Origin of the sequence: Falsiroseomonas sp., assembly GCF_041690465.1 — a bacterium.
Taxonomy (GTDB): Bacteria; Pseudomonadota; Alphaproteobacteria; order Acetobacterales; family Acetobacteraceae; genus Falsiroseomonas.
Window position 1 is genome coordinate 110,178 of sequence record NZ_JAWLHG010000012.1, and the last position, 46,326, is coordinate 156,503.

45 protein-coding genes and 1 pseudogene (1 of these 46 cut by a window edge) are annotated in these 46,326 nt (G+C 72.0%); 25 read left to right on the top strand and 21 right to left on the bottom strand.

Annotated elements, in window-relative coordinates; translation table 11 throughout:
- Both ACESM1_RS14110 and ACESM1_RS14115 read left to right on the top strand, forming a co-directional pair.
- Window positions 1-664, top strand: the 3' portion of a protein-coding gene (locus ACESM1_RS14110) for a response regulator (protein ID WP_372621041.1). The gene continues 110 nt to the left of window position 1, outside the view; 664 of the gene's 774 nt are visible here — the last part of the coding sequence; its start codon lies beyond the left edge, outside the window; its stop codon occupies window positions 662-664.
- Complete coding sequence (locus tag ACESM1_RS14115) at window positions 636-2,174, top strand: ATP-binding protein (protein WP_372621043.1); 1,539 nt, start codon at window positions 636-638, stop codon at window positions 2,172-2,174. Before ACESM1_RS14110 ends, ACESM1_RS14115 begins: the two co-directional genes overlap by 29 nt.
- Before the next feature lie 33 nt (window positions 2,175-2,207).
- Here the strand turns inward: ACESM1_RS14115 and ACESM1_RS14120 are convergent, their stop codons facing one another.
- Complete coding sequence (locus ACESM1_RS14120; protein ID WP_372621045.1) at window positions 2,208-2,537, bottom strand: hypothetical protein; 330 nt, start codon at window positions 2,535-2,537, stop codon at window positions 2,208-2,210.
- Between the two features lie 266 nt (window positions 2,538-2,803).
- On the opposite strand from ACESM1_RS14120, the gene ACESM1_RS14125 reads away from it, so the two are divergent.
- Genes ACESM1_RS14125 through ACESM1_RS14135 form a run of 3 tightly spaced genes read left to right on the top strand, consistent with a single transcriptional unit; the run spans window position 2,804 to window position 5,677 of the window.
- A complete protein-coding gene (locus ACESM1_RS14125) occupies window positions 2,804-4,213 on the top strand; it encodes an MATE family efflux transporter (RefSeq protein ID WP_372621047.1) in 1,410 nt (469 codons plus the stop codon).
- An 11-nt stretch (window positions 4,214-4,224) separates the two neighbouring features.
- Entirely contained in the window at window positions 4,225-4,662 is a 438-nt protein-coding gene (locus ACESM1_RS14130) for a PaaI family thioesterase (RefSeq protein WP_372621049.1), read from the top strand.
- A 13-nt stretch (window positions 4,663-4,675) separates the two neighbouring features.
- Window positions 4,676-5,677 (top strand): asparaginase, encoded by a 1,002-nt coding sequence (locus tag ACESM1_RS14135; protein ID WP_372621051.1) that lies wholly within the window; start codon window positions 4,676-4,678, stop codon window positions 5,675-5,677.
- A gap of 6 nt (window positions 5,678-5,683) precedes the next feature.
- Here the strand turns inward: ACESM1_RS14135 and ACESM1_RS14140 are convergent, their stop codons facing one another.
- From ACESM1_RS14140 to aspS, 3 genes are all read right to left on the bottom strand, one after another.
- Entirely contained in the window at window positions 5,684-6,445 is a 762-nt protein-coding gene (locus ACESM1_RS14140; protein ID WP_372621053.1) for a DUF1194 domain-containing protein, read from the bottom strand.
- A gap of 201 nt (window positions 6,446-6,646) precedes the next feature.
- A complete protein-coding gene (locus ACESM1_RS14145) occupies window positions 6,647-7,525 on the bottom strand; it encodes a cell envelope integrity EipB family protein (protein ID WP_372621054.1) in 879 nt (292 codons plus the stop codon).
- Window positions 7,526-7,557: 32 nt separating this feature from the next.
- Window positions 7,558-9,372: an aspartate--tRNA ligase gene (gene aspS / locus ACESM1_RS14150; RefSeq protein ID WP_372621056.1), complete on the bottom strand. Its 1,815-nt coding sequence runs from the start codon at window positions 9,370-9,372 to the stop codon at window positions 7,558-7,560.
- A gap of 118 nt (window positions 9,373-9,490) precedes the next feature.
- On the opposite strand from aspS, the gene rnd reads away from it, so the two are divergent.
- A complete protein-coding gene (rnd, locus tag ACESM1_RS14155) occupies window positions 9,491-10,675 on the top strand; it encodes a ribonuclease D (RefSeq protein WP_372621058.1) in 1,185 nt (394 codons plus the stop codon).
- Between the two features lie 128 nt (window positions 10,676-10,803).
- Here the strand turns inward: rnd and ACESM1_RS14160 are convergent, their stop codons facing one another.
- Window positions 10,804-11,316: a lipocalin-like domain-containing protein gene (locus ACESM1_RS14160; RefSeq protein WP_372621059.1), complete on the bottom strand. Its 513-nt coding sequence runs from the start codon at window positions 11,314-11,316 to the stop codon at window positions 10,804-10,806.
- A 491-nt stretch (window positions 11,317-11,807) separates the two neighbouring features.
- On the opposite strand from ACESM1_RS14160, the gene ACESM1_RS14165 reads away from it, so the two are divergent.
- Window positions 11,808-12,767, top strand: a complete 960-nt coding sequence (locus ACESM1_RS14165) for an ABC transporter substrate-binding protein (protein WP_372621061.1) — start codon at window positions 11,808-11,810, stop codon at window positions 12,765-12,767.
- Between the two features lie 461 nt (window positions 12,768-13,228).
- Here the strand turns inward: ACESM1_RS14165 and ACESM1_RS14170 are convergent.
- The 3 genes and pseudogenes from ACESM1_RS14170 to ACESM1_RS14180 form a co-directional block, all read right to left on the bottom strand.
- A pseudogene (locus ACESM1_RS14170) lies at window positions 13,229-13,483 on the bottom strand (transposase); the annotation flags it as partial.
- A gap of 169 nt (window positions 13,484-13,652) precedes the next feature.
- Window positions 13,653-13,997, bottom strand: coding sequence for an FKBP-type peptidyl-prolyl cis-trans isomerase (locus ACESM1_RS14175; protein WP_372621063.1), 345 nt, complete (start codon window positions 13,995-13,997; stop codon window positions 13,653-13,655).
- Window positions 13,998-13,999: 2 nt separating this feature from the next.
- Window positions 14,000-14,431, bottom strand: a complete 432-nt coding sequence (locus tag ACESM1_RS14180; protein WP_372621065.1) for a DUF3830 family protein — start codon at window positions 14,429-14,431, stop codon at window positions 14,000-14,002.
- 190 nt (window positions 14,432-14,621) lie between these two features.
- Here ACESM1_RS14180 and ACESM1_RS14185 point away from each other — a divergent pair, with 190 nt between their 5' ends.
- Window positions 14,622-15,137, top strand: coding sequence for a DUF5675 family protein (locus ACESM1_RS14185; RefSeq protein ID WP_372621067.1), 516 nt, complete (start codon window positions 14,622-14,624; stop codon window positions 15,135-15,137).
- A 64-nt stretch (window positions 15,138-15,201) separates the two neighbouring features.
- Window positions 15,202-16,152 (top strand): ATP-grasp fold amidoligase family protein, encoded by a 951-nt coding sequence (locus ACESM1_RS14190; RefSeq protein ID WP_372621068.1) that lies wholly within the window; start codon window positions 15,202-15,204, stop codon window positions 16,150-16,152.
- 10 nt (window positions 16,153-16,162) lie between these two features.
- Here the strand turns inward: ACESM1_RS14190 and ACESM1_RS14195 are convergent, their stop codons facing one another.
- Genes ACESM1_RS14195 through ACESM1_RS14210 form a run of 4 tightly spaced genes read right to left on the bottom strand, consistent with a single transcriptional unit; the run spans window position 16,163 to window position 22,031 of the window.
- A complete protein-coding gene (locus ACESM1_RS14195; RefSeq protein WP_372621069.1) occupies window positions 16,163-17,689 on the bottom strand; it encodes a Ppx/GppA family phosphatase in 1,527 nt (508 codons plus the stop codon).
- 4 nt (window positions 17,690-17,693) lie between these two features.
- Window positions 17,694-19,895 (bottom strand): RNA degradosome polyphosphate kinase, encoded by a 2,202-nt coding sequence (locus ACESM1_RS14200; RefSeq protein ID WP_372621070.1) that lies wholly within the window; start codon window positions 19,893-19,895, stop codon window positions 17,694-17,696.
- A gap of 10 nt (window positions 19,896-19,905) precedes the next feature.
- Window positions 19,906-20,637, bottom strand: a complete 732-nt coding sequence (locus ACESM1_RS14205; RefSeq protein ID WP_372621072.1) for an HdaA/DnaA family protein — start codon at window positions 20,635-20,637, stop codon at window positions 19,906-19,908.
- 32 nt (window positions 20,638-20,669) lie between these two features.
- Window positions 20,670-22,031, bottom strand: a complete 1,362-nt coding sequence (locus ACESM1_RS14210) for an MmgE/PrpD family protein (RefSeq protein WP_372621074.1) — start codon at window positions 22,029-22,031, stop codon at window positions 20,670-20,672.
- A 135-nt stretch (window positions 22,032-22,166) separates the two neighbouring features.
- Between ACESM1_RS14210 and ACESM1_RS14215 the strand changes: the two genes are divergently transcribed.
- On the top strand, window positions 22,167-22,721 hold the full coding sequence (locus tag ACESM1_RS14215) for a hypothetical protein (RefSeq protein WP_372621076.1): 555 nt from the start codon (window positions 22,167-22,169) through the stop codon (window positions 22,719-22,721).
- Window positions 22,722-22,734: 13 nt separating this feature from the next.
- Here ACESM1_RS14215 and ACESM1_RS14220 read toward each other — a convergent pair whose 3' ends face one another.
- The 3 genes from ACESM1_RS14220 to ACESM1_RS14230 are packed head-to-tail and all read right to left on the bottom strand — an operon-like array spanning window position 22,735 to window position 25,269.
- Window positions 22,735-23,940, bottom strand: coding sequence for an AI-2E family transporter (locus ACESM1_RS14220; protein ID WP_372621078.1), 1,206 nt, complete (start codon window positions 23,938-23,940; stop codon window positions 22,735-22,737).
- Complete coding sequence (locus tag ACESM1_RS14225; protein WP_372621080.1) at window positions 23,937-24,533, bottom strand: CDP-alcohol phosphatidyltransferase family protein; 597 nt, start codon at window positions 24,531-24,533, stop codon at window positions 23,937-23,939. The genes ACESM1_RS14220 and ACESM1_RS14225 overlap by 4 nt, the downstream gene beginning before the upstream one ends.
- On the bottom strand, window positions 24,517-25,269 hold the full coding sequence (locus tag ACESM1_RS14230) for a hypothetical protein (protein ID WP_372621082.1): 753 nt from the start codon (window positions 25,267-25,269) through the stop codon (window positions 24,517-24,519). Before ACESM1_RS14230 ends, ACESM1_RS14225 begins: the two co-directional genes overlap by 17 nt.
- 50 nt (window positions 25,270-25,319) lie before the next feature.
- Between ACESM1_RS14230 and purM the strand changes: the two genes are divergently transcribed.
- The 3 genes from purM to ACESM1_RS14245 are packed head-to-tail and all read left to right on the top strand — an operon-like array spanning window position 25,320 to window position 27,253.
- Complete coding sequence (purM, locus tag ACESM1_RS14235; RefSeq protein ID WP_372621084.1) at window positions 25,320-26,390, top strand: phosphoribosylformylglycinamidine cyclo-ligase; 1,071 nt, start codon at window positions 25,320-25,322, stop codon at window positions 26,388-26,390.
- A complete protein-coding gene (gene purN / locus ACESM1_RS14240) occupies window positions 26,387-27,073 on the top strand; it encodes a phosphoribosylglycinamide formyltransferase (RefSeq protein WP_372621086.1) in 687 nt (228 codons plus the stop codon). Before purM ends, purN begins: the two co-directional genes overlap by 4 nt.
- An 18-nt stretch (window positions 27,074-27,091) precedes the next feature.
- Entirely contained in the window at window positions 27,092-27,253 is a 162-nt protein-coding gene (locus ACESM1_RS14245) for an aa3-type cytochrome c oxidase subunit IV (RefSeq protein WP_372621087.1), read from the top strand.
- A 119-nt stretch (window positions 27,254-27,372) separates the two neighbouring features.
- Here ACESM1_RS14245 and ACESM1_RS14250 read toward each other — a convergent pair whose 3' ends face one another.
- Window positions 27,373-28,155, bottom strand: a complete 783-nt coding sequence (locus ACESM1_RS14250) for an IclR family transcriptional regulator (protein ID WP_372621088.1) — start codon at window positions 28,153-28,155, stop codon at window positions 27,373-27,375.
- 99 nt (window positions 28,156-28,254) lie between these two features.
- On the opposite strand from ACESM1_RS14250, the gene ACESM1_RS14255 reads away from it, so the two are divergent.
- The 10 genes from ACESM1_RS14255 to ACESM1_RS14300 all read left to right on the top strand — a co-directional run bounded on the left by ACESM1_RS14255 (window position 28,255) and on the right by ACESM1_RS14300 (window position 39,152).
- Window positions 28,255-30,399 carry an acetate--CoA ligase family protein gene (locus tag ACESM1_RS14255; RefSeq protein ID WP_372621090.1) on the top strand — a complete coding sequence of 715 codons (2,145 nt, stop codon included), beginning with the start codon at window positions 28,255-28,257 and terminating at the stop codon, window positions 30,397-30,399.
- Window positions 30,396-31,103: an enoyl-CoA hydratase/isomerase family protein gene (locus ACESM1_RS14260; RefSeq protein ID WP_372621092.1), complete on the top strand. Its 708-nt coding sequence runs from the start codon at window positions 30,396-30,398 to the stop codon at window positions 31,101-31,103. The genes ACESM1_RS14255 and ACESM1_RS14260 overlap by 4 nt, the downstream gene beginning before the upstream one ends.
- Window positions 31,093-32,235 (top strand): acyl-CoA dehydrogenase family protein, encoded by a 1,143-nt coding sequence (locus ACESM1_RS14265; RefSeq protein WP_372621094.1) that lies wholly within the window; start codon window positions 31,093-31,095, stop codon window positions 32,233-32,235. Before ACESM1_RS14260 ends, ACESM1_RS14265 begins: the two co-directional genes overlap by 11 nt.
- The gene (locus ACESM1_RS14270; protein WP_372621096.1) at window positions 32,232-33,404 is read left to right on the top strand and encodes a thiolase C-terminal domain-containing protein; all 1,173 of its coding nucleotides are present in this window, start codon (window positions 32,232-32,234) and stop codon (window positions 33,402-33,404) included. Before ACESM1_RS14265 ends, ACESM1_RS14270 begins: the two co-directional genes overlap by 4 nt.
- Window positions 33,405-33,407: 3 nt before the next feature.
- Window positions 33,408-33,797 (top strand): Zn-ribbon domain-containing OB-fold protein, encoded by a 390-nt coding sequence (locus tag ACESM1_RS14275; RefSeq protein ID WP_372621098.1) that lies wholly within the window; start codon window positions 33,408-33,410, stop codon window positions 33,795-33,797.
- Window positions 33,794-34,573, top strand: a complete 780-nt coding sequence (locus ACESM1_RS14280) for an enoyl-CoA hydratase/isomerase family protein (RefSeq protein ID WP_372621100.1) — start codon at window positions 33,794-33,796, stop codon at window positions 34,571-34,573. The genes ACESM1_RS14275 and ACESM1_RS14280 overlap by 4 nt, the downstream gene beginning before the upstream one ends.
- Window positions 34,574-34,599: 26 nt before the next feature.
- Window positions 34,600-35,583 carry a Bug family tripartite tricarboxylate transporter substrate binding protein gene (locus ACESM1_RS14285; RefSeq protein ID WP_372621102.1) on the top strand — a complete coding sequence of 328 codons (984 nt, stop codon included), beginning with the start codon at window positions 34,600-34,602 and terminating at the stop codon, window positions 35,581-35,583.
- Window positions 35,584-35,595: 12 nt separating this feature from the next.
- On the top strand, window positions 35,596-36,441 hold the full coding sequence (locus ACESM1_RS14290; RefSeq protein ID WP_372621103.1) for an aspartate/glutamate racemase family protein: 846 nt from the start codon (window positions 35,596-35,598) through the stop codon (window positions 36,439-36,441).
- Window positions 36,438-37,424, top strand: a complete 987-nt coding sequence (locus tag ACESM1_RS14295) for a Bug family tripartite tricarboxylate transporter substrate binding protein (protein WP_372621104.1) — start codon at window positions 36,438-36,440, stop codon at window positions 37,422-37,424. Before ACESM1_RS14290 ends, ACESM1_RS14295 begins: the two co-directional genes overlap by 4 nt.
- 405 nt (window positions 37,425-37,829) lie before the next feature.
- Window positions 37,830-39,152, top strand: coding sequence for a DUF6056 family protein (locus ACESM1_RS14300; protein WP_372621105.1), 1,323 nt, complete (start codon window positions 37,830-37,832; stop codon window positions 39,150-39,152).
- Between the two features lie 16 nt (window positions 39,153-39,168).
- On the opposite strand, the gene ACESM1_RS14305 is transcribed toward ACESM1_RS14300, so the two are convergent.
- The 4 genes from ACESM1_RS14305 to ACESM1_RS14320 are packed head-to-tail and all read right to left on the bottom strand — an operon-like array spanning window position 39,169 to window position 41,404.
- Window positions 39,169-40,128 carry a DUF1579 family protein gene (locus ACESM1_RS14305; protein ID WP_372621107.1) on the bottom strand — a complete coding sequence of 320 codons (960 nt, stop codon included), beginning with the start codon at window positions 40,126-40,128 and terminating at the stop codon, window positions 39,169-39,171.
- A 40-nt stretch (window positions 40,129-40,168) separates the two neighbouring features.
- Window positions 40,169-40,615: a YybH family protein gene (locus tag ACESM1_RS14310; RefSeq protein WP_372621109.1), complete on the bottom strand. Its 447-nt coding sequence runs from the start codon at window positions 40,613-40,615 to the stop codon at window positions 40,169-40,171.
- Window positions 40,616-40,637: 22 nt separating this feature from the next.
- Window positions 40,638-41,078: an SRPBCC domain-containing protein gene (locus ACESM1_RS14315; RefSeq protein WP_372621110.1), complete on the bottom strand. Its 441-nt coding sequence runs from the start codon at window positions 41,076-41,078 to the stop codon at window positions 40,638-40,640.
- Window positions 41,075-41,404, bottom strand: a complete 330-nt coding sequence (locus tag ACESM1_RS14320) for an ArsR/SmtB family transcription factor (protein WP_372621112.1) — start codon at window positions 41,402-41,404, stop codon at window positions 41,075-41,077. Before ACESM1_RS14320 ends, ACESM1_RS14315 begins: the two co-directional genes overlap by 4 nt.
- Window positions 41,405-41,532: 128 nt before the next feature.
- On the opposite strand from ACESM1_RS14320, the gene ACESM1_RS14325 reads away from it, so the two are divergent.
- Window positions 41,533-43,092, top strand: coding sequence for a D-aminopeptidase (locus ACESM1_RS14325; RefSeq protein WP_372621114.1), 1,560 nt, complete (start codon window positions 41,533-41,535; stop codon window positions 43,090-43,092).
- Between the two features lie 6 nt (window positions 43,093-43,098).
- Here ACESM1_RS14325 and ACESM1_RS14330 read toward each other — a convergent pair whose 3' ends face one another.
- Complete coding sequence (locus ACESM1_RS14330; RefSeq protein WP_372621115.1) at window positions 43,099-44,595, bottom strand: M81 family metallopeptidase; 1,497 nt, start codon at window positions 44,593-44,595, stop codon at window positions 43,099-43,101.
- Between the two features lie 134 nt (window positions 44,596-44,729).
- Between ACESM1_RS14330 and ACESM1_RS14335 the strand changes: the two genes are divergently transcribed.
- The gene (locus tag ACESM1_RS14335) at window positions 44,730-46,250 is read left to right on the top strand and encodes a flavin monoamine oxidase family protein (protein WP_372621116.1); all 1,521 of its coding nucleotides are present in this window, start codon (window positions 44,730-44,732) and stop codon (window positions 46,248-46,250) included.
- The last annotated feature ends 76 nt before the right edge of the window (window positions 46,251-46,326 follow it).

Here is a 46,326-nt window from a genome sequence, read left to right on the forward strand (position 1 = left end):
GGCCGACCTTCGGCGCCAGCTCGCCGAGCGTCCGGCCGACCTCGTCCTGCTCGATATCGCCATGCCTGGTGAGGACGGGCTCTCCCTCGCCCGCGCGCTGCGCGCCGAGGGCGATATCGGGATCGTGATGCTGACCGCCGCAGGCGACGTGGTGGATCGTGTCGTCGGGCTCGAGGTCGGCGCCGACGACTACATCGCCAAGCCGGTCGACCTGCGCGAGCTGCTGGCGCGGATGCGCGCCGTGCTGCGCCGGCGGGAGGCCACGCAGCAGGCCGTGGGCGGCGTCGCTCCGGCCGCCGCCGCCCCCGCCGCGGCGCCGCCGCCGACCACACCGGCGGTGCCGGCGGGCCGCCGCGTGCGCATGGGGCGCACCGTGCTCGACCTCGATGCGCGGCGGCTCACCGGGCCGGACGGGGCGGAGATCCCGCTCGGGCCCAGTGAGTTCGCGCTGCTGCGCGCCTTCGCCGAACGCCCCGGCCGCGTGCTGAGCCGGGAGACGCTGCTCGACATCGCACACCCCCGCGGTGACGAGCATTTCGACCGCTCGATCGACGTCCGCATCGCCCGCATCCGCCGCAAGGTGGAAGCGGTGCCGGAGCGGCCGGCGGTGATCAAGACCATCCGCGGTGCCGGCTATGTCTTCGATCCGACTGCCGAAGCCTGAGGACAAGGTGGATCTGCCCGCGCCCGTCTCCGAACTCGCGCTGCTGCGCGGCGTGCTGGACGTGGCGCCGGCGCGCGTCGCGGTGATCTCGCGCGAGCGGCGCTACCTTTACGTCAACCGCGAATTCGCCGAGTTCGCCGGCCGTCCCCCCGAGGAGATCATCGGGATGACGACGGTGGAGCTGATCGGGAAGGAGTTGTCGGACAAGCTGATGCCGATCTCCGACCGCGCCCTGGCGGGGGAGACGGTGAACACCGAGGGCTGGGTGGACTACCGGCGCAATGCGCGCCGCTACATCGCCTACACCTTCGCCCCCTTCGGCGGCGGCGGCGGCCCGCCGCCGGCCTTCATCAACTACATGCGCGACCTGACCGAGCTGAAGCGGCGCGAGGAGGAGGCGGCGGCGCAACGCGCGCATCTGCGCGCCATCCTGGAAGGCATCGCAGATGGCGTGAACATCGTCGGTCCCGATGCGCGGATCGTGCTCGCCAATCGCGGATTCCTGCGGATGTACGGCTTCCCCGACCGCCTCGCCACGCCGGGCACGCCGCTGGCCGATTTCGTGCGCGAACGCGTCCGCCGCAACGAGTTCTACCCGCATGAGGATGACTGCCGCCCCGAGGAGGACCTGGTCGTCACCCGCGTGGCGCAGATCATGACCGCACCGATCGGCCGCTTCGAGGAGATGCGCCCGGATGGCCGCTGCATCGAGGTGCGGCGCGAGCGGCTGGCCGACGGCACCATCGTCAACACCTATGTGGACATCACCGCCCGCCGCGAGGCGGAGCGCGCCCGCCGCGCCAGCCGCGACGCACTGCGGCGCAACGAACGGCTTTCCGCGATCGCCTCGCTGCTCGCCGGCGTCGCGCACGAGATCAACAACCCGCTCGCAGTGGTCGCCGCGCAATCGCTGCTGCTGGCAGAGGAGGCGGAGGGTACGCCGCTGGCCGAACGTGCCGAGAAGGTGCGGCTGGCGGCCGAGCGCTGCGGGCGGATCGTCGCCAGCCTGCTCGCCTCCGCCCGCCAGAAGCCGGCGCGGCGGGAGCCGGTGAACCTGGCGCAGGCGGTCGAGGCCGGGCTCGACCTTACCATCGAGACGGCGCGCGCCGCAGGGATCGAGCTGCGGGTGGATCTGGAACCGGGTCTGCCGCCGATCAGCGGCGATGCCGACCAGATCGCGCACCTCGTCGGCAACCTGGTCGGCAATGCGCGGTCAGCGCTGGCCGGTTCAGCCGACGCGACGCGGGCGCAGCGGATAACGGTGTCGTTGCGGCGCGAAGGCAAGCAGGTGGTGCTGCGTGTCGCCGACAATGGTCCTGGCGTGCCCACGGCGCTGCGCGAGCGGGTGTTCGACCCGTTCTTCACCACCAAGCCCGATGGCGAGGGCACCGGCGTGGGGCTCGCACTCTGCCGCACCATCGCCAAGGCCCATGGCGGCAGCATCGCGGTGGAGGACACCGAGGGCGGCGGCGCGACCTTCGTGGTCAGGCTGCCGCTCGCCGCCGGGTAGCCGCCGCGCGCGCATCGCACGCCCGGCGCCGTGTCACGGATCGATGTTGTAGTCCGTGATCCCGCAGGTGTTCACGTTGCGCCGCTCCAGCGAGCGGCCATTGGCGAAGACCAGCTTGATGTCGTTGACGCATTCGCCAACCGGCAGCCGCACGATCAGCGATTGGCCGTGGTGCAGCACGTTCTGGCCGAGATGGTCCTGGCCCCAGTCGCTGCGGGCGGCCGAGGAGACATAGGCCTCCTGGATGGTCACGCCCGAGCGGTTGTTGATCCGGAAGGAAGGATCGCTGGACTGCGCCATCGCGGGCGCGGCGAGGCCGATCAGGAGGAGGGCGGCCGGCAGGCCGCGGCGCAGGAATCGCATCGGAAGGGTCCCGTGGAGGCGGCCGGAAGTGCCCGGCGCGCCATCATTCTCTATCGAGGTTGTGAACGGCGCAATAACCGACACAAAAAATCAACTTGTGCGTCAGGCCGCCGCTTCCTCCAGGAACACCTGCACTGCCTGGAACAGCGCGCCGGGGCCGCGCCGGCCGGTCGGACGCGGCGTGCAGCGCGCGGCATGCGGCACGCCCGGGCGCGCCCCGCGCGGCGGGCATGGGTGCGCCCTGCGCGAACGGGTAAACGGACGGCATGGATGCGATCCTCGACGCCTCGCCGCGCGATCGGGCCGCCTCCGCCTGGCGGGCGGAGGCGCGGGCGATGCTCGTGCTCGCCTGGCCGCTGGTGCTCACCAACCTCTCGCAATTCGCGCTGACGCTGACCGACACCGTCTTCCTCGGCCGGCTCGGCACGACGGAGCTGGCGGCGGCGACGCTCGGGATGAACCTGTTCTTCGCCGCGCTCGCCCCCTGCTTCGGCCTGGCGATGGCGGCGGCGCCGATGGCGGCGCAGACGCGCGGCCGCGGGCGCGGCTTCGTGCGCGGCATGCGGCGGGACGTGCGCGCGGCCTTCTGGGCGGTGGCGGCGGTCACGCTGCCGACCTGGGTGCTGCTCTGGCATGCGGAAGGGGTGCTGCTGCTGCTCGGGCAGCAGCCGGGCCTGGCGGCGCTGGCGGGCGACTACGTCCGCGCCTTGATGTGGGGCATGCCCTGCTTCTGCGGCTTCATCGCGCTGCGCGGCTTCCTGGCGGCGGAGCAGCGGCCGGGCACGGCGCTGATCGTCGCCTTCGGCGGCGTGGTGCTCAACGTGCCGCTGAACCTCTGGCTGATCCATGGCGGGCTGGGCCTGCCGGGCTACGGCGTGGTCGGGGCGGGGATCGCCTCCTCGCTCTGCAACCTGGCGATGCTCGCGGGGCTGCTGGCGCTGATCGCGCGTGACCGGCATCTGCGGCGCTTCCACATCCTTGGCCGCTTCTGGCGCTTCGATGCGGCGCGGCTGAAGGAGGCGGCGGTGATCGGCCTGCCGATCGCCGGCGCCATGGCGCTGGAGATCGCCACCTTCGCCTTCGCCGCCATCGCCATGGGCTGGCTCGGCGCGGTGGCGGTGGCCTCGCACGCCATCGCCGTGCAGGTGGCCTCGATGACCTTCATGGTGCCGATGGGGCTCGGCCAGGCGGCGACGGCGCGCGTCGGGCTGGCGACCGGCGCCGGCGACAGCCGGGCGGCGGCGCGCGCGGGCTGGGTGGCGATCGCACTCGGGGCGGGGTTCATGGCGGTTTCGGCGGCGGTGCTGATCGGGTTCGGCGCGGTGATCGTCTGGGCCTTCCTGCATTCCGCCAATCCCGGCGCGGCCGAGACCGCCAGGCTGGCCGCGACGCTGCTGGTGCTGGCGGGCCTGTTCCAGCTGGCGGACGGCGTGCAGGCGGTGGCCGCGGGGGCGCTGCGCGGGCTGAAGGACACCGCCGTGCCGATGCTGCTCGCCGGCTTCGGTTATTGGGTGGCGGGGCTGCCGCTTGGCCTGATGCTGGCCTTCCCGGGCGGCTTCGGGGCGCCGGGCCTGTGGGTCGGGCTGGCGGTGGGGCTTTTCCTCGTCGCGGGATTGATGCTGCATCGCTGGGTGCGGCTTTCCGCGCCGCGCCGAGGGACGGTGCGGCGGCGCTGAAGGGAGCGGTCATGGGCGTGTGGAAGCGGGCGGCGACGCCCGACGAGGTCAATGCAAGGCTGTCGGCGGCCGGCGCTTCCGCCGTATTCGGGATCCGCGTCACGGCGATCCTGCCCGATTCGGTGCGGGCCGAGATGACCATCGGGCCGCAGCACCTGCAGCCACATGGCATCGTGCATGGCGGGGTCAGCGTCGTGCTCTCCGAGACGCTCGGCACGCTCGCCTGCATCCTGGCGCTGCCGGAGGGGCAGCACGCCGTCGGCATCGAGGTGAACGCCAACCACCTGGCGGTGATGCGCCCCGGCGAGACGGTGACGGCCGAGTGCCGCCCGCTCCACACCGGCCGCCGCACCCAGGTCTGGCAGACCGAGATCCGCCGCGCGGATGGCAGGCTGGCCTGCGTCTCCCGCCTGACCTGCGCCGTGCTCGAGGGCGACGAACCGGGATGATGGGGGAAGCAGGATGAGCAAGCCCAAGATCGCCGTGATCGGCACCGGCGGCACCATCGCCAGCCAGGGCAGCGGCCCGCTGGACACGCAGGACTACGCCTCTTCCGGCCGGCCGATCCTGACGGCGGAGGAACTCGTTGCCGGCGTGCCGGCGCTGGCCGAAGTGGCGGAGGTCGTGCCGGTGCCCTTCGCCAACATCCCCTCCACCGCCATCGGCTGGGCGGAGTGGCAGGCGCTGCTGGCCAGCATCGCCGCCACGCGCGCCGCGCATCCCGACCTGGCGGGCATCGTGGTCACCCATGGCACGGCGACGCTGGAGGAGACTGCCTACTTCCTCTCGCTGACCATGCCGAACGAGTTGCCCATCGTGGTGACCGGCGCGCAGCGGCCCTTCACCGGTCTTTCCTCCGACGGGCCGATGAACCTGGTGGCGGCGGTGCGGGTGGCGGGTGATCCGCAGTCGCGCGGGCTCGGCGCGCTGGTGGTGCTGAACGAGGAGATCCATGCGGCGCGAGAGGTCACCAAGACCTCCACCGGCCGGCTGCAGACCTTCCGCAGCCCCGATGTCGGCGCGCTCGGCCATGTGGATGCCGACCGGATCAGCCTCTGGCGGCGCCCGACGCGCCTGCTGCCGGCGGGCGAGCGCTTCGACATCGCGGGGATCGCGACGCCGCCGCGGGTGGACGTGACCTATTCGGTCGCGGGTGCCGATGGCGTGGCGGTGCGCGCGTTCCTCGGCGCCGGCGCGCAGGGGATCGTCGCAGCCTGCTTCGCGCCGGGCTTCACCACGCCGGCCGAGCGCGAGGCACTGGCCGAGGCGATGGCGGCGGGCTGCGTCGTGGTGCTGTCCTCGCGTGCCGGTTCGGGGCGCACCTTCCCGGCGAAGCGCTACGCGGCGCAGGGGTTCCTGAACGCAGACAACCTGAACCCGCAGAAGGCGCGGGTGCTGCTGATGCTGGCGCTGACGCGCACGAAGGACCGCGCGGTGATTGCGGAGTTGTTCGCGCGCGCATGACCTCGCTCAGCACTCGGCGCTCTCCGCCCGTTCCGTCCCGGTGACTTCCAGCACCAGCTTGCGGCGCATGGCGTCGGCAAAGTCGGACAGGCCGGCCGCCTCGAGCGCGAAGGCGCCCGGGCCGCCGATGACCGCGGCGCGGTAATACGCCAGTACCGTGTCGGGCCGCGCGATGCCGGTCTCGTTCCGGGGGCCGCCCTCGATCGCCAGCCCGTTCAGTGTCACGCCTTTGGCAACCGCCAGGTCCCGCGCCTTCTCTACGGGCTCGCCGTTGTTGTTCGGGCCGTCGCCGCAGATGTCGATGACCCGGCGCGTTGCCGCCCAGGGCGTATCCTCCAGGACGCGGAGGGAGAAGGCGATCCCGCGGGAGATCGCGGTGCCGCGCCGCGACGATGCCGCAGGGAGCGGCCGGCGGAGCAGCGCTGCTGCCCACGCCTCGGACTCGGCGGCGGATGCGATGCGCGCCCAGGGCAGCAACAGGCGCTGGAAGGTGAGGCCCGACCACTCGACATAGGCCACGCCGATCGCGGCGTGCGGACCGGTCGCGATGCCTCGCAGCACGAGCGGGTCGGTCAGCGCGGCGCAGTAGCCCTGCCGCTGGAGCACCATCTCATCCTCGCTGATCGAGCTCGACACGTCCGTGGCGAGCACGAGCGAGAGATCGACTTCGGCATGCTCCGCCGAAGATGTCGCCAGGTGCTGCGGGCCAGCATCGGCCGTCCGGGTCGGCCAGATCGCGGCCGCAGCGAAAAGGGCACGCCTGCGCATGCATCCCTCCCCAGCCCGGCAGCGGGAAGAAAGGATTACGGCAAGACGGCGGCCTGCGGCGATTCACGTCGCTGCGCGGTGTGGACTTCGCTGTGGCCGCGGAGGAGTGGTGCCCGCGGCGTCAACGCCCGGTCGCCATCCTCAACGCTATCTTCCCGACAGGCTCGCCGAGGCGTCACGCTTGAGCAACGACACGGTCGCTCAGCAGCCGCCGGGCAGCGGCTCCAGTTCCAGCAGCTTGCCCTCCACCGAGAATTCGCCGAAATCCATCACCAGGCCTTCGGCGATGCCGTTCTCGAAATAACGCAGCCCGACCTCGTAGTCCGGCTGGCTGGCGCCGCCGGTGGCGGCACCCCGCTCGAAGAAGGCGATGCGCATGCCGCCCGAGGCCTGTTCGGCCAGCAGAGGGAAACGCGCCGGCGCCGCGGCCGGGGTCCAGCTGGAGATGATGGTGGTGGTGTCCTGCGCGCCCTCGTCAGAGGTGCCGTCGAACAGCGGCGCCTGGAACAGCCGGCGCCCGGCCCGCGCCGTCTCCACCGACAGCACGGTGTGGCGCATCGGCAGGATGGTGCCGGCCGGCAGCGCTTCCTCGCGCCCGGCGGGCTCCTCGTAGCGCACCCGGCCAGAGCCGTCGGGGTTCAGCGTCGCCTCGCCGGAGATCCGCTGGCTGACCGCGCCCTCGGCGGACTGCGTCAGGGAGAAGCGCAGCCGCGAATTGTCCTTCGCCTCCCAGGTCGCGTAGTCGGAGACGGTCTCGATCTCCTGCCCGTCCCGATCGATGATGGTCATCGTCATGCGCTGGCGGGTGGCCCAGCCCTCGCAGGCGTCCAGCACGTCGAACACCATGGCGCCGCGCACCGAGCTGATGCCGGAGTTGCGCGCCTCCCCCATGTCGAGCCGGTAGGCGGCGCGGTGCGAGGCCATGCGCGCGATGCCGGCGGCGATCGCCTGGCCGCTCACGCCGTGCTGGGCGGCGATGGCGGCCGCGGCGGGCGCCTGCGCGGCGGCCGGGGCGGCGAGCAGCGCCAGCCCGGCGGCGGCGCCGAGCAGCCTACGGGCGAAGCGTGGTGCGTGCGGCATGGCAGCTCCTTGGCGGGGCGTTCGGGCGAGAATTAGGAAGCCTTCGGCCCGGCGGCACCCTTGGGGGGCGGAAGATCCAGCTTTATCGACAGTTCCTTGAGGCGCGCCGGCTCCACCGGGGCAGGCGCCCCCATCATCAGGTCTTCAGCCTGTTGATTCATGGGGAACAATATCACTTCGCGAATATTCGGTTCGTCGGCGAGGAGCATGACGATGCGGTCGATGCCGGGGGCGGAGCCGCCATGGGGCGGGGCGCCGTAGCGGAAGGCGTTCAGCATGCCGCCGAAGCGCTGCTCGACGACCTCGGCCGAATAGCCAGCGATCTCGAAGGCCTTGATCATGATGTCCGGGCGATGATTGCGGATGGCGCCGGACGACAGCTCGATGCCGTTGCAGACGATGTCGTACTGGTAGGCCTTGATGGAGAGCGGATCCATCGTGTTCAGCGCCTCCAGCTCGCCCTGCGGCATGCTGAAGGGGTTGTGGCTGAAATCGACCTGCCCGGTCTCCTCGTTCAGCTCGTACATCGGGAAGTCGGTGACCCAGCAGAAGCGGTAGGCGTCCCGCTCGATGAGACCGAGCTCATTCCCGAGGCGGGTGCGGGCCTGGCCGGCGAGCTTGGCGGCCTCGTCCTTCTTCCCCGCCGCGAAGAAGACGGCGTCGCCGTCCTTCAGGCCGCAGGCGACCTTGATGGCGCTGACGCGGTCCGATTCCAGGTTCTTGGCGATCGGGCCGGCGGCCTCGCCATTCGTGAAGGTGATGTAGCCGAGGCCGCCGGCACCCTGCTCGCGGGCCCATTCGTTCATCTTGTCGAAGAAGCTGCGCGGGTTGCCGCCGGCACCCGGCGCGGGGATGGCGCGCACGACGCCGCCCGAGGCGGCGATCTTCGCGAACAGGCCGAAGCTGCCGCCGGCGAAGTGCTGCGTCACGTCGGCAATGCGGATCGGGTTGCGGAGGTCGGGCTTGTCGGAGCCGAACTCCAGCATCGCCTGGTCGAAGGGGATGCGCGGGAAGGGCGCGGGCGTCACCGCGCGCTTCGTCCCCGAAAAGTCGGAAAATTCCTCGAAGACGCCGGCCAGCACCGGCTCGATGGCGGCGAAGACGTCTTCCTGGGTGACGAAGCTCATCTCGAAGTCGAGCTGGTAGAACTCGCCCGGACTGCGGTCCGCCCGGCTGGCTTCGTCGCGGAAGCAGGGGGCGATCTGGAAGTAGCGGTCGAAGCCGGCGACCATGCAGAGCTGCTTGAACTGCTGCGGCGCCTGCGGCAGCGCATAGAACTTGCCGGGATGCATGCGCGCGGGCACCAGGAAGTCCCGCGCGCCCTCGGGGCTGCTCGCCGTCAGGATCGGGGTCTGGAACTCGGTGAAGCCCTGCTCGATCATCCGCCGGCGGATCGAGGCGATCACCGCGCTGCGCAGGATCAGGTTGCGGTGCTGCTTCTCGCGCCGCAGGTCGATGAAGCGGTAGCGGAGCCGCAAATCCTCGGGGAATTCCTGCTCGCCGGCCACCTGGATCGGCAGCACCTCGGCCGCGGATTGCACCGCCACCTCGGCCACGCGGAGCTCGATCTCGCCGGTCGGCAACTTCGGGTTGATGGTGGACCCCTCGCGCGGGACCACCTGGCCGGTCACCGTCACCACGCTCTCGGCGCGGGCGGCGTCCAGCGTCGCGAAGGCCGGGCTGCCGTGGGCGACGACGCATTGGGTGAGGCCGTAATGGTCGCGCAGGTCCACGAACAGCAGCCCGCCATGGTCGCGCTTGCGGTGCACCCAGCCGGAAAGCCGGACGGTCTTGCCGGCATCGGCGGCGCGGAGCGCGCCGCAGGTGTGCGTGCGGTAGGCGTGCATGTTCGGGTCCGGGGTGCCTGAAGGATGGGCGAAACCGCACCACCCCGGGCGGGAAGTCAAGAGTTTGGGGATGGTGGGCGGCTTCCCGCCGGGGATGGCGAAGGCTAAACCCGACCTCATGAGCCGCCGCCAGCCGGCCGGCGCCGCAAGCGCGCCCGCCCTGATCACCGACACCGCCAGCCTCGCCGCGCTGTGCGAACGCCTCCGCCAGGAGAGCTTCGTGACGGTGGACACCGAGTTCATGCGCGAACGCACCTATTGGCCGGAGCTCTGCGTCGTGCAGCTGGCGGGCGACAAGGAGGTGGCGGTGGTGGACGCGCTCGCGCCGGGGCTCGACCTCGGCCCGCTCGGCGCCCTGCTGGCCGACGAGGCGGTGCCGAAGGTGTTCCACGCGGCCCGGCAGGACGTGGAGATCTTCCTGCTGCGCTTCGGCGCCGTGCCGACGCCGCTGTATGACACGCAGATCGCCGCCATGGTGGCCGGCTTCGGCGACCAGGTGAGCTATGACGCGCTGGCCCGCGCGCTGGCCAATGCCAGCATCGACAAGGCGCACCGCTTCTCTGACTGGGCGGCGCGGCCGCTGAGCCCGGCGCAGATCGCCTATGCCGCGGCCGACGTGACGCATCTGCGCGACATCTATCGCGGCCTGACCGCCCGGCTGGAACGCGACGGGCGCGCCAAATGGGTGGCGGAGGAGATGGCGGCGCTGGCCGAGCCCGCGACCTATCGCGCCGACCCCGAGACGCAGTGGGAGCGGCTGCGGCCGCGCAGCCACAACCGCCGCTTCCTCGGCGCGCTGCGCGCCGCCGCCGCCTGGCGGGAGCGGGAGGCGCAGCGCGTCAACATTCCCCGCCAGCGCCTGGTGAAGGACGAGACGCTGCTGGAGATCGCCGCCACCGCGCCCGAGACGCCGGCCGACCTGGCCCGCGCGCGGGGCATCTCGGAGGGCTTCGCCAAGGGCAAGTCCGGCGCCAGCCTGCTGGCGGCGCTGGCCGAGGCCAAGGCCTTGCCGGAGGAGGCGCTGCCCGAAGTGCCGCGCGACCGCGCCGGCCCCGCGCCCTCCCCTGCCCTGGTGGCGCTGCTGAAGGTGCTGCTGGCGGCGCAGAGCGAGGCGCACCACGTGGCGCCCCGCCTGCTGGCCAGTTCCGAGGAGCTGGAGCGCCTGGCCGCCGGCGAGGAGGACCTTCCGGCGCTGCATGGCTGGCGGCGCGAGGTGTTCGGCGAGCAGGCGCTGGCGCTGAAGGCCGGGCGGGTGGCGCTGGGGGTGGAAGGGCGCAGGGTGAAGGTGATTGGGGCGGGGTAGCGCGGGGCGCGGAACGCGTTCGGAGCGGCCGGCCGCGACCCGGAGCGGGCCTTCGCTCCGGGGGCATCCCATAGGGAGAGCGCTCGCCGAAGCATGCCCCGCGCCGGACGCTTGGCATGCTCGCGGCGCTACTGCGGCGAGGCGCGCCGCCACACCGTGTGCAGGATTACGCCGCTCGGAGTCCGCGGGTTGCTGAACGCCAAGTCGGTCCGCGTCATTGTCGTGATAATGCGCCGTTGCGGGGCGCCCCCCATCAGGTTCGTATAGGTGCTGCCCTCGATCGTCAGCGTGAGCTCCCGCGCCGTCTCGTTGACGGTGTAGCTGCCATAGTAGGCAATCGACTCGCGGACCACCGCCATCGCCTCCTCCGGCGTCGCGCGGGCGCGGTCATTGGCGGCCAGCCGCGGCACGGTCGCCGAGGACTGGAACAGCGAGAACCGGCCATCGGGCGTGAAGATCATGATACCCTTCGGGCTCGCGCCGAAGGGCTCGCCGCGGGCCCCATCGTCGGCCTGGCTGACCACCGACACGAAGGACCAGGCGCCGACGATGCCGTCCCTGACCGATGTCGTCTGTGCCCGCGCGTCGAGCGGCAGGAAGGCGGCGACGAGCAGCAGGGTGGCAAGGCGGAGGTGGAACACGGCGGCGATCCTCCGGGGGCGGCACGCGCGGCTGTGGTTCCAGCCTGCGATGGCCGCGGCCAGCAGATGGACGGCGTCTCGGGCAACGTGTCGCATGAGTGCGTCTCCATGTCGGCCGGGCCAGCCCCGTGCCGCGCCCGGCAGACTGGCGGTCGGGGCCGGCGGGCGCTGTGCTGAAGCGCACACCGCCGCTGCCCAGGAAGGACCGAAGATCCGCAACGACGCGGCACGCGGCAGCTCGCGCGGCGACGCGGCCGGATCAGGTTCGTGGAGAGGGTGACGCGCATTCCGGGCTAGGAGCCTGTCCGAGAAAGCAGATTCGCGACAAAGGGCGACACAACCTTGCTCCTATAGCGCCTGTGAAAGTGAAAGCGGATACCGATGATAGCCTTCGTGTATCAAAATTGCTGACTGCGGTGTGGGCGAGGAATACTCGGACAGGCTCCTAGCATGCGGTCGGCGATCACCGGCAAGATGGATGAGGTGATCGGATGATGCTGCGACGAGCGATGTTGGCGAGCCTCGCACTGCCGGGGCTGGCGCATGCGCAGAGGCGGTCCGCCCGCGTCGGAATCCTTTCGCCTGGGCAGCTCACGGTCGATCTGAACAGGGCGGTCCTCGTCGCGGAACTGGGCAGGGCCGGCTTTGTCGAGGGCCGCAACCTCGTGATCGTCGGCCGCAGTTCGGACGGCGATCTTCAGCGCATTGCGGTTCTCGCGGCCGAACTCGTGGCGCTGCAGCCGGACGTGATCGTGGCGGTCTCGAATCCGGCCGCATTGGCTATTCGCGCGGTCAACCGAAACGTTCCCGTCGTCATGAGCTTCGCCGGTAGCGATCCGGTGGCGGATGGACTCGCGGCCAGCCTCGCGCGACCGGGGGGTAGCGTCACGGGCGTTGTCATGCTGTCCGAGGAACTGGACGTGAAGCGCCTCGAAGTGGCGCTCGAAGCATTTCCCAACACGAGCCGGATCGGCTTCCTGGCCGGCAGCAGCTATCCGGCGGACCGCATCGCGCGGCTCACATCGGCGGCGCGCAGACTCGGGATCGCGCTGGTCACGGCGCGTGCGACAGGCACGGAGAGCTACGGGGCAGCCTTCCTGAGCTTCGCGGAACACGGCGTGGGCGCGGTGGTGATCAGTTCCTCCCCCGGCTTCCACTCCGAGGCGGCCGCCCTGGCGCAGCATGCGCAGTTCGTGCGGCTGCCCACCGTGTGCGAGCTGCGTTCGATGGCCGAAGCCGGTTGCGTGCTGAGCCTCGGGCCGCTCGACGGCATGCTGCGCCGGCGCGTGGCAGGCTACGTCCTGCGCATCCTACAGGGCGAGGCGCCGGGCAGCATTCCGATGGAGCAGGCGGAGCGGTTCGAGCTGCTGGTCAACCAGCGAGCAGCGCGGGCGCTTGCGCTCGATATCCCCATCCCTGTGTTGGCGAGAGCCGATGCCGTGATCGATTGACCCGGCGACGAAGTGCCAGATGAAGGACCGCTTCCCGCCTTTGACGGCCGTTCCGCAACGGTCAGCCGGCCCGTCGCGTCCGCGACCGCCCCCCCCGAAGCTGACTCGCGCGCCGCGGCACCGGCGGGTGCGCCACCGGCGCGTCCCGCGGTGCCCGCGCGATGCCGCGTGGTGCTTCCCAGGCCGCGCAGCACCCGGCGGGGGATGTAGGGCAGGCGGGAAAGGCCCAAAGCGCGGGGCGGGACGGCGCGGGGCGGCGCGTCGGGCGGGTCGAAGGCGGGCAGGTCTTCCGGGGCGCAGTAGAGCGCGGAGACCAGGCCGAGGTCGCGCGCCAGATAGAGCGTCGAAGGGTCGAGCTGGCGGCTGGCGCGGCGGACCGCGCGGACGATCCGCCATTCCAGCGGCGCCAGCTCCTCGGTGCCGAAGGCGTGGCGGGAGACGCCGATGAGCAGCCGGTCCAGCACGCCGGTGCGGGCGGCGTGGATCAGGGTGCTGTGGGCGGTGCGATAGTGGCAGAGCCAGCGCGGCAAAGCGGCCCAGGGCCGGTCGGAACAGGCGATGAAGAAGATCCCGTCCCAGGTGCGCCGCGGATCGCGCGGCGGGCGGCCGATGCGGTGGGTGACGAAGGGCGCCAGCGCGTCCCAGTGCGGGTCGGCCATGGGGAACCAGGGGCGCGGCTCGCTGGGGGATGGGGGGAAGGTGCGGGGTGCCTCCATCCGTCCAGTATAGGAATATTTTCTTAGAAAGGCAAGTCGTTCCGGGTGGCGTGGCCGGACGGCCGGCAGGCGCGGTTTGTGGGGCCCCCACCCGCCCTCGCGATGCCCGGGCACCCTCCCCCGCGCGGCGGGAGAGGGATCGTCGCGGGCGGGAGGGGGGCCGCGGAGGTCACTCGACGCCGAGCAGCTCCACGTCGAAGACCAGCGTGGCGTTCGGCGGGATGACGCCGCCGGCGCCACGGGCGCCGTAGGCGAATTCCGGCGGCAGGACCAGGCGGCGCTGGCCGCCGATGCGCATGCCGGCCACACCGCGGTCCCAGCCCTGGATCACCTGGCCAGCGCCCAGCTTGAACCCGAAGGGCTCGCCGCGGTCGCGGGAGCTGTCGAACTTGCGGCCCTTGCCCTCGGGCGCGGCCGCATCCAGCAGCCAGCCGGTGTAGTGCACCGAGACCTGCTTGCCGGAGAGCGCCATGCTGCCCTCGCCCTCGACGAGGTCGGTCATCTGGATGGCCATGGTCAGCGTGCTCCCGCGCGGAAGGTGATGTTCTTCGCCCCGTCCCACAGCACCGACCGGCCGATCCGGGCCAGCGCGTCGAGCTTGTCGCTGATGGTCAGGAAGTGGTTGCCGGCCAGCGGCCCCGCCTTGGAGGCGAAGCCGCAGGGGCCGTAGGCGATCAGGATCTCGGTCTCGCTCAGGCTGGTCGGCATGCCGCCGGGATAGACGATGACATGGCCGGGCGCCGGATGGCTGGTGGCGTTCTCGAAGCCGAGGGAGAGGTCGCGCTCGCCCATCGGGATCCAGCAGGCCTCGCCGGACCAGCGCACATGAATGATGCGGTCGCTGAAGGGCAGCAGCTCGCGGATGCGCGCGACGGTGTTCGGCGCGTCCTTGGCCTCGAAGCGGGCGGGGAAGATCTCGCCGGCGATGTCAATCTCGATCTCGGCCATGGTTCCCCCGGTGGCGCGTTGCGGAGCGAGGGCGTTACGCCGGGCGCCGCCGCTTGCCAAGGGCCGGGCGCACGCCGACCGGGGCCGCGCACGGCCGAGGCGCGAGTCGGCGATGGCCGAAGAGTCCCTTCACCCCCCGCGCGACCGCGCTACACTGTCTCGCCAGCAAACCGAAGCGAGGACCATCGCCTTGGACATCGAGCTCAGACGCTTCGCCGCCGTCGGGGATGCCACGATCGGCACGCTCACCATCGGGGGCGAGTACACCTGCTTCACGCTGGAAGACGTGATCCGCGACAAGAAGATCTACGGCAAGACCGCGATCCCCGCCGGCAGCTACCCCGTGATCCTCTGCGAGAGCCCGCGCTTCTCCAACAAATACGAGAAGCAGGGGCTGGGCCGCATCGTGCCGCTGCTGGATGGGGTGCCGGGCTACACCGGCGTGCGCATCCATGTCGGCAACGTCGCCGAGCACACCCATGGCTGCCTGCTGGTGGGCGACTACTGGGACAAGAAGTCGGCGAAGATCGGCGGTTCCGTCGCCGCCTTCAAGCGGCTGATGAAGGTGCTGAACGCCAGCACGGACAAGATCCGCATCACCATCCGCAACGACATCACCAAGGGCGGCGCGCTGCAGCAGCCGAGCAAGCCGCTGTTCGAGGGGATCTACGGCTACACCAGGCGCTGCGAGGTGGCGAACTGGTGACGGCGCGCGCGGCGGGGGAGTAAGAGGCCGTCCGGAACCACCGGACGGCTGCAGCGCGCCTCGCATGCAAAAGCTCCTCGACACCACGCTCGCCCGCGCGCTCGACGCCTGCATCTACCTGCGCTGGCCGCGCCTGCCGCGGCGCTACCGGCTGCTCCGGCCGCATTGGCCGCGCATCGCCTTCCCGCAGAGCTACGCCGAGCGCCTGCAATGGCGGAAGGTGTTCGACCGCAATCCGCTGTTCGTCACCTTCTCGGACAAGCTGGCTGCGAAGGAGTACATGGCGCGCACCTGCCCCGACCTCGCCCTGCCGCGCACGCTGTGGAGCGGCACCGCGATCGAGGATGCGCCGCCAGGGCTGCTGCGGGGCAACGTCGTGGTAAAGGCGAACAACGGCAGCGGGATGAACTTCTTCATCCGCGACGGGCGGCATGATCCGGCAGCGCTGCGCGGCGCCACCCGCAGCTGGATGGCGCGGCCCTTCGGCGGCCACAACGCCGAGTGGGCCTATGGTCCGGTGCCGCGGCGGCTGCTCATCGAGGAACTGCTCGGGACGGAGGAGGCGCCGCCGGCCGAGATCAACATCCGCGCCGGGCGCGGGCGCATCGCCCATGGCACGCTGCTGCTGCATGCCAAGACGCCGCGGCAATCGGTCGTCTACGTGGATGCCGGCGGGCGGCGGACGGATGTGCGGCCAGGTGCCGGGATCACGGCGGCGGAGCTGGAACGCATCCCGGTGCCCGGAGGCTATGCGGAGGCGATGCGCCACGCGGTGGCGATGAGCGGTGACGTGGACTTCGCGCGCTACGATTTCTACTGGATCGGCGGACGGCTGTATGGCGGGGAGATCACCGTCTATCCCTCCTCGGGCTATGCGGCGGTGAACCCCTATGAGCGGGCGGTGCTGGAGAGCTGGAACATCCGCACGGCCTGGTTCCTGACCACGGAATTGCGCGGCTGGCACGCCATCTACCGGAACGCGCTGCTGCGGCACCTGGATCGCACGGGGCAGTAGGCCCGCGGCGCTACCCTCCGGCCACCTCGACCGTCGCGGTGAGGCCGAGGGCGCCGGCCAGGGCGTCCAGGCGGCGCTGCACGCTCTCGCCGGCGAAGACGCCGGTGCCGACCATGAGGCGCAGCAGCAGCGCGCCGCCGACGCGCCGCAATTCCGTGCCGCGCAGCAGCGCGGTGGTGCCGCCGCTGAGGGTGAAGGCGAGGCGCAGCGCGGCGCCCAGCACCTCGGCACGGCGCTGCGCGGGCTCGCTCAGCAATTGCCGCGCAGTGGCGAGGTAGGGGTCTGCGGCGGCAGCCTCGTAGCGCAGCGCGGCGACGAGGGCGAGGAAGGCGCGCTGGTGGTGGTCCACGCCGACGCCGGGCTGTCGCAGCACGCGGTAGAAAGATTGCTCGCCGCGGTAGTCGGGGTGGTCGTGGCTGCCGATGTCGGCGATCCAGCAGGCGGCCTCGCGCAGCGCGGCATCCTCGGGCGCCTCGTTCTCGAACAGCGGGTCGGTCCAGGCGAGCAGCGCCGGCGCCAGCTCGGGGTCGCGGCCGAAGCGGGCGGCGAGGTCGAGGCCGGCGGCGAGCAGCGGGTCCTCCTCCCGCACCTCGGGCGGCAGCAGGCGGGCGTACCAGCCCTCGCGCAGCCCGTTGGCGCTGAACACCACGCGGCGGGCGCCGGTGGCGCGCAGCAGGCGGCGCAGCACGGTGGCGGCGAAGGGCATGTCGCCGAGCCGCTTGAGGGGCGCGCCGGGCATCTTCTCCAGCAGCTTCCGGTCGGCCTTGGCGACGACGCCGGCGAGGTCGCGCGCTTCCTCCCGCTTCAGCACGTAGTGATGGACGATGGAGAGCGGATAGCCGGTCTGCGCGATGTGCATCCGCGCCAGCGCGCGCCAGGCGCCGCCGACGAGGTAGAGATCCCTGCCCTCGCCGCGGCGCAGCCAGGGGATGCGGGCGAGGTCGCCCTCGACGATGGCGCGCGCCTTTGTCACGTCGCCCCCGGCGCGGTCGGCCAGGCGGATGGCGCCGAGGGGCAGCGAGGCGGCCTGGCCCATGCGGCCGTAGTCGAGTTCCACCAGCTCGAGCGAGCCGCCGCCCATGTCGCCGAGCACGCCGTCGGCGCCGGGGAAGCCGAGCAGCACGCCGTCGGCGGAGAGCGCACCTTCCTCGGTGCCGGGCAGGACACGGACCGGGATGCCGGGCAGGCGGGCCTCGATGGCGGCGATGAAGTCGGCGCCGTTCTCGGCGTCGCGGGTGGCGGCGGTGGCGAGGATCTCGACCGGCTCCGCGCCCATCGCGCGGGCGACGGCTGCGTAGCGGCCGAGCACGGTCAGCGCCGGCTCGATCGCCGCCTCGTTCAGCCGTCCGGTGGTCTGCAGGCCCCGGCCGAGGCCGAGCACGGCTTTCTCGTTGAAGATGGTCAGCGGGTTGCGGGAGAAGCCCTCGAACACCACAAGGCGAACGGAGTTGGAGCCGAGGTCCACCACGCCGAGACGCGGCGGCACCTGGGCGCGTCGCCTGGCCGGGCGACGCGGCGCCTGGGGAATGGAATCCACCGCGCTAGTCCTGCGCCACGCGGTCCGGCCGGCCTCGACGCGAGCCCGCGACGGCATGGCGGGGCGGGCGCGCCGGGCGCGGCTGCAAGGCGCTGCCGCGGCCCGAGAGCGAGGGATTAGTCATGAAATACTCATGCGCCGAGACGGGTTTCTCCCCGGGTTCCAGCCGGCGATAGACCGCATCGGGCCCAAGCCTCCAGCTCTGCATCGTGTCCTGCAGGTTCACCACCATCACCTGGTCGAGGATCTGCGCGTGCACCGTCGGGTTTTCGATCGGCACCATCGTCTCAACGCGCCAGTCCATGTTGCGTGCCATCAGGTCGGCGGAGGAGATGAACACCCGCGCGCGACGTGAGGGAAGCCGGTGGCCGTTGCCGAACACGTAGATGCGGCTGTGCTCGAGGAAGCGGCCGACGATGGACTTCACGTGGATGTTCTCCGAGAGGCCCGGCACGCCGGGGCGCAGGCAGCAGATGCCGCGCACCACCGCCTCCACCCGCACGCCGGCCGCACTCGCGCGGTAGAGCGCGTCGATCAACTGCTCGTCCACCAGGGAGTTCATTTTCAGCCAGATGGTGGCCGGCTTGCCTTCCTGCGCGAAGGCGATCTCGCGCTCGATCAGGCCGAGGAGCGCGGGGCGGATGGTCAGCGGCGCAAAGGCCAGCCCTTCCATCGTCTCCGGCCGGGCATAGCCGGTCATGTAGTTGAACAACTTCTGCGCATCGCGCGTCAGCCCGGGGTCCGCGGTGAAGAAGCTGAGATCGGTGTAGATGCGCGCGGTGACGGGATGGTAGTTGCCGGTGCCGAAATGCGCGTAGCTGCGCAGGCCCTCGCGTTCGCGGCGCACGACGAGCGAAACCTTGGCGTGGGTCTTCAGCTCCACGAAGCCGTACACCACCTGCACCCCGGCGGCTTCCAGCTCGCGCGCGAGGGCGATGTTCCGTTCCTCGTCGAAGCGGGCCTTGATCTCGACGATGCCGGTGACGGACTTGCCGCTCTCCGCCGCCTCGATCAGCGCCTTGACGATCGGGCTGTCGCGGGTGGTGCGGTAGAGCGTCTGCTTGATGGCGACCACGTTCGGGTCGCGTGCCGCCTGGCGCAGGAACTGCACCACCACGTCGAAGGATTCGTAGGGGTGATGGACGACGATGTCCTTCGCCGCGATCGCCGCGAAGCAGTCGCCGCCGAAATCGAGGATGCGTTCGGGGAAGCGCGGCGTGTAGGGGGTGAACAGCAGGTCCGGCCGGTCGTCCACGATCAGCTGGCGCAGGTCGGCGACCCCGAGGAAGCCATCCACCTTGAAGACGCCCTGCGGGTCCGCGGCGAGTTCCTCCACCACCAGCTCCAGCATGTCGGCGGGCATGCGCGCATCCACGGTGAGGCGGATGGCACGGCCGCGGCGGCGGCGCTTGAGCGCGGTCTCGTAGGAGCGCACCAGGTCCTCGGCCTCCTCCTCGAATTCCACGTCGGTGTCGCGGATCAGGCGGAACAGGCCGGTCTCGGCGGGGATGTAGCCCGGGAAGAGCCGGTCGAGGAACAATACGATCAGGTCCTCGAGCATGACGAAGCGGATCTGCCCGACGGTGCCCTTCGGCTCGGCGGCGGGCAGGCGGATGAAGCGCTCCACCTGCGGCGGCAGCGGCAGCAGCGCGCGCATGGTGCCGGCATCCTCCAGTCGGACGAGCTTCAGCACCATGCAAAGGGCAAGGTTGGCGATGAAGGGGAAGGGATGCGCCGGGTCCACCGCCAGCGGCGTCAACACCGGGAAGATGCGGTCCTGGAAGTAGCTCTCGAGCCAGGCGCGGTCGGCGGCGGTCAGCGCTTCCGGCTCGGCGACCACCACGCCGGCCTCGGCGAGCAGGTCGCGCAGGTCGCGCCAGGCCTGTTGCTGGCCAGCGATCAGCGCCTGGGCTTCGCGGTGGATCGCCGCCAGCGCCTGCGCCGGGGTGAGCCCGTCGGAGGAGGCGGTGACGATGCCGGCGCGCTCCTGGCCGATCAGCCCGGCGACGCGCACGGAATAGAACTCGTCGAGGTTGGAGGCGGAGATGGCGACGAAGCGCAGCCGCTCCAGCAGCGGGTGGCGCGGGTTGGCCGCCTCCTCCAGCACGCGGCCGTTGAAGGCCAGCCAGGAAAGCTCCCGGTTGATGAAGCGGGCGGGAGAATCGGCGCCGATCCGGGCGGCGGCATCGGGGGCGAGCGTGTCCATCGGCGGCAGGTTAGCCCAGCGGGGTATCGCGGGGCGAGACGTCCGGAGGCTCCGCAACCGGAACGTCATCATTCCCGAGCAGCCGGGCCAGCACCGCGCGGGCGAAGGGCCGGGTGATCGGCGCGCCGCGCGCCAGGGCGGCGGCGTCCAGCGCGGCGACGGCGGCGGCGATGGCGGCGGCCTCGCGCGGCAGTCGGGCCAGCAGGAAGGCCTGCACCTCCGGCGCGACGCGGAGTTGCCGGTCGGCCAGGTGCTTGGCCAGCAGGCCTTCGAGCAGGGTGTCGGTCGGCGCGCCGATGCCCACGGCCAGAGTGGCCTTGAGGCGGGAGGCGAGGTCGGGCAGCAGCGTCGGCCAGCGGGCGGGCGGTTCGCGTGCGGCCATCAGCAGGGGCGCACCGGCTTCGGCGCTGCGGTTGACCAGATGGAACAGCGCCACCTCGGGCGCCGCGTCGGCGTCATCCAGCGCGGTGCCGGCGGCAGGGGCCAGGGCAAGTGTCGCGGTCAGCGCCCGGCCCTGCAGAAGCCGCCAGCCCTGGCTGGCGGCGGTGGCGCGCAGCATGTGCGATTTGCCCGTCCTCGCCGGGCCGAACAGGGCGAGGCGGTGCAGCGGCCAGTCCCAGGGGCGGTCGAGCCAGGCCAGCGCCTCGGCGTTGGAGGCATCCTCCACCAGGTCGGCGCGGTCGGCGGAGGGCGCGACCGGCAGCGGCAGGGGAAGCTGGCGGGGAGGATCCGAGGGGGTCACGGCGCGTGCATACCACGCCCGACCGGCTGGCCTCACTCCGCCCGGAGCACCTGTACCGATCCTGGCAGGCTCTCGCCCTGCCACAGCGCATCCAGCAGGTCCCGCGCCGCGTGCTCGCCGATCGCCGGCCCCGCCAGTTCCAGGAACTTGGCCGAAAGCTCCGCATCGCTGAGCGGCGCATCGGGATCGCCCTTGCGGGTGGGCTGGTAGCGCTCCAGCACCCTTCCGTCGCGGAGCGTCACGCGCAGCCGTGCGGCGCGGCGCTGCGGGTAGGCGGCGGCGAGTTCGGGATCGAGGCTGACGCTGACACGCGGCATCAGCGCATGGATCGCGGGGTCGCGCAGCCGCTCCGGCGCGAAGGCGGCGATGCGCACTCCGCCCAGCAACAGCAGCGCGGCGGCGCAGTACTGCATGCTGAACCGCGCCTCCTGCTCGGTGGTGATGTGCGGGCGGTCGCAGATGTCCTTGGTCGCGCCATAGCCGGCGACATGGATGTGCTCGATGTCGTCCGGGCCGAAGCCGGCCTCCGCCCGCAACGCGGCGAGCGCGTCGAGCCCGGGGAAGATGTGGCCGCAGCAGCCATGGTTCTTCACGGTGATGGCAGCGATCGCATGGGTCTCCCCCAGCCCGGCCAACGCCCTGTCCCACTTGCCGCGGTCTTCGCTGGTGGCAGCGGCGAAGCCGACCGGGCCGTCCAGCACGTCGAGCGCGCCGGTCACGCCCGCATGGGCCGCCAATGCGGCCAGCGCGCCGGCCTCGGCGGCGTGACCGGCATGCAGCGGCTTGCTCATCCCCTCGCCGCGGAAGGCCTGTTGCAGGCCGCCGGCCATGGTCGCCGCCGTGGCCAGCGCATGGCCGGTGCGCGCTGCGTCGCTGCCGAGCAGCACGGCGACGGCGGCGGCGGCGCCGAAGGTGCCGACCGTGCCGGTGGTGTGCCAGAAGCGGTAATGGCTGGGCTGCACCGCCATGCCGATGCGGCAGGAGACCTCGTAGCCGGCGATGATGGCGCGCAGCAGGTCCGCAAGGGTCGCGCCGCGCGCCTGTGCCGCGGCCAGCGCGGCACCGATCGTCGGGCAGCCGGGGTGGTAGCCGGAATCGCGGTGGATGTCGTCGAACTCGACGGTGTGGCTCGCGGTCGCGTTGAGCAGCGCGGCGCGGCGCAACGAGGAAGCGCGGCCATCCACGTAGCAGAAGGCCGCATCCGCTGCGCCGTGGGTGGCGTCGGGCGGCAGGGCGCGGGCCAGCAGCGTCGCCGGGGGACGCTGGCAGCCGGGAAGCAGCGCCGCGACCCAGTCCACCAGCGCCCGCCGGGCGTGATGCGCCAGCGCGGGATCGAGCGGGCGGCCGCGCCAACCGGCGGCATGTTCGGCGAGGGCGATGAGGGGATTGCTCATGCGGGCACTCCGACATGCCGGCGCCGGGCTGGCAAGATGGCAGGCACCAGCGTGCGGCGGCGCCATCGCCGCCGGCTGGACAGGCGGTGCCATGCCTGGGCAGATGGCGGAACGTTGGAAGAGGAAACCGACCCCATGCCGAACCTGGCGGATATCGCGGAGCCGTTCCCGGGCCAGCTCGTCGCGCAGGTCGGCGTGGCGACCATGCCGGTCCCCTGGGCGTGCCACAACGCGACCCTTGCCTGGCTCTACCATGCGGAGTTCGGGCGCGCCGTCACCGGGCTGGAGTTCGGCTCCTTCTTCCTCGGCGCGCAGGCGATCATGGGGGAGATGGCGAAGGAGGGCATGACGCTGGCCGCGCCCAGCGGCGGCGGGCAGATCTTCGTGCCGGCCGGGACGGTGCTGATCTTCGTCCGCGACGGCGGCGCAAAGCATTCCTGCGTGATGAAGGCGAACAACCTGATCGTCGGCTACAACCAGCAGGGCTGGCTCGCCGGCAAGGGCGGCGACCACAGCTTCTCCATGCACAGCACGAAGGAGATCCGCTGGCAGGGCGGCGGCTCGGTGCTCGGCTCGGCGGACCAGGTCTGCAGCCTGGTGGCGGTGCCGGAGGCGGTGGCGCGGCGGAAGGTGCGGGAGGTCGTGACCCGCGCGGCGGCACCGGTGGCGGTCGGCGGCGTCGGCGGCTGATCCGCGCCGCGCGTCAGGACCCGGTCCGCGGCGGGTCGAGGTAGAGCGGGCTTTCCAGGTAGCGGCGTAGCCAGTAGCGGGCGATCACGCCAATCGCCGCCGCCATCGGCACCGCCAGCAGCACGCCGAGGAACCCGAAGGCCACGCCGCCGGCGAACAGCGCGAAGATCACCCAGGCGGCGTGCAGCTGCACCCGGTCGCCCAGCAGCCGGGGATAGATGATGTAGCCCTCGACAACCTGCCCGGTGACGAAGACGGCGACCACCATCCCCACCCCCTGCCAGGTGCCGAACTGCGCCGCCGCCAGCAGCACCGCGGTGACGAAGCCGGTCAGCGAGCCGACATAGGGGATGAAGGAGAGCACGCCGGCCATCAGCCCGACGATCAGCCCGAGCTCCAGCCCCACCAGCTGCAGCCCGAAGGCGTAGAACAGGCCGAGGATCAGGCAGCACAGCAGCTGCCCGCGCAGCCAGGCGGCCAGCACCCGGTCGGTGTCGCGCGCCAGCTGCCGCAGCACATGCGCCGAACGCCGCGGCAGCCAGGCATCCACGCGCGCAATGATGCGCTGCCAGTCGCGCAGCAGGTAGAAGGCGACGATCGGCGTGACGATCACCACCATGAACACGTTGAACAGCGCGACGCCACCGCCGATCAGCCGCCCGACCGCGGTGCCGAGGAAGGTGACCATCGCACCGGCCTGGCGCACCGCGAGGTCCCGCAGCTGGGCGTCCACCACCTCCTGCCCGAAGGCGTCCTGCGCGCGTTCCAGCGCCTGCTGCACCAGCGTGCCGATACCGGTGACATAGGCAGGCAGGCGGGCGATCAGCACGCCGATCTGCGCGATCAGCAAGGGATAGAGCAGCAGCACCGCCAGCAGGCCGATCGCCGACAGCGCAAGCACCATCAGGAAGGCCGCCAGGCCGCGCGGCACGCCGATGCGCGCCATCCGCTCGGTCGGCGGATCGAGGAAATAGGCAATGCAGCCGGCCAGCACGAAGGGCGTCAGGATCGCCGAGAACAGCCAGATGGCGAAGAGCAATGCCGCCAGCATGCCGAGCACCAGCGTCAGGCGCTGCGCGCGGGTGGCGGTGCGCGCCCCGTTGAGGGGCGGCGGCCAGCCGGCGGCGCGCGGCGGCTCGCGCAGGGGCTGGGCGCGCAGCGGCGGCACGGCGGGGACGGCCGGCGTGGTGGCGGACGGCTTCGGCTCCTGCGGGGTCATCGCGGCCGCCTCGCCGCCAGCCAGACATAGGCGGCGCCGGAGGCCACCGTGCTGGCCGCGGTGGCGGCGATCATCGCTTCGAGCAGCGGCCCGACCGAGAGGCTCCACCCCGCCACCAGCAGCGCGAAGGCGGCGAGCGCGATCTGCAGCACGGTGTTCGCCTTGGAGAGCATGATCGGCTGGATCGAGGGTGGCTGCCCCAGCACGTAGAGCACCAGCACGCCGCCGACGATCACCAGGTCGCGGAACACCACCAGGATCGCCAGCCAGTCCGGCAGCACGCCGACCGCGGCAAGGGTGACATAGATCGAGACCAGCAGCGCCTTGTCCGCCACCGGATCGAGGATGGCGCCGAGCTTGGAGCGTGAATTCCGCACCCGTGCCAGCCAGCCGTCTATGCCGTCGGAGATGCCGGCGGCGAGGAACAGCCAGAAGGCGAGGTCGAAGCGGTGCTGGAGGACCAGCCACACCGCGCCCGGCACGGCGCAGAGGCGGGCGAAGGTGATCGCGTTGGGCAGGGTGAACAGCCCCGCCTCGACCGGCGCCGCGGCGCCCTGCCCCTCGCTGGGCGGCGGCTCAGCGCCCGCCGGCAAGGCCGAGGTGCCACCCCTCGCCGCCCGGGCGCGGGTCCTGCCCACGGGCCAGCGAGAGCCCGCTGCGGCCGAGTTCCGCCGCCGCCGCCTGCGGCTGGCTGCGCAGCGACAGGCGCAGCAGCGCCGCCTGGCCGGAGACCGATACCACCTCGTAGCGCGCCACCGCCGGTGACGCGCTGAGGCGGCGGGTGATCTCGACATATTCGGGCAGGGAGCGGAAGCCGGCCACCGCCTCCACCGTCGCCACGGCGGGACCCCCGGACGGGGCGCCGGGGATGGCGGGCGGCGGGGCGAGCGCGACGCCGCCGCCGGGCGGGTTGAAATTCACCGTGATGCGGGCGCTGTAGCCGCGCGGCGTGATCCGCTCGCTCTCGATCACCAGGGAGGCGACCTGCGCCTCGATCCGCGCGTCCGACAGGTTGCGCGGCAGGCCGAGGGCGGCGGCCATGCGCTCATAGGCGATGCGCTGGCCGGACGCGAGCGCGCGGTCGCGCGCCACCACCGCGTTCTCCGCTGTCGCCTCGGCGGGGATGCCGCGCTGGACCAGCGGGTTCTCCTGCGCCGCGGCGGGCCGCAGGGGCATGGCGCCACCGGCCGCAAGCCCCGTGCCGAGCAGGGCAGCGGCGAGCGACCAGGCGATTGCGCCACCGCGCCGCCCGTGGTTGTCTCCGCGGCCCGCGCGGGGCGCGGTGCCGCATGCGTTGCCGAGATGTGCGCCCTTCCGGCCGACCGGCATCGTGCCCTGTTCCTGTCCCACCCGCAGCGCATAGCCGATCGGGGGCCGCCATGACCAGCCTGACCTACCGTGATGCGGGCGTCGATATCGAAGCCGGCGACGCGCTGGTGGAAGCGATCAAGCCGCTCGCCCGCGCCACCGACCGGGTGGGGACGATGGGGGGCCTGGGCGGATTCGGCGCGCTGTTCGACCTGAAGGCGGCCGGCTTCCGCGATCCCGTGCTGGTGAGTTCCACCGACGGGGTGGGCACCAAGCTGAAGCTGGCGATCGATTCCGGTATCCACGGCACGGTCGGCCAGGACCTGGTGGCGATGTGCGTCAACGACCTGGTCGTGCAGGGCGCGGAGCCGCTGTTCTTCCTCGACTATTTCGCCACCGGCAGGCTGGAGGTGGCGCAGGCGAAGGCGGTGATCGCCGGCATCGCCGAGGGCTGCCGGATCGCCGGCTGCGCCCTGGTCGGCGGCGAGACGGCGGAGATGCCGGGGCTCTACAAGGGCGGCGACTACGATCTCGCCGGCTTCTCCGTGGGCGCGGCGGAGCGGGGCGAGCTGCTGCCGCGCGGCGATGTCGCGCCGGGCGACGTGCTGCTGGGGCTGGCGAGCTCCGGCGTGCATTCCAACGGCTTCTCGCTGGTGCGGCGGGTGCTGGCGACGGCGGGGCTGGCACTTGACGCGAAGGCGCCCTTCGCGGCGGGCCAAGCGGGCGGCATCAGCGTGGCGGCGGCGCTGCTGGCGCCGACGCGGATCTACGTGAAGCCGCTGCTGGCGGCGCACCGGGCGGGGCTGGTCAAGGCCGCGGCGCACATCACCGGCGGCGGCCTGCCCGGCAACCTGCCGCGGGTGCTCCCGAAGGGCGTGGTCGCCGCGCTGGATGCGCGGGCCTGGACGGTGCCGCCGGTCTTCGCGTGGCTGGCGCGCGCCGGCGGCATCGCGGCGGAGGAGATGCTGCGCGTGTTCAACTGCGGTGTCGGCATGGTGGTGGTGGTGAAGGCCGCGGAGGCCGAAGCGGCCATCGCGCTGTTCGCCGCGGCGGGCGAATCGGCCACCCGCATCGGCGTGATCGAGCCGGGCGAGGGCGAGGCCGCAGTGCGCGTGGACAACCTCGCCGGCTGGCCGGCGTGACCCGGCGCGTCCGCACCGCCATCCTGATCTCCGGCCGCGGGAGCAACATGGCGGCGCTGCTGGCGGCGGCGGGGGACACGGGCTACCCGGCGGAAATCGCTCTGGTGTTGTCCAACCGCGGCGATGCGGCCGGCCTGGAACACGCGCGCGGACGCGGCGTGCCGACCTCGGTGGTGGAAAGCCGCCCCTTCGGCCGCGACCGCGAGGCTTTCGAACGCGCGATGGAGGCCGCGCTGCACGGCCATGGCATCGAACTGGTGGCGCTGGCCGGCTTCATGCGCGTGCTGACCGAGGGATTCGTCGCCCGCTGGCGGGACCGGCTGGTGAACATCCACCCGTCCCTGCTGCCTGCCTTCCGCGGGCTGGATACCCATGCCCGCGCGCTGGCGGCCGGGGTGAAGCTGCATGGCTGCACCGTCCACCTGGTCCGGCCCGGCGTGGACGAGGGGCCGATCCTGGCGCAGGCCGCGGTGCCGGTGCTCCCTGACGACACCGAGGCCGACCTCGCCGCCCGGGTGCTGGCGGAGGAGCATCGGCTCTACCCGGCCGCGCTGGCCTGGCTGGCGGCGGGGCTGGTGCGGGTGGAGGGGGAACGCGCGCGGATTGCCGCGCCGGCGGCCTCCGGCGCGCTGGCCAACCCCTTGCCGGGACCCGCATCGGTTCGTACAAGCGCGCCAGGCTGAGCCAACGAGGATGCGACAATGGCCGAGGAGGGCCCGCACAAGATGGAACTGGTTGAGGTGAAGGCCGAGGATATCCTGGGCGAGCGCAAGGCCTTCTACGACCGGTTCATGACCGGCACGACCTGGTCGATCGGCGCGACGGTCGTGGTGCTGGTCCTGATGTGGATCTTCCTGGTCTGAGCTGACGCGGAGCAGCCGGCCCTAGGCGGCCCGCGGAGCGGGCCGTCCGGCCGTAGGCGTCACGCCAAGGGCGCGCCTGCGGCACGACGCCCGGCGCCTGCGGGCATCAGACGGACAACTCAGCCGCTTTCCAACACGGGGGCCAGCCGCGCGGCGAGGCCCTTCAGCGCGGCGGCGATCGGGCCGGCCAGCTTTTCCGGCGTGGCCACCGAAACCGCCCCGCCGCAATTCAGCGCCATCACCCGCCCACCGCCCGGCGCCACGACCGGCACGCCGATCGCGTTCACGTCCGGGTGGAAGCGACGCAGGTTGAACACGAAGCCCTCCCGCGCGTGCTGCGCGAGCGCGGCCTCGATGTCCGGCGCCAGCGCGGCCCAGCCCGGCCCCGCCGCGCGGCGCAACCGGGTGAGCACCTGGCGCCGCTCCGCCTCGCCCAGCCCCGCCAGCCAGGCCCAGCCCAGCGCCGAGGTCACAATGGGCAGCGCCGAGCCGACCGAGAGCGCCAGCCGCAGGATCGTCGGCGCCTCGGCACGTGCGACGATCACCATGCTGTCGCGATCCCGCGCGGCGAGTGAGACCGCGACGCCGAAGCGCTGCGCGATCTGCCGCATGGCGGGCTCTGCCTCCGCCGCGACATTCCCCTTCACCAGCGTCGCGACACCGAGCGAGAGCAGGCCGTAGCCGGGCCTGAGGCGCTGCGGGTCGCGCCCTGGCACCAGCAGGCCGAGACGCTGCAGCGTATGGCAGAGCCGCCAGACGGTGGATTGCGGCAGGCCGACCAGCTCCGCGATCTCGGTGGTGCCGAGCTCGGAGCGCGCCGGGGTGAAGCAGCGCAGCACCTCCACCCCGCGCGCCAGCGCGGTGACGAATTGCCGGTCCTTCCCTGCTGCGTCCTCGGACATGGCGTACCCTTGCTGCACTGCACGTAAGGCGGGTTGACGACCCGCCCCGCCGGCTTGAAGCTCCAAACCGCCATGCAAGTAGCAAATCCGCACAGCGAATTGAAGGCCGGAAATCGTAGCGGCTTCCCCGACCTGCGGCGCTTCTTCGCGCCTCGGCGCGTCGCGCTGGTCGGCGCCTCGGAGGATCTCACCAAGTTCGGTGCGCGGTGCCTGAAGCAGATGCTGGATTTCGGCTTTGCCGGCGACGTCTTCCCGGTGAACCCGAACCGCGCGGAGGTGTTCGGCCGCCCTTGCTTCCCCTCGCTCTCGGCGCTTCCCGCGGTACCCGATCATGTCGGCATCGTGCTGCCGGCCCGGGCGTGCCTCGGCACGGTGGCGGAGTGCGGGCGGCTCGGCGTGCCTTTCGCGACGGTGTTCTCCTCCGGCTTCGGTGAGCTCGGCACGGCCGAGAGCGCGGCGTTGCAGGCGGAGCTCGTGCGGGTGGCGCGCGCGGGCGGCGTTCGGCTGATGGGGCCGAACTGCAACGGGCTGATCAACTTCGTGGACGGCTTCGCGCTCACCTCGACGGCGACGATCACTGGCGGGCGGCGGCCGGCGGGCGACATCGGCATCGTCGGGCAGAGCGGCGGCGCGACGCAGGTGAACGTGATGTGGCGCGTGCAGGAGATGGGGCTCGGCGTCAGCTACCAGGTCAGCTCGGGCAATGACGCGGATCTCGACCTGCTCGACTACATGGCCTTCCTGCTGGAGGACCCGCACACGCGCGTGGTGCTCGCACTGGCCGAGCGCTTCGCGGATGGCGCGCGGCTGCGGGCGCTCGCCGCGCGCGCGGCGGAGCTGGAGAAGCCCGTTGCGCTGATCAAGTTCGGCCGCACGGAAGCGGGATCGCGCGCTGCGGCCTCCCACACCGGCGCGGTGACCGGGGCGGATGCGGTCTTCGATGCGGCGGCGCGGCAGCTCGGGCTGATCCGCGTGGGCGATGCGCCGGAGCTCTACGAGGTCGCGATGCTGCTGCGCCAGGGCAAGCGCCCGGCGGGCAATCGCGCCGCGGCGCTGGCGATCTCGGGCGGCAACCTGGTGCTGCTGACGGACATCGCCGCCGCACAGGGCATTGCCTTCCCGGACTACGCGCCGGAGACGGTCGAGAAGCTGCGGCGGCTGATCCCCGGCTTCATGAACGTGACCAACCCCACCGACATGAGCGCCGGCGCCATCGGCACCAAGGACATCTTCGGCCAGGCGGCGCGCACGCTGCTCGATGATCCGTCGGTGGATGCGGCGATGCCGGTGGTGACCATCGCGCCGAAGGACGACATCCGCTCCATCGCCGGGATGGCGAAGGACTCGGCCAAGCCCGTCGCGATCCTCTGGACCGGGCGCTGCGCCGACGATCCGGCGCTGACGCCGCAGGCGCTGGTGGCGGAGGGCGTTGCCGTCTATCGCGATGCGCTGCCGGCGGCGCTGGCGCTGGCGCGGACCATGCGATGGTCCGCATTCCTGCGCCGCCGCGCCGCCGCGCCACCGCTGCGCAGGCCGGACGGCTGCGATCCCGATGCTGCGCGGCGACTGCTGCGGGAGGCCGGCGCGAAGCCGACCGAGCGCGCCTCCCGCGCCGTGCTCGCCTGCTACGGACTGCACGGGCCGACAGAGGCGGTGGCTGCGACGCCAGGGGACGCGGCGGCGCTCGCCGCACGGATGCCGGGCGAGGTGGCGCTGAAGATCCTCTCGCCCGACATCCTGCACAAGACGGAAGCGGGCGGCGTGATGCTCGGGCTGCGCGGCGCCGATGCGGTGCGAGAGGGCGCGGCGACGATCCTGGCGAATGCGCGCGCCCACGCGCCCGCGGCCCGGATCGAGGGCGTGCTGGTGCAGGAGATGGTGGCGGGCGGGCAGGAGATGCTGCTCGGCATGGCGCGCGATGCGACCTTCGGGCCGGTGCTGACGCTCGGCTTCGGCGGCATCCATGTGGAGGTGCTGCGCGACGTCACCTTCCGCCTGCCGCCGATCTCGGCGGAGGAAGTGTGCGAGGCGTTGGAGGAATTGCGCCTGGCGCCGCTGCTGCGCGGCGTGCGCGGCGCGGCGGCGGCGGATGTGGACGCGCTGGCGGATACGGTGGCGCGCTTCTCCTGGCTGCTCGCCGATCTCGGCGAGGCGCTGGAGGAGGTGGATGTGAACCCGCTTGCCGTGTTGCCGCGGGGCCAGGGCGTGCGGGTGCTGGATGCGCTGCTGGTGCCGCGCGCATGAGCCTGCATCGCGAGATGCTGGAGGGCGGCGTGCTGCGCCTGACCCTGGACCGGCCGAAGGCGGCGAACGCCCTGGACAGCGCGCTGCAGGCGGCGCTGGTCGCGGCATTGGAGGACGCCGGGCGCGAGGCGGCTGTTCGCGCGGTGCTGGTGACCGGCGCGGGCGGGCGTGTCTTCTCGGCCGGCGCCGATCTGCGCGAGGATCTTGGCACGCATACGCGGCGACTGCGGCGCGAGGCGCTGGTCCGCACGCTGCTCGCGCTGCTCGATGTTCCGAAGCCCGTGCTCGCGGTGGTCCGCGGCAAGGCGGTGGGCGGCGGCGGGATGCTGATGCTGCTGGCCGACGAGGCACTGATGGAGACCAGCGCCGCCCTGTCCATGCCGGAGATCGGGCACGGCATGCCCTCCCCCATCGGCGTCTCCATCCTGCTCGCGCGCGGCGGCCGCGGCGTGGCGCAGGCGCTGATGCAGGCGGGCGAGGCGCTGACGGCGGAGCAATGCCTGGCCGCGGGGCTGGCAGCGGCGGTGCACGAAGACGCAGCGCTGGAGGCGGCCGCACTGGCGCGGGCGCGGAAGCTGGGCGCCCTGGATGCACGCGCCTTCGCGGCGAACAAGCACTGGATGAACGCGGCGCTGTGCGCGGAACTGCTGCGTGCCGCCGACCGAGCAGCCGAACTGGCGAAGGAGAGCGCCGATGCGCACTGAACCCTCCCCCGAGCTCGCCGAGCTGCGCCCTGCCATCCGCCGCTTCGTCGAGGAGAAGCTTGAGCCGGTGGCGCAGGAGATCGACCGTAGCGGCGCGATCCCGGAGCAGGCCTGGACTCTGATGCGCGAGCAGGGCTGGCTCGGCATGCTGCTGCCGCCGGAGGAAGGCGGCGGCGGCGCCGACCTGCTGACATACTGCCTGGTGATGGAGGAGGTGGCGCGCTCGCATCGCTGCTTCACGCTGCTGCTGGATGCGACCAGCGGGCTGACGCCGATGGGCATCGCGCGGCACGGCTCACCCGCGCAGAAGGCGCGATGGCTGAAGGGCCTGGCCGACGGCACGCTGCGCGCCGCCTTCGGCCTGACCGAGCCGGAAGCCGGCTCCGACGCCGCCGCGCTCCGCACGCGCGCGGAGCGCGTCGACGGCGGCTGGAAGATCAACGGGCGCAAGCACTGGATCAGCGGCGGGCACGCGGCCGACGTGGTGATGGTGATGGCCGTCACCGATCCCGAAAAGCGCGCCCGCGGCGGCATCGGCGCCTTCCTGGTGGAGAAGGGCACGCCGGGCTTCGAGGTGACGCGCGTGGACACCACGATCGGCTCGGAAGCCATCAAGCTCGGCGAGCTGACCTTCACCGATTGCGTGGTGCCCGATGACGCGCTGCTCGGCGACCCCGGCAAGGGCTTCGCCATCGCCATGGGGTCGCTGACCAGCGGGCGGCTCGGCGTTTCCGCAGCCTGTGTCGGCGCGGCGGACCGGCTCAACGCGATGTCGGCAGACCACGCGAAGCAGCGCGTGACCTTCGGGCAGAAGCTGTCGGAGCGCCAGGCGATCCAGTGGATGCTGGCCGACAGCGCCACCGAGATAGAGGTGGCGCGCGCCTTCCTCTACGAGACGCTGCGAAAGGCATCGTCCGGCGAGGATCCCGGCGTCGCGACCAGCATGTGCAAGCTGTTCTGCTCCGAGATGGTCGGCCGCGTCGCGGACCGCGCGGTGCAGGTGCATGGCGGCACGGGCCTGGTGCGCGGCTTCCCGGTGGAGCGCTTCTATCGCGACATCCGCCACTACCGCGTCGGCGAAGGCACCTCCGAGATCCAGCGCATGCTGATCGCGCGGGAGGTGCTGCGGTGAGCGCGGCGGCGATCCGCGGTGCGGCAATCGTCGGCATCGGGGAGAGCCGCCTCGGCCGGGTGCCGGGGATGACGGCGCTGGAGCTGCAGCGCGAGGCGGCGGAAGCGGCGCTGGCCGATGCGGGGCTCTCCTTCGCCGATGTTGACGGGCTGCTGACCACGCCGGTGCGCACCGAAAGCTGGGCGATGCCCTGCGGCATGGTGGCGCAGGAATTCGGGCTGCGGCCGCGCTACATTGCGACGCTCGACGTCGCCGGCGCCTCGGGCTGCTCGATGGTGATGCATGCGGCGATGGCGGTGGCGACGGGTCAGGCGAGCGTGGTGCTCTGCGTCGCCGGGCAGCCGGGCCTCTCGCATCGCGGGCGCGATTCCATGGTGAAGACGCTGGCTGGCGCGGGCTGGGCGCATCCCGATCTGGAAGCGCCCTACGGACCGCTGGTGCCGACGCTCTACGCCCTGGTGGCGCAGCGGCACATGCAGGAATACGGCACCACGGCCGAGCAACTCGCCGAGGTCGCGGTGGCGATGCGCGGCTGGGCGGCGATGAACCCGAACGCGCAGAAGCGGGAGCCGATCAGCGTTGCCGATGTGCTCGCCTCGCCCATGGTGACCTCGCCGCTGCATGTGCTGGATTGTGCGCTGGTCTCGGATGGCGCGGTGGCGGTGGTCGTCACTGGCAAGGATCACGCACGCGACCTGAAGCAGCGGTCGGTGCTGCCGCTCGGTGCAGGCAGCGGGTTCAGCCATGGCTATATCGGGGAGTACGAGGCGCTGACCTCCACCGCCGCGGCCGATGCGGGGCGCGAGGCGTTCCGCCAGGCAGGCGTGACGCCGGCGGATATCGACATGGCACAGCTCTACGACTGCTTCACCATCACGGTGATCGTGGAGCTCGAGGATCTCGGCTTCTGCGCCAAGGGCGAGGGCGGCGCCTTCGTGCAGGGCGGGCGCATCGGGCCGGGCGGTGCGCTGCCGGTGACGACGCATGGCGGACTGCTCTCGGCGGGGCATCCGGGCCTGGCAGGCGGGATGTTCCATGTGGTGGAGGCAGTGCGGCAGCTGCGCAGCGACGCGGGCGCGCGCCAGGTTGCCGACGCGGAGCTTGCATTCGTGCATGGCAATGGCGGCATCATCGGGCTGCACTGCTCGCTGGTGCTGGGGAGGAGCTGAGCGATGGCCGATCCGCTCGCGCCGCTGCTGGACGGCTATGCCGAGGAACGGCTGCGCCTGCCGTTCTGCGAGGATTGCGGCCGCGCGCATCTCTATCCGCGCACCCGCTGCCCGCATTGCGGCAGTGCGCGCCTCAGCTGGCGCGAGGCGAGTGGGCGCGCGACGCTGGCAAGCTGGTCGGTGGTGCATCGCGCGCCCTCGCCGAACTTCGCCGGCGAGGTGCCCTACACCGTCGCGCTGGTGAAGCTCGCGGAGGGGCCGCAGATGATGGCGCGCGTGGTGGATGCGAAGGAAGCGGCGCTGCGGCTCGGCCTGCCACTGGCGCTGCGCTTCGCCACGCTGCCGGGCGGCGAGAGACGGCCGGTCTTCGCACCGGAGGAGCCCGCGCCATGACGGAGCCCGTGCTGCTCGAGCTTGCCGACCACATTGCCTGGATCACGCTGAACCGGCCGGAGGCGATGAACGCGCTCAACGGCGCAGTACGCGAGGCCCTGCCGCGCGCAATCCGCGCCGCGGAGGCCGATCCCGGGGTACGCGTGCTGGTGCTGCGCGGCGCCGGCGAGCGCGCCTTCTGCGCCGGCGCGGACATCAAGGAGTTCGTCGAGGTCGCCTCGCCGCCCGAATACCGTCAGCAGCGCGTGCACGACAGCTGGATCGGCGCATTCGACCAGGCGCGCAAGCCGATCATCGCCAGCATCCACGGCGTGTGCCTGGGCGGCGGGCTTGAGATCTCGCTGGCCTGCGACATCCGCATCGCGGCGGATGATGCGCTGATCGGGCTGCCTGAGACGGGGCTCGGCATCATGACCGGCGTCGGCGGATCGCAGCGCCTGCCGCGCGTCGTGGGGATGGGCGCTGCGCTCGACATGATGCTGACAGGCGAGCGCATCTCCGCCGCACGAGCGCGGGAGATCGGGCTCGTCACGCGCGTGGTGCCGCGGGCGGAGCTGCATGCGGCCACGGCGGCGCTGGCCGCGCATCTCGCCGCGCGACCGCCGATGGCCATGGCCTTCGCCAAGGAAGCGGTGCGCGGCGCCATGGACCTGCCGCTGCGCGAGGGCATGCGGCTGGAGGTGGACCTGCTGACCCTGCTGCTCAACACCGAAGACCGTCTGGAGGCGGCACGCGCCTTCCGCGAGAAACGTCCGCCGAACTTCAGCGGACGATAACAACGACACGGAGGAGGAAACCGGTCATGTCAGAGATCACCCGCAGGACGTTGCTCGCCGCGATGGGCGGCCTCGCCGCCACATCCCCCTTTGGGCCGGCCTTCGCGCAGGGCGAGTTCCCGAACCGGCCCATCCGCCTGATCAATCCCTGGACGCCGGGTGGGCCGGCCGACACGGTGGGCCGCCCCGTCGCACAGAAGGCGAGCGAATCGCTCGGGCAACCGGTGGTGATGGAGAACCGGCCCGGCGCGAACGGCACCATCGGCGCCACCTTCGTCGCGCGGGCGGCGCCCGATGGCTACACGCTGTTCTTCTCCCATGTCGGGCCCATTGCAATCAGCCCGAACTTCGCGAGTGGGCTGCAATTCGACCCGATCCGGGACTTCACGCCGATCACCCAGCTGGTCTCCGGCCCGATCGTGCTGGTGGTGCGGCCGGACGTGCCGGCGCGCAGCGTGCCGGAACTGCTGGAGCTGGCGAAGCGGCAGCCGGGGCAGCTCAGCTATGGCTCGGTGGGCCCGGCGAGCACCACGCACCTAGCCGGCGAGATGCTCGCGCTGATGGGCAAGGTGCAATTGCTGCACGTGCCCTACCAGGGCGCGGCGCCGGTCATCACGGACCTGCTGGGCGGGCGCATCCACTTCGCCTTCATCAACTTCTCCGCCGCCATCGCGCAGGCGCAGGCCGGCAAGCTGCACGTCATCGCCGTCTCCACGCCGCGCCGTTCGGTCAAGCTGCCGGATGTGCCGACGGTGGCGGAGACGCTGCCGGGCTTCGAGGTGAATTCCTGGTACGGCATCATGGGGCCGGGCGGCCTGCCGCGGCCGATCGTGGACAAGCTCCACCAGGCCTTCGCGGCCGCGATCCGCTCGCCGGAGATCTCCTCGGCGCTGGAGGCGCAGGGGTTCGGCATCGAGGCGACGACGCCCGACCAGTACGCGCAGAAGATCCGCGACGACCTGCGCCGCTGGGGCGAGCTGCAGCGCGCCACCAACATCCGTATCGGCTGAGGCCCGGACGTCATGGCGATGCGGATCTGGCACCAGGGGCTGGTGATCTTCGACGACCTGCCGGAGTACCGCGCGGCGACGGAGCGGCACCTCCGCGCCGTCGTCCGCCCGGACACGGAGGTCGTGATGCACGGCATCCTGCGCGGCACCTACTCCACCGGCTACCCGATCGACGAGTTGCAGTTCCGTCCGCTCGCCATGATGCATCGCAGCCAGCCGGTGGCCGCCGCCTATGCCGCGGAACGCCAGGGCTTCGATGCCTTCGTGATGAGCTACCTCAGCGGCGTGATGCTGCCGGAGATCCGCGCTCTGGTGGACATCCCCGTGGTGAATTACCTGGAAGCGGCGGCGCATTTCGCGACGATGTATGGCTACCGCTTCGGCATCACCCGCTTCGCGCCGCAGCTCGGTGGCGAAATCAAGGAGTTCCTCGACTCCATCGGTCTGGGGAACAGCTTCGCCGGCACCGTCGCATCGGGCTACAGCTACAAGGAGATCTTCGGCGGCTTCGCCTCACCGGATGCGGTGATCGAGAGATTCCACGAAACGGTGCGCAACTTCAGCAGGGAGACGGGTGCCGACGTGATCATCCCGGGCGAGATGCCGCAGAACATCTTCCTCACCAGCAATGGCGTGCACCGCGTAGATGAGATCCCGATCATCGACGGCGTCGGCGTCACCTACAAGCTGGCAGAGGTGATGGTGGACCTGAAGCGGCAATTCGGCCTGTCGCGCAGTCGCCAGGGACAGAAGAACTGGCGGCCGCCGCCGGAGCGCGTGGCGGATGTCATGCGCTTCTACGGCATGGACAGGATGTGGAAGGCCGTCGGCGCCTTGGATGAAGGAGGACGAGAATGACCGGTTCCATCACGCGCCGGGCTGCGCTGCTCGGCGCCGCCGCACTGCTCGCGCCCGGCACGCTGCATGCGCAGGGCGCAGGCGACTACCCGAACCGGCCGATCCGGCTGGTCGTGCCCTGGCCACCAGGCGGGCCGATCGACCTTGCCGCGCGACCGGTTGCGCAGCGCATGGCGGAACTGCTCGGCCAGCCCGTGGTGATCGAGAACCGCGCCGGCGCAAACGGCACGATCGGCGCCGCGCACGTCGCGCAGGCCACGCCGGATGGCTACACGCTGCTCATCGCCTCTCCGGGCACCGTTTCGATCCATCCGCTGGCGCGCGGCGAGCGTGGCTATGATCCGCTCAAGCTCTACGCGCCGATCTCCCAGCTGGTCTCCAGCCCATCGGTGCTGATCACACGGCCGGACCTGCCGGCGCGGACCCTGGCGGAGCTGGTTGCCTTTGCCAAGGCCAACCCGGGCAAGCTCACCTACGGCTCCGCCGGGCCGGCCAGCATCAACCATCTCAGCGGCGCGACGCTCGCGGCAATGGCTGGCGTCGAGATGCTGCACGTGCCGTATCAGGGCGCGGCACCCATGATGAACGACATCATCGCCGGCCGGGTGGACATGGCGTTCACCGGCATCGGCGTGGCGTCGCGGCTGATGCGCGAGGGCAAGGTGCGCGGCCTCGCACTGGGGAATGCGCGGCGCAGCCCGGCGCTGCCTGACGTGCCCACCGTGGGCGAGACCTATGCCGGCTTCCAGGCGGACAATTGGTACGGGCTGCTTGCGCCCACCGGCACCCCGCAGCCGATCGTGCAGAAGCTGCACGCCACGGCGGTGGCGGCGGTGAACTCCCCGGAGGTGCGGCGCGTGCTGGAGAGCGGCGGGGTGGAGCCGGCGCCGTCCGAAAGCCCCGCCGCCTTCGCCGAGATGTTCCTCGAGGACCTCGAGCGCTGGCGACGGGCGGTGCGCGTCGCCGGGCTGAGCAGCGACTGAGGCAGTGCGCGTGGGCCTGCGCCGTGCAGGCCCGCGCGCGCCGCAATCGCCGCCGAAACAGGGCATGTGCGCAGGGTCGCGCCCGGCGCGCAGCTTCGGCACTTCGCCGGTCAAGCGCTCTCGGGTGCCGGAGCCGCAGGCGAACCGGGCCGCGCACCCGCCGGGAAACCCGCATGGTGGCGATCGGGGTCTGCTCGTCGGAGGAGTGTTCAGCGCCGTGCCCGGGCTGCAGAGCCTGGTGGCGATGGCGACCGGCCTGCCGCTGATGCTCTACACGGCAAAGCCGCGCTACGGCAGCCGGCCCTGGCGTCAAGTGGTGCGCTTGCCCGGCCGCCGCGGCCCTGCCAGCCTGCGGCGATCGAGCGCGAGTCCGGGCCGCAGCATGGCATTCCCACCATCATCGCAATGCGGTCCCTGACCGCACGTCAGGGGCGCGATGCGGCGCTGCTGCTGCTCGGGCTGGCCGTCTTCGCCGCCAACCTCGCGACGCCGCTCTGGGGCGACGATTGGTGCCGGCTGGGCCTGCCGGACCTCGCGGCCGTGCTTGCCCGCACGGCGGAGGAATACCGCGGCTGGACCGGCCGCATCGGGCCGCTGCTGCTGACCTATCTCGCACTCGGGCCGGGCCGCGCCGTGCCGCTGCCGTGGCTGGAAGCGGCGAACACGCTCGCCTTTCTTGCGATCTTGGTGCTGCTCATGCGGCTGGTCACGCGCGCAACCGGAGAGGCGGCGCCGGCACGCGGCTTCGCCGGCAGCTTCGCGACCTGGCTGGGTGCCGGGCTGATGCTGTGGTGGCTGCCACGGGCGATCGGCGAGGCGGCGCTGTGGAAGACCGGTGCGATCAACTACGCCTGGGCGGTGGCGCTGGAACTGCTTGTCCTGGAGCGCGCGCTGGCGTGGAGCGCGATGACGCAGCGGCCGCGCCTTGCCCCGGCGCTTGCTCTCGCGCTGATCGCCGCCTTTGCCGCAACCTTCCTGGAGCCGCTCGCGGTGCTGGCGACGGCCGCCCTGGGTGGGCTGGCGCTGCTCGCCGGGCGGCGCGCGGCGCCGGCAACGGCGGCACTGGCCGTGCTCGCCGGGGCGCATCTGCTGGGGCTGCTTGCGCTGCTGCTGGCGCCCGGCAACTTCGTGCGCGCGGCGGAGACCGCGGCGACCTCGCCGGTCGAACGGATCGAGGGCTGGATCGGCTTCGTCGGTAGCCTGTTCGATCCGCTCTGGATCTTGGCGGTGGTGTTGATCGCGTTGGCGTGGCGGGTGCCAGGCAGCCGCGCGCGGCCGGCCTGGCAACCCGCCCTGCCCTTCCTGCTCGCGGCCATCGCCTACCTGTTGATCCTGCTGCCGCTGCCCCGCGAGGCGCTGGCGGCGCGCGTTTCCTTCCCGGCGAGCGTGGCACTGGTCGGCGCGCTGCTCACCGCCTTCGTGGCGCGACCCGCCCTGCCGCGGCGCGAGGCCGCGCTCGCCGCGGGGCTGGCGTTGCTGTTCGTCGGGCAGGCGGCGATCGTCGCGCGGGACCTGGCGCCAATCGCACGCGCGCAGGATGCGTGGATGGAGGCCATCGCGCGCCAGCCGGGTGCCGCGGAGGTGGCGTTGCCGCTGGTGCTGGACGGCCGCCGCAGCTGGGTCGCGCGCAAGCACCGGTTCTTCATCGGCATCACGCGCGACCCGCGGCACCAGTTCAACATCTGCTTCGCGCGCCAGCACGGGCTGTCCGCCGTGCGCGGCATCTGACCGCGCACGCGAGCCATCAGCCGATGCGGCGGAACACCGAAGTCATGAAGGCAGTCCAGCTGCCATCCTCGCCCAGCACCTGCGAGGTCAGCACGCGCTCGTCCTCGCCGCGCATCTCGACCACGTCGCGGTAGCGCGCCATCCCCTGGCCGCTCATGGCAGGACCTTCGGTGTCCAGCGTCAGTGTGTGGCCGTCCTCCTCCAGCCTGCCATCATAGACGAACATGTGCGGCATCATCGAGCCGATGAAGGTGCCGCGGAAGCGCTTCGCCACCGGGTCGAAGCCCATGCTGATGGTCCAGCGCGCCATCGCGCCGCCTGGCATCTCGCCCTCGCTCGCGCCGATCACCCAGTAGCCGCCGAGCGAGCGCACGCGCTCGGTGCCCGTGGCGCGCTCCATCGGCTTGTCGGGGCCCATGCTGCATTCGGTCTCGTAGCGCCATTCGCCGAGCAGGCGGTGCAGCCAGCCATGCTCGGGCGCGGGCGGCGCCGCACCCGGGCAGGGCGTGGGCGAAGCCAGGACATGCGCGGTGAGCTTGTCGAGCGTCTCACCCCAGCCCTTGACGAAGCCCATCTCCTCATGCGCCGCGCGCATCGCCTCCGTCGGGTGGCGCCAGATGACCGAGAGGCGCGTGCCCTCGCCCTCCGCCTCGAAGTTGAGCGTGCCGGTCGCGCCGACCAGCGGGCCGCAGCTGTCGTCCACCACGCGCAGCACCAGGCGGTGCGGCGCCGCGACCTCGTCGATCGCCATCAGGTTCGGGTACTCCTTGCCGTCGGCATCGCGCATCAGCGTGCGGTGGAAGCCGCCGGGGCAGAGATCCACCTCGGCTTCGGGCGTGGTCATGCCGTAGGGGCCGAACCACTGCTTGATGCGGTCCGGCTGTGTCCAGGCTTCGAAGACCTGCGCAGGCGGCGCCGGGATGCGGCGGGTCATGGCGAGGTTGCGCGCATCGGCGCCGGTGACGTTGGTGTCCATGGCTGTTCCTTCCGAGTGTCGGGGTGGTGCGCCGCTTGCCTCAGGGTCGCAGCTCGAAGGCGGCGCGGAGGCTGCCGTCCATGTGGAAGGGGACGGAGCCGTGGGTGTGCGCGACGTGCCAGGCGCCATTGCGGCGTTCGAAGCCGATGGTGAGGCGCATCCACAGGTCCAGCGGCGTGCCATCCGTTTCCGTTGCGCGCAGGCGGGCGAAGCCGGCGCCCCAGGCGACGTCGCCATCGCCGGTGATGCGCAGCTCGTGGAGCTCTTCCTCGATCGGGCCCCGCTTGGTCGCGAACCAGTCGCGGTGGCGCTGCGCCTGCATGGCCGCGCCACGGCTGGCAAGGGGCGGCGCCAGGTCGAAGACCAGCACGTCATCCGAGCACAGCCCGGCCAGCGCATCGGCATTGCGGTCGTGCAGCGCCTGGCTCCAGGCGTCGAGCAGCAGGCGGATCTCGGCGTGGCCCGCGAAGGCGGCGTGCATGTCCATGGTCAGCCTTCCTCGAGTGGTGTCAGGCATCGGCTTCGAGCACGGCGAGCAGGCGCTCGAGCGATTCGGTCCAGCCGCGGGTGTGGCGCTTCGCGGTGTCGGCATCGGCGAAGCGGTCGTGGGTGAGCGTCACTTCCGTGCCGTCCGGCAGGACGCGGAAGACGACGGTGACGCGCGAGACACGCTCCGGCGTGCTGACCCAATGCCAGGAGAAGACGAGGCGCTTCTCCTGCTCGATCTCCAGGTAGCTGCCGGTGGCCTCGTGGCGCTCGCCATTGTCCTCGCGCAGCGCGACGCGGAAGCGGCCGCCCTCGCGCAGATCGGCCTCGGCCTCCTCGGCGCGCGTATGATGCGGGCCGAACCAGAGCAGCATCAGCTCGGGCCGCGTCCAGGCGGCCCACACACGGGACGGTGGTGCCTTGATGCGCTTCACCAGGGTGAGGCTGGGGGCAACCACGTTCATCGGTCGGACTCCTGCTGCTCCACCGCGGCCGCGAGGCGATCGAGGCTTTCGGACCAGAAGCGCTGATAGCGGCTGAGCCAGGCCATCGCGTCCTCCATCGGCGCCGCGGTGAGGCGGCAGGCGACGACGCGCCCGGTCTTGCGGCGCGCGACCAGCCCGGCTTCCTCCAGCACGTCCAGGTGCTTCATCACCGCCGGCAGCGAGATCGGCAGCGGGCGGGCAAGTTCGCTCACCGAGATCCCGTCCTCGGCCTCCAGCCGTGCCAGCAATGCGCGGCGGGTGGGGTCGGCGAGGGCGCCGAAGACGCGGTCCAGCGGAGAGGCCATTTGCTTAACCATACGGTTAAGCATGAGCGCTTCGCGGCGGCCCGTCAATGCCCGGCTTGCGGGATCGCGTGGGCGTGACACGAACCCCAGGCCTTGGCGGATCGCGGGAGGCAGGTGGAGAGTGGGGCATGACAAACGACCTCTCCGCCCGCCTCGACCGCCTGCTCCGCGATCTGCCGCACGCCTATCCCGGGCCTGGCGGAGCCGTCGCGGTGCTGCGCGGCGGCGAGGTGCTGCTGCGCCACGCCTGGGGCTTCGCGAATGCGGAGCGGCGCATCGCCTTCACGCCGCGCACGCTGTTCCGCACCTGCTCCATCACCAAGCAGTTCACCTGCGCGCTGGTGCTGGATGCCTGTGGCGATCCCGATGTGCTGGACGGCGGTGTGCGCGCGCGGCTGCCGCATCTGGGCGAGGCGGCGCCGGGTGCGCTGGCGCTCTGCCACAACCAGTCCGGGCTGCGCGACTACTGGGCGGTCGCGATGCTGCACGGCTCGCCGGCGGAAGCGCCGCTCGGCGACGCGGAGGCCGCGCAGGTGATCGCCGGCACGCGTTCGCTTCAGTTCGCGCCGGGCACGCGGTACTCCTATGCGAACCAGAATTTCCGCCTGCTGTCGGACGCGCTGGAGGAGCACACCGGGCGTGGCTTCGCCGAGTTGCTGCGGTCGCAGATCTTCGACCGCGTCGGGATGGGCAGCGCCTTCCTCGCCGCCGATACGCGCGCCATGCCGGACGGCACCGAAGGCTACGAGGGCACGCCCGCCGGTGGTTTCCGGGCGGCGGAGAACCGCGTGGTGTGGACCGGCGACGCCGGCCTCGGCGCCAGCCTGGACGACATGATCGCCTGGGAGCGGCACATCGACGCGACGCGCGACGATGCGGGCTCGCTCTACGCGCGCCTGTCCGGGCCGGTGCGTTTCGCGAACGGCGCCCCGGCCGCCTACGGCTTCGGCCTCGGTCGCGGCGAGGAGTTCGGGCGCCAGCTCACCGGCCATGGCGGTGCGCTGCGCGGCTGGCGCAGCCATCGGCTCTACGTGCCGTCGGAGCGTGTCTCGGTCGTGGTGATGTTCAACCACCTCTCCGATGCGCAGGGCGCGGCGCTGGATGCGCTGGCCGCGGTGCTGGGCGAGGCGCGGCCTCGGCCTGACGCGGACATGCCGATGCCCGACTGGCTCGGCGCCTGGCGCGAGCCGGAAACCGGACTTTCCGCGCGCATCGAGGCCGCTGGGGCCGACGCGCTGCGGCTGCGCTTCGGGCACAGCGCGGAGCGCCTGGACCTGCGGGCCGATGGCTCCGCCAGCAATGGCCGCACGGTGCTGCGCGCCCCGCCGGACGGGCTGTGGATGGACCGGCCGCAGGAGAACCAGAGCTCACGCCTGCTGCCGGCGCGCGGCGAGGCGGCGCCCGGCATCGCCGGCCGCTATCGCTGCGACGAGCTGGATGCGGAACTCGATATCGCGGATGCGGGCGGCGTGCTGCACGGCGCCTTCTCCGGCTTTTTCGGCCGCGGAAGGATGGAGATGCTGGAGCCGATCGGTCCCGATCTCTGGGCCCTGCCCTGCCCGCGCGCGCTGGACCATACGCCGCCCGGCGACTGGACGCTCGCCTTCCGCCGCGACGACGCAGGCCGCGTCGTGGAGGTGGAGGTCGGCTGCTGGTTGGCGCGCCGGCTTATCTACCGGCGCGCCTGAGCGCGATCATGCCAGCGGGTCGGGCGGATTGCCGTAGGGGTGGTAGTTGCGCAGGTCGAGGTGCTCGAAGCGCAGCGCCTCCAGCCGCGCGGTGCCCAGGAAGGGCTCGTCCGGCTCCACCAGCAGGATGGTCGGGGCGAAGCCGCTGTCGTCGAAGCCGCGGCGGAAATGCGCGCGCGACTTGATGGCGATGACGTCGAACTCCTCCGGCTTCAGGCCGAGATTCCACAGCTCGTGGGTTTCGGTGATCTGCACCAGGAAGGGGCTGAGGACGAGCACATTGCCCTCGCCGAAGCGGATCAGTGCCCAGCGTTGGCCGCCGCCCATGGCACGCGGCGTGGTCGCTTCGGCGAAACCGAGCACGGTGCCGGCGATGCGCACCGGCTCGCCGGCGCTCTCGTCGGCGCGGCCGCCGACCTCGCGGTCGAAGGGATCGCCCGGCTTCGCCCCGGCATCGAGCAGCGCCTGCACGGCGGCGGGATCGGCAATGGTCGCGATCAGCGTGCGGGAGAGCTTCTGCGCGACGATCTCGCGCAGCAGCCAGGTGGCGTACCCGGAACGGTCGCTGTAGTCGGCCAGGACCACCGGGCTGCGACGCGCCGCCACCGCCTCGCGCGCCAGCGCGACTCCATCGGCCATTCGATGCAGCTTCGTGGTGGCCAGCAGATCGTCGCGACGGCGCCAGATCCAGCCGGCCATGTCGCGCGCCACGCGCTGCGCCAGATCGGGCTTGCCGTTGGTCAGCACCTGCACCGTCATGCCGGCATCGGGCACGTCGCACCAGGGGAAGCCGAAGAAGACGTTGACATAGGTGTCGGGCTCGCGCGCCTCCCACACCAGGGCGCGCTGCACCAGGTCCATCCAGGGCGAGGCACCGGTCCATTGCAGCACCGTGGGCGAGATGACCGGCACCTTGATCGTGGTCGTGGTCGGGCGGTACTCGCCGCGGATCGCGCGCACCATCATGCGCGCGGCGCGCTCGCCCTGCAGGTGCATGTCGTAGTGCGGGAAGTACTTCACGCAGAAGGCCATGTCGGCGTGCTGCAGGAACTGCTCGTCCTCGTTGCCGTGCGGATCGAAGGTGCCGGCGAGCACGGCCGTCTGCCCCACCGCCGCGCGCACGCGCCGCGCGATCTCGGCTTCCGGCCGCGCCACGCCGCGTACGCCCATCGCGCCGTGCAGCGCGAGATAGACCCCGTCGAAGGGGCCTTGCGCCTTCAGCTCCCGCTCGAAGCCGCCGACGAAGGTTTCGAAGGCCTCGGCGGTGATCCAGCCGGAACCGGTGCCGGTCTTCGGCCAGAGCGGCGATTCAATGCCGACCAGCTCCACCTCCGGGTATTCGCGCGCCACCTGCACGAAGCCGCCCATGTAGCCCTTGGGATCGGTGGCGAGCAGCGCCTCGCCCGAAGCCGGCGAGCCGGGATAGCGGAAATCCTCGAGCGTGGTGTCGAAGGGCAGGAACGTGACCGTCTCGTGCGCGAACTGCAGAACGGCGATGCGCATGCGTCTTCCTCGTCTGCGGACCAGACGTGATGCTGGCACGGCCCCGACCGCTGCGCCAGCGAGCGGCATGCATGTTCCGCCCGAGTGCCGCCCTGGCGTAGGCTGAAAAACCCAACCGAAGGGACCGACCGTCCATGTCGCGCACGCCGCTTTTCGCCACGCTTCGCCGCGCCTTGGCGATCGCATCGGCCGCACGCCGCGCCGGCGCGCCACCGCTCGACGAGCTGGCGGATCCCGCCGCCATCTCGCGGCGCCGTCTGCTGGGCGGCATGGCGGCGGTGGCGCTCGCGCCGGCGGTGCCAGCCTTCGCGCAGCCGCGAATCGCCCGGCGCGACGCGCGCATCGCCGTGGTCGGCGCGGGGCTGGCGGGACTGGTCGCCGCGCATCGGCTGGTTGCGGCCGGCGCGGAGGCCGTCACCGTCTATGAGGCGAATGCGCGACTCGGCGGCCGCATGTTCTCGCTGCGCGACCAGCTGGGTCCCGGCACGGTCTGCGAGCTGGGCGGCAGCTTCATCAATTCGGAGCATGCCGACATGCTCGCCCTGGCCCGCGAGTTCGAGCTGCCGCTCGAGGATGGCGAGGCGGGCGGCGCCGGCCTGCTCGGCACCTATTTCGTCGGCGGCGGCCATCGCAGCATCGCCGAGATCGCCGCGGAGGCCGCCGCCTTCCTGCCGCGGCTGGAGGCGATGCGCGCGGCGCCGGAGGAGGCAAAGGCCGCGCTCGACCAGCGCTCCGCCGCCGCCCTGCTGGACGAGCTGGGCGTGACGGGCTGGCTGCGCCGACTGCTGGATATCGGGCTGACGCAGGAGATGGGGCTGGAGCCCGACCGCATGTCGGGCCTCTACCTGGTGGACTACTTCGCACCCGATCCGGCGCAGCCGCAGCGCGGCCTCTTCTCATCCGACCAGCGCTACCAGATCGCTGGCGGGAACGACCGGCTACCGGCGGCGATCGCGGAGCGGCTCGGCGCCCGCATCCGGCCGCGCCACCGGCTGCTGGCACTGCGGCAGCGGGGCAGCGTGCATGCGCTCACCTTCGATCAGGCCGGCGCGACGCGGGAGGTGGTGGCGGATATCGTCGTGCTGGCGATCCCGACCACGGTGCTGCGGCAGGTTGAGCTGGAGATCGGCGCGCCGGCGCTCACCCGGCGGGCGATCCGCGAGCTGACCTACGGCACCAACGCCAAGCTGCTCGCGGGCCTCGATGCGCGGCCTTGGCGCGCCGCCGGGCGCAGCGGCGAATGCCTCAACGACCTCGGTATCCAGACGGTGTGGGAGGACCATGCGCGGCCCGGCACCGGGGCGGGCGCGATGACCATCTTTGCCGGCGGCCGCGACGGCGTGGCGTTCGCGCAGGGCCGTGCGGCCGACCGTGCGCGCACGGCGGTGACGGCGATCGACGCGGCGCTGCCCGGCGCGGCGGCGGCCTTCAACGGGCGGACCAGCCGGATGAACTGGCCGGGCAATCCCTATGTCAGCGGCAGCTACAGCTGCCTCGCACCCGGGCAATGGACGGGGCTCGCGGGCGCCTTCGCGCCGGTCGGTCGCGTCATCTTCGCCGGTGAGCACACCAGCGAATCGCATTCCGGCTACATGGATGGCGCCGCGGAATCCGGGCGCCTGGCGGCGGAGGCGGTGGCGCGCGTGCTGGCCTGACGGGGCCTGCGCAGCGGGCCGGGCGGCCGCCAGGCGACTGAGGGCTCGAAGTGTCGTGCCGATGATTCGCTGAAAG

Excerpts from the sequence above, each read along its gene's own strand:
- ACESM1_RS14180 (WP_372621065.1), bottom strand. The coding sequence starts at position 14,431 with ATGGCCGAGATCGAGATTGACATCGCCGGCGAGATCTTCCCCGCCCGC.
- ACESM1_RS14300 (WP_372621105.1), top strand. The coding sequence starts at position 37,830 with ATGCGGTCCCTGACCGCACGTCAGGGGCGCGATGCGGCGCTGCTGCTG.
- ACESM1_RS14315 (WP_372621110.1), bottom strand. The coding sequence starts at position 41,078 with ATGAACGTGGTTGCCCCCAGCCTCACCCTGGTGAAGCGCATCAAGGCA.
- ACESM1_RS14305 (WP_372621107.1), bottom strand. The coding sequence starts at position 40,128 with ATGGACACCAACGTCACCGGCGCCGATGCGCGCAACCTCGCCATGACC.
- ACESM1_RS14200 (WP_372621070.1), bottom strand. The coding sequence starts at position 19,895 with ATGGACACGCTCGCCCCCGATGCCGCCGCCCGGATCGGCGCCGATTCT.
- ACESM1_RS14190 (WP_372621068.1), top strand. The coding sequence starts at position 15,202 with ATGCAAAAGCTCCTCGACACCACGCTCGCCCGCGCGCTCGACGCCTGC.
- ACESM1_RS14120 (WP_372621045.1), bottom strand. The coding sequence starts at position 2,537 with ATGCGATTCCTGCGCCGCGGCCTGCCGGCCGCCCTCCTCCTGATCGGC.
- ACESM1_RS14265 (WP_372621094.1), top strand. The coding sequence starts at position 31,093 with ATGCGCACTGAACCCTCCCCCGAGCTCGCCGAGCTGCGCCCTGCCATC.
- ACESM1_RS14325 (WP_372621114.1), top strand. The coding sequence starts at position 41,533 with ATGACAAACGACCTCTCCGCCCGCCTCGACCGCCTGCTCCGCGATCTG.
- ACESM1_RS14115 (WP_372621043.1), top strand. The coding sequence starts at position 636 with ATGTCTTCGATCCGACTGCCGAAGCCTGAGGACAAGGTGGATCTGCCC.
- aspS (WP_372621056.1), bottom strand. The coding sequence starts at position 9,372 with ATGCACGCCTACCGCACGCACACCTGCGGCGCGCTCCGCGCCGCCGAT.
- ACESM1_RS14215 (WP_372621076.1), top strand. The coding sequence starts at position 22,167 with ATGCCGAACCTGGCGGATATCGCGGAGCCGTTCCCGGGCCAGCTCGTC.
- ACESM1_RS14140 (WP_372621053.1), bottom strand. The coding sequence starts at position 6,445 with ATGCGCAGGCGTGCCCTTTTCGCTGCGGCCGCGATCTGGCCGACCCGG.
- ACESM1_RS14260 (WP_372621092.1), top strand. The coding sequence starts at position 30,396 with ATGAGCCTGCATCGCGAGATGCTGGAGGGCGGCGTGCTGCGCCTGACC.
- ACESM1_RS14330 (WP_372621115.1), bottom strand. The coding sequence starts at position 44,595 with ATGCGCATCGCCGTTCTGCAGTTCGCGCACGAGACGGTCACGTTCCTG.
- ACESM1_RS14335 (WP_372621116.1), top strand. The coding sequence starts at position 44,730 with ATGTCGCGCACGCCGCTTTTCGCCACGCTTCGCCGCGCCTTGGCGATC.
- ACESM1_RS14145 (WP_372621054.1), bottom strand. The coding sequence starts at position 7,525 with ATGCCGCACGCACCACGCTTCGCCCGTAGGCTGCTCGGCGCCGCCGCC.
- ACESM1_RS14295 (WP_372621104.1), top strand. The coding sequence starts at position 36,438 with ATGACCGGTTCCATCACGCGCCGGGCTGCGCTGCTCGGCGCCGCCGCA.
- ACESM1_RS14135 (WP_372621051.1), top strand. The coding sequence starts at position 4,676 with ATGAGCAAGCCCAAGATCGCCGTGATCGGCACCGGCGGCACCATCGCC.
- ACESM1_RS14175 (WP_372621063.1), bottom strand. The coding sequence starts at position 13,997 with ATGGCCATCCAGATGACCGACCTCGTCGAGGGCGAGGGCAGCATGGCG.
- ACESM1_RS14210 (WP_372621074.1), bottom strand. The coding sequence starts at position 22,031 with ATGAGCAATCCCCTCATCGCCCTCGCCGAACATGCCGCCGGTTGGCGC.
- ACESM1_RS14125 (WP_372621047.1), top strand. The coding sequence starts at position 2,804 with ATGGATGCGATCCTCGACGCCTCGCCGCGCGATCGGGCCGCCTCCGCC.
- ACESM1_RS14245 (WP_372621087.1), top strand. The coding sequence starts at position 27,092 with ATGGCCGAGGAGGGCCCGCACAAGATGGAACTGGTTGAGGTGAAGGCC.
- rnd (WP_372621058.1), top strand. The coding sequence starts at position 9,491 with ATGAGCCGCCGCCAGCCGGCCGGCGCCGCAAGCGCGCCCGCCCTGATC.
- ACESM1_RS14285 (WP_372621102.1), top strand. The coding sequence starts at position 34,600 with ATGTCAGAGATCACCCGCAGGACGTTGCTCGCCGCGATGGGCGGCCTC.
- ACESM1_RS14280 (WP_372621100.1), top strand. The coding sequence starts at position 33,794 with ATGACGGAGCCCGTGCTGCTCGAGCTTGCCGACCACATTGCCTGGATC.
- ACESM1_RS14230 (WP_372621082.1), bottom strand. The coding sequence starts at position 25,269 with ATGCCGGTCGGCCGGAAGGGCGCACATCTCGGCAACGCATGCGGCACC.
- ACESM1_RS14130 (WP_372621049.1), top strand. The coding sequence starts at position 4,225 with ATGGGCGTGTGGAAGCGGGCGGCGACGCCCGACGAGGTCAATGCAAGG.
- purM (WP_372621084.1), top strand. The coding sequence starts at position 25,320 with ATGACCAGCCTGACCTACCGTGATGCGGGCGTCGATATCGAAGCCGGC.
- ACESM1_RS14310 (WP_372621109.1), bottom strand. The coding sequence starts at position 40,615 with ATGGACATGCACGCCGCCTTCGCGGGCCACGCCGAGATCCGCCTGCTG.
- ACESM1_RS14290 (WP_372621103.1), top strand. The coding sequence starts at position 35,596 with ATGGCGATGCGGATCTGGCACCAGGGGCTGGTGATCTTCGACGACCTG.
- ACESM1_RS14275 (WP_372621098.1), top strand. The coding sequence starts at position 33,408 with ATGGCCGATCCGCTCGCGCCGCTGCTGGACGGCTATGCCGAGGAACGG.
- ACESM1_RS14250 (WP_372621088.1), bottom strand. The coding sequence starts at position 28,155 with ATGTCCGAGGACGCAGCAGGGAAGGACCGGCAATTCGTCACCGCGCTG.
- ACESM1_RS14165 (WP_372621061.1), top strand. The coding sequence starts at position 11,808 with ATGATGCTGCGACGAGCGATGTTGGCGAGCCTCGCACTGCCGGGGCTG.
- ACESM1_RS14220 (WP_372621078.1), bottom strand. The coding sequence starts at position 23,940 with ATGACCCCGCAGGAGCCGAAGCCGTCCGCCACCACGCCGGCCGTCCCC.
- ACESM1_RS14320 (WP_372621112.1), bottom strand. The coding sequence starts at position 41,404 with ATGGCCTCTCCGCTGGACCGCGTCTTCGGCGCCCTCGCCGACCCCACC.